Origin of the sequence: Caballeronia sp. LZ043, from assembly GCF_031451075.1 — a bacterium.
Taxonomy (GTDB): Bacteria; Pseudomonadota; Gammaproteobacteria; order Burkholderiales; family Burkholderiaceae; genus Caballeronia.
Genome location: NZ_JARUXT010000002.1, coordinates 1,076,632 through 1,132,548, shown reverse-complemented (window position 1 = coordinate 1,132,548; position 55,917 = coordinate 1,076,632). Strand labels below are relative to the sequence as shown.

At 62.1% G+C, this 55,917-nt stretch carries 58 protein-coding genes and 3 pseudogenes (2 of these 61 cut by a window edge); 45 read left to right on the top strand and 16 right to left on the bottom strand.

Features of this window, described 5'->3' with window-relative positions; genetic code table 11:
- Window positions 1–368 carry the 3' portion of a hypothetical protein gene (locus tag QCE64_RS18815; protein ID WP_310005454.1) on the top strand. Its footprint begins 130 nt before the window's first position, so 368 of the gene's 498 nt are visible here — the last part of the coding sequence; its start codon lies beyond the left edge, outside the window; the stop codon is at window positions 366–368.
- Between the two features lie 94 nt (window positions 369–462).
- On the opposite strand, the gene QCE64_RS18810 is transcribed toward QCE64_RS18815, so the two are convergent.
- Window positions 463–1,455 carry a HAMP domain-containing sensor histidine kinase gene (locus tag QCE64_RS18810; protein ID WP_310005452.1) on the bottom strand — a complete coding sequence of 331 codons (993 nt, stop codon included), beginning with the start codon at window positions 1,453–1,455 and terminating at the stop codon, window positions 463–465.
- A 497-nt stretch (window positions 1,456–1,952) separates the two neighbouring features.
- Here QCE64_RS18810 and QCE64_RS18805 point away from each other — a divergent pair, with 497 nt between their 5' ends.
- Window positions 1,953–4,382, top strand: coding sequence for a glucose/quinate/shikimate family membrane-bound PQQ-dependent dehydrogenase (locus QCE64_RS18805; protein WP_310005449.1), 2,430 nt, complete (start codon window positions 1,953–1,955; stop codon window positions 4,380–4,382).
- 61 nt (window positions 4,383–4,443) lie between these two features.
- On the opposite strand, the gene QCE64_RS18800 is transcribed toward QCE64_RS18805, so the two are convergent.
- Window positions 4,444–5,583, bottom strand: a complete 1,140-nt coding sequence (locus tag QCE64_RS18800) for an L-dopachrome tautomerase-related protein (RefSeq protein ID WP_310005448.1) — start codon at window positions 5,581–5,583, stop codon at window positions 4,444–4,446.
- Between the two features lie 189 nt (window positions 5,584–5,772).
- Here QCE64_RS18800 and QCE64_RS18795 point away from each other — a divergent pair, with 189 nt between their 5' ends.
- Window positions 5,773–6,168: a DUF3331 domain-containing protein gene (locus QCE64_RS18795; RefSeq protein ID WP_310005445.1), complete on the top strand. Its 396-nt coding sequence runs from the start codon at window positions 5,773–5,775 to the stop codon at window positions 6,166–6,168.
- 18 nt (window positions 6,169–6,186) lie between these two features.
- Here the strand turns inward: QCE64_RS18795 and QCE64_RS18790 are convergent, their stop codons facing one another.
- Complete coding sequence (locus QCE64_RS18790; RefSeq protein ID WP_310005444.1) at window positions 6,187–7,062, bottom strand: MBL fold metallo-hydrolase; 876 nt, start codon at window positions 7,060–7,062, stop codon at window positions 6,187–6,189.
- A 373-nt stretch (window positions 7,063–7,435) separates the two neighbouring features.
- Between QCE64_RS18790 and QCE64_RS18785 the strand changes: the two genes are divergently transcribed.
- From QCE64_RS18785 to QCE64_RS18740, 10 genes are all read left to right on the top strand, one after another.
- Window positions 7,436–8,023 (top strand): hemerythrin domain-containing protein, encoded by a 588-nt coding sequence (locus QCE64_RS18785; RefSeq protein WP_404987413.1) that lies wholly within the window; start codon window positions 7,436–7,438, stop codon window positions 8,021–8,023.
- Window positions 8,024–8,175: 152 nt separating this feature from the next.
- On the top strand, window positions 8,176–8,541 hold the full coding sequence (locus QCE64_RS18780; protein ID WP_310005442.1) for a glycine zipper domain-containing protein: 366 nt from the start codon (window positions 8,176–8,178) through the stop codon (window positions 8,539–8,541).
- 103 nt (window positions 8,542–8,644) lie between these two features.
- Window positions 8,645–9,958, top strand: coding sequence for a cation:proton antiporter (locus QCE64_RS18775; RefSeq protein WP_310005439.1), 1,314 nt, complete (start codon window positions 8,645–8,647; stop codon window positions 9,956–9,958).
- A gap of 100 nt (window positions 9,959–10,058) precedes the next feature.
- On the top strand, window positions 10,059–11,015 hold the full coding sequence (gene coxB / locus QCE64_RS18770) for a cytochrome c oxidase subunit II (protein WP_310005829.1): 957 nt from the start codon (window positions 10,059–10,061) through the stop codon (window positions 11,013–11,015).
- A complete protein-coding gene (gene ctaD / locus QCE64_RS18765; RefSeq protein WP_310005437.1) occupies window positions 11,012–12,934 on the top strand; it encodes a cytochrome c oxidase subunit I in 1,923 nt (640 codons plus the stop codon). The genes coxB and ctaD overlap by 4 nt, the downstream gene beginning before the upstream one ends.
- Window positions 12,931–13,575, top strand: coding sequence for a cytochrome c oxidase subunit 3 (locus QCE64_RS18760; protein WP_310005435.1), 645 nt, complete (start codon window positions 12,931–12,933; stop codon window positions 13,573–13,575). The genes ctaD and QCE64_RS18760 overlap by 4 nt, the downstream gene beginning before the upstream one ends.
- Window positions 13,572–13,907, top strand: a complete 336-nt coding sequence (locus QCE64_RS18755) for a hypothetical protein (protein ID WP_310005434.1) — start codon at window positions 13,572–13,574, stop codon at window positions 13,905–13,907. Before QCE64_RS18760 ends, QCE64_RS18755 begins: the two co-directional genes overlap by 4 nt.
- The gene (locus QCE64_RS18750) at window positions 13,886–14,827 is read left to right on the top strand and encodes a cytochrome c oxidase assembly protein (protein ID WP_310005432.1); all 942 of its coding nucleotides are present in this window, start codon (window positions 13,886–13,888) and stop codon (window positions 14,825–14,827) included. Before QCE64_RS18755 ends, QCE64_RS18750 begins: the two co-directional genes overlap by 22 nt.
- Window positions 14,828–14,831: 4 nt before the next feature.
- The gene (locus QCE64_RS18745) at window positions 14,832–15,194 is read left to right on the top strand and encodes a c-type cytochrome (RefSeq protein ID WP_310005431.1); all 363 of its coding nucleotides are present in this window, start codon (window positions 14,832–14,834) and stop codon (window positions 15,192–15,194) included.
- On the top strand, window positions 15,191–16,471 hold the full coding sequence (locus QCE64_RS18740) for a cytochrome c (RefSeq protein WP_404987393.1): 1,281 nt from the start codon (window positions 15,191–15,193) through the stop codon (window positions 16,469–16,471). The genes QCE64_RS18745 and QCE64_RS18740 overlap by 4 nt, the downstream gene beginning before the upstream one ends.
- A gap of 196 nt (window positions 16,472–16,667) precedes the next feature.
- Here QCE64_RS18740 and QCE64_RS37965 read toward each other — a convergent pair whose 3' ends face one another.
- The gene (locus tag QCE64_RS37965; RefSeq protein ID WP_404987392.1) at window positions 16,668–16,994 is read right to left on the bottom strand and encodes a hypothetical protein; all 327 of its coding nucleotides are present in this window, start codon (window positions 16,992–16,994) and stop codon (window positions 16,668–16,670) included.
- The gene (locus QCE64_RS18730; protein ID WP_310005429.1) at window positions 16,976–17,491 is read right to left on the bottom strand and encodes a CinA family protein; all 516 of its coding nucleotides are present in this window, start codon (window positions 17,489–17,491) and stop codon (window positions 16,976–16,978) included. Before QCE64_RS18730 ends, QCE64_RS37965 begins: the two co-directional genes overlap by 19 nt.
- 673 nt (window positions 17,492–18,164) lie before the next feature.
- Between QCE64_RS18730 and QCE64_RS18725 the strand changes: the two genes are divergently transcribed.
- Window positions 18,165–18,458, top strand: coding sequence for a DUF6723 family protein (locus QCE64_RS18725; protein WP_310005427.1), 294 nt, complete (start codon window positions 18,165–18,167; stop codon window positions 18,456–18,458).
- 5 nt (window positions 18,459–18,463) lie between these two features.
- On the opposite strand, the gene QCE64_RS18720 is transcribed toward QCE64_RS18725, so the two are convergent.
- Both QCE64_RS18720 and QCE64_RS18715 read right to left on the bottom strand, forming a co-directional pair.
- A complete protein-coding gene (locus tag QCE64_RS18720) occupies window positions 18,464–19,273 on the bottom strand; it encodes a GGDEF domain-containing protein (protein ID WP_310005424.1) in 810 nt (269 codons plus the stop codon).
- Window positions 19,274–20,013: 740 nt separating this feature from the next.
- Window positions 20,014–20,190, bottom strand: a complete 177-nt coding sequence (locus tag QCE64_RS18715) for a hypothetical protein (RefSeq protein ID WP_310005422.1) — start codon at window positions 20,188–20,190, stop codon at window positions 20,014–20,016.
- Between the two features lie 1,006 nt (window positions 20,191–21,196).
- On the opposite strand from QCE64_RS18715, the gene QCE64_RS18710 reads away from it, so the two are divergent.
- From QCE64_RS18710 to QCE64_RS18690, 5 genes are all read left to right on the top strand, one after another.
- On the top strand, window positions 21,197–22,072 hold the full coding sequence (locus QCE64_RS18710; RefSeq protein WP_310005824.1) for a manganese catalase family protein: 876 nt from the start codon (window positions 21,197–21,199) through the stop codon (window positions 22,070–22,072).
- A gap of 132 nt (window positions 22,073–22,204) precedes the next feature.
- A complete protein-coding gene (locus QCE64_RS18705) occupies window positions 22,205–22,411 on the top strand; it encodes a DUF378 domain-containing protein (RefSeq protein WP_310005420.1) in 207 nt (68 codons plus the stop codon).
- 383 nt (window positions 22,412–22,794) lie between these two features.
- A complete protein-coding gene (locus QCE64_RS18700) occupies window positions 22,795–23,046 on the top strand; it encodes a hypothetical protein (RefSeq protein ID WP_310005418.1) in 252 nt (83 codons plus the stop codon).
- A 38-nt stretch (window positions 23,047–23,084) separates the two neighbouring features.
- Window positions 23,085–24,254 (top strand): zinc-dependent alcohol dehydrogenase, encoded by a 1,170-nt coding sequence (locus QCE64_RS18695; RefSeq protein WP_310005416.1) that lies wholly within the window; start codon window positions 23,085–23,087, stop codon window positions 24,252–24,254.
- A gap of 1,173 nt (window positions 24,255–25,427) precedes the next feature.
- A complete protein-coding gene (locus QCE64_RS18690) occupies window positions 25,428–25,658 on the top strand; it encodes a hypothetical protein (protein ID WP_310005414.1) in 231 nt (76 codons plus the stop codon).
- Window positions 25,659–25,786: 128 nt separating this feature from the next.
- Here QCE64_RS18690 and QCE64_RS18685 read toward each other — a convergent pair whose 3' ends face one another.
- Entirely contained in the window at window positions 25,787–26,023 is a 237-nt protein-coding gene (locus tag QCE64_RS18685) for a hypothetical protein (protein ID WP_310005412.1), read from the bottom strand.
- Between QCE64_RS18685 and QCE64_RS18680 the strand changes: the two genes are divergently transcribed.
- Complete coding sequence (locus tag QCE64_RS18680; protein WP_310005410.1) at window positions 26,022–27,059, top strand: IS481 family transposase; 1,038 nt, start codon at window positions 26,022–26,024, stop codon at window positions 27,057–27,059. The genes QCE64_RS18685 and QCE64_RS18680 overlap by 2 nt on opposite strands.
- Window positions 27,060–27,185: 126 nt before the next feature.
- Here the strand turns inward: QCE64_RS18680 and QCE64_RS18675 are convergent, their stop codons facing one another.
- A complete protein-coding gene (locus tag QCE64_RS18675; RefSeq protein WP_310005846.1) occupies window positions 27,186–27,395 on the bottom strand; it encodes a hypothetical protein in 210 nt (69 codons plus the stop codon).
- On the opposite strand from QCE64_RS18675, the pseudogene QCE64_RS18670 reads away from it, so the two are divergent.
- Window positions 27,331–27,529, top strand: a pseudogene (locus QCE64_RS18670) (hypothetical protein); the annotation flags it as partial. The gene QCE64_RS18675 and the pseudogene QCE64_RS18670 overlap by 65 nt on opposite strands.
- 274 nt (window positions 27,530–27,803) lie before the next feature.
- Here the strand turns inward: QCE64_RS18670 and istB are convergent.
- From istB to QCE64_RS18650, 4 genes are all read right to left on the bottom strand, one after another.
- Entirely contained in the window at window positions 27,804–28,601 is a 798-nt protein-coding gene (istB, locus tag QCE64_RS18665; protein ID WP_310005407.1) for an IS21-like element helper ATPase IstB, read from the bottom strand.
- Window positions 28,594–30,072 (bottom strand): IS21 family transposase, encoded by a 1,479-nt coding sequence (gene istA / locus QCE64_RS18660; protein ID WP_404987412.1) that lies wholly within the window; start codon window positions 30,070–30,072, stop codon window positions 28,594–28,596. Before istA ends, istB begins: the two co-directional genes overlap by 8 nt.
- Window positions 30,073–30,215: 143 nt before the next feature.
- Entirely contained in the window at window positions 30,216–31,058 is an 843-nt protein-coding gene (locus QCE64_RS18655; RefSeq protein WP_310005405.1) for a tetratricopeptide repeat protein, read from the bottom strand.
- Complete coding sequence (locus tag QCE64_RS18650) at window positions 31,055–31,975, bottom strand: Ku protein (RefSeq protein ID WP_310005403.1); 921 nt, start codon at window positions 31,973–31,975, stop codon at window positions 31,055–31,057. The genes QCE64_RS18655 and QCE64_RS18650 overlap by 4 nt, the downstream gene beginning before the upstream one ends.
- Before the next feature lie 426 nt (window positions 31,976–32,401).
- Between QCE64_RS18650 and ligD the strand changes: the two genes are divergently transcribed.
- The 3 genes from ligD to QCE64_RS18635 all read left to right on the top strand — a co-directional run bounded on the left by ligD (window position 32,402) and on the right by QCE64_RS18635 (window position 37,137).
- Complete coding sequence (gene ligD, locus QCE64_RS18645) at window positions 32,402–34,912, top strand: DNA ligase D (protein WP_310005402.1); 2,511 nt, start codon at window positions 32,402–32,404, stop codon at window positions 34,910–34,912.
- Window positions 34,913–35,699: 787 nt separating this feature from the next.
- The gene (locus QCE64_RS18640; RefSeq protein WP_310005400.1) at window positions 35,700–35,960 is read left to right on the top strand and encodes a hypothetical protein; all 261 of its coding nucleotides are present in this window, start codon (window positions 35,700–35,702) and stop codon (window positions 35,958–35,960) included.
- A 763-nt stretch (window positions 35,961–36,723) separates the two neighbouring features.
- A complete protein-coding gene (locus QCE64_RS18635; protein WP_310005398.1) occupies window positions 36,724–37,137 on the top strand; it encodes an NUDIX domain-containing protein in 414 nt (137 codons plus the stop codon).
- A gap of 263 nt (window positions 37,138–37,400) precedes the next feature.
- On the opposite strand, the gene QCE64_RS18630 is transcribed toward QCE64_RS18635, so the two are convergent.
- Complete coding sequence (locus tag QCE64_RS18630) at window positions 37,401–38,126, bottom strand: TetR/AcrR family transcriptional regulator (RefSeq protein WP_310005396.1); 726 nt, start codon at window positions 38,124–38,126, stop codon at window positions 37,401–37,403.
- 150 nt (window positions 38,127–38,276) lie between these two features.
- Here QCE64_RS18630 and QCE64_RS18625 point away from each other — a divergent pair, with 150 nt between their 5' ends.
- From QCE64_RS18625 to QCE64_RS18605, 5 genes are all read left to right on the top strand, one after another.
- Entirely contained in the window at window positions 38,277–38,663 is a 387-nt protein-coding gene (locus QCE64_RS18625) for a nuclear transport factor 2 family protein (protein ID WP_310005394.1), read from the top strand.
- The gene (locus QCE64_RS18620; RefSeq protein ID WP_310005820.1) at window positions 38,570–39,265 is read left to right on the top strand and encodes an MFS transporter; all 696 of its coding nucleotides are present in this window, start codon (window positions 38,570–38,572) and stop codon (window positions 39,263–39,265) included. The genes QCE64_RS18625 and QCE64_RS18620 overlap by 94 nt, the downstream gene beginning before the upstream one ends.
- 12 nt (window positions 39,266–39,277) lie before the next feature.
- Complete coding sequence (locus QCE64_RS18615; protein WP_310005393.1) at window positions 39,278–40,009, top strand: MFS transporter; 732 nt, start codon at window positions 39,278–39,280, stop codon at window positions 40,007–40,009.
- Between the two features lie 787 nt (window positions 40,010–40,796).
- Window positions 40,797–41,123: a hypothetical protein gene (locus QCE64_RS18610; RefSeq protein WP_310005391.1), complete on the top strand. Its 327-nt coding sequence runs from the start codon at window positions 40,797–40,799 to the stop codon at window positions 41,121–41,123.
- Window positions 41,059–42,666: a Tn3 family transposase gene (locus QCE64_RS18605; protein ID WP_310005388.1), complete on the top strand. Its 1,608-nt coding sequence runs from the start codon at window positions 41,059–41,061 to the stop codon at window positions 42,664–42,666. The genes QCE64_RS18610 and QCE64_RS18605 overlap by 65 nt, the downstream gene beginning before the upstream one ends.
- On the opposite strand, the gene QCE64_RS18600 is transcribed toward QCE64_RS18605, so the two are convergent.
- Entirely contained in the window at window positions 42,656–42,799 is a 144-nt protein-coding gene (locus tag QCE64_RS18600; protein WP_310005386.1) for a hypothetical protein, read from the bottom strand. The genes QCE64_RS18605 and QCE64_RS18600 overlap by 11 nt on opposite strands.
- A gap of 7 nt (window positions 42,800–42,806) precedes the next feature.
- On the opposite strand from QCE64_RS18600, the gene QCE64_RS18595 reads away from it, so the two are divergent.
- The 5 genes and pseudogenes from QCE64_RS18595 (at window position 42,807) to QCE64_RS18575 (ending at window position 46,442) form a co-directional block, all read left to right on the top strand.
- A complete protein-coding gene (locus tag QCE64_RS18595) occupies window positions 42,807–42,989 on the top strand; it encodes a hypothetical protein (protein ID WP_310005384.1) in 183 nt (60 codons plus the stop codon).
- Window positions 42,990–43,011: 22 nt separating this feature from the next.
- On the top strand, window positions 43,012–43,248 hold the full coding sequence (locus tag QCE64_RS18590; RefSeq protein WP_310005382.1) for a DUF6429 family protein: 237 nt from the start codon (window positions 43,012–43,014) through the stop codon (window positions 43,246–43,248).
- A 359-nt stretch (window positions 43,249–43,607) separates the two neighbouring features.
- Window positions 43,608–44,197: pseudogene (locus tag QCE64_RS18585) on the top strand (ISNCY family transposase); the annotation flags it as partial.
- Window positions 44,198–44,215: 18 nt separating this feature from the next.
- A pseudogene (locus QCE64_RS18580) lies at window positions 44,216–44,392 on the top strand (ABC transporter substrate-binding protein); the annotation flags it as partial.
- Between the two features lie 430 nt (window positions 44,393–44,822).
- Entirely contained in the window at window positions 44,823–46,442 is a 1,620-nt protein-coding gene (locus QCE64_RS18575) for a gamma-glutamyltransferase family protein (protein WP_310005380.1), read from the top strand.
- A 44-nt stretch (window positions 46,443–46,486) separates the two neighbouring features.
- Here QCE64_RS18575 and QCE64_RS18570 read toward each other — a convergent pair whose 3' ends face one another.
- Window positions 46,487–47,134 carry a GntR family transcriptional regulator gene (locus tag QCE64_RS18570; RefSeq protein WP_310005378.1) on the bottom strand — a complete coding sequence of 216 codons (648 nt, stop codon included), beginning with the start codon at window positions 47,132–47,134 and terminating at the stop codon, window positions 46,487–46,489.
- Window positions 47,135–47,514: 380 nt separating this feature from the next.
- Here QCE64_RS18570 and QCE64_RS18565 point away from each other — a divergent pair, with 380 nt between their 5' ends.
- From QCE64_RS18565 to QCE64_RS18515, 11 genes are all read left to right on the top strand, one after another.
- Window positions 47,515–48,225, top strand: coding sequence for an ABC transporter ATP-binding protein (locus QCE64_RS18565; protein ID WP_310005376.1), 711 nt, complete (start codon window positions 47,515–47,517; stop codon window positions 48,223–48,225).
- Entirely contained in the window at window positions 48,222–48,983 is a 762-nt protein-coding gene (locus tag QCE64_RS18560) for an ABC transporter permease (protein WP_310005374.1), read from the top strand. The genes QCE64_RS18565 and QCE64_RS18560 overlap by 4 nt, the downstream gene beginning before the upstream one ends.
- Window positions 48,984–49,007: 24 nt before the next feature.
- On the top strand, window positions 49,008–49,946 hold the full coding sequence (locus QCE64_RS18555; protein WP_310005371.1) for an ABC transporter substrate-binding protein: 939 nt from the start codon (window positions 49,008–49,010) through the stop codon (window positions 49,944–49,946).
- Window positions 49,946–50,815 (top strand): alpha/beta hydrolase, encoded by an 870-nt coding sequence (locus QCE64_RS18550; RefSeq protein WP_310005370.1) that lies wholly within the window; start codon window positions 49,946–49,948, stop codon window positions 50,813–50,815. Before QCE64_RS18555 ends, QCE64_RS18550 begins: the two co-directional genes overlap by 1 nt.
- Window positions 50,816–50,826: 11 nt before the next feature.
- Window positions 50,827–52,191, top strand: coding sequence for an amidohydrolase family protein (locus QCE64_RS18545; protein WP_310005368.1), 1,365 nt, complete (start codon window positions 50,827–50,829; stop codon window positions 52,189–52,191).
- Window position 52,192: 1 nt separating this feature from the next.
- A complete protein-coding gene (locus QCE64_RS18540; protein WP_310005366.1) occupies window positions 52,193–53,488 on the top strand; it encodes a Rieske 2Fe-2S domain-containing protein in 1,296 nt (431 codons plus the stop codon).
- The gene (locus QCE64_RS18535; RefSeq protein ID WP_310005365.1) at window positions 53,475–53,945 is read left to right on the top strand and encodes an aromatic-ring-hydroxylating dioxygenase subunit beta; all 471 of its coding nucleotides are present in this window, start codon (window positions 53,475–53,477) and stop codon (window positions 53,943–53,945) included. The genes QCE64_RS18540 and QCE64_RS18535 overlap by 14 nt, the downstream gene beginning before the upstream one ends.
- 10 nt (window positions 53,946–53,955) lie before the next feature.
- Complete coding sequence (locus tag QCE64_RS18530; protein ID WP_310005363.1) at window positions 53,956–54,351, top strand: RidA family protein; 396 nt, start codon at window positions 53,956–53,958, stop codon at window positions 54,349–54,351.
- Window positions 54,352–54,374: 23 nt separating this feature from the next.
- On the top strand, window positions 54,375–55,196 hold the full coding sequence (locus QCE64_RS18525; RefSeq protein ID WP_310005361.1) for an alpha/beta fold hydrolase: 822 nt from the start codon (window positions 54,375–54,377) through the stop codon (window positions 55,194–55,196).
- A 33-nt stretch (window positions 55,197–55,229) separates the two neighbouring features.
- Window positions 55,230–55,394, top strand: a complete 165-nt coding sequence (locus tag QCE64_RS18520) for a rubredoxin (protein WP_310005359.1) — start codon at window positions 55,230–55,232, stop codon at window positions 55,392–55,394.
- Window positions 55,395–55,559: 165 nt separating this feature from the next.
- Window positions 55,560–55,917 carry the 5' portion of a porin gene (locus tag QCE64_RS18515; RefSeq protein WP_310005358.1) on the top strand. 785 nt of this gene lie beyond the right edge of the window, so the window shows 358 of its 1,143 coding nt (coding positions 1–358); its start codon is at window positions 55,560–55,562; its stop codon lies off the right edge, out of view.

Below are 55,917 nucleotides of genomic sequence, written 5' to 3'. Positions count from 1 at the left end.
GTATTCGAACGAGTCCGGCGCTGATGCGGCTCTATGGTCTTCGCGAGATCGCAGCCGGCATCGGCATTCTTGCATCACGCGATCCGTCTCCTTACGTGATGGCTCGTCTGGGCGGCGATGCGCTCGATCTGATGACGCTGGGGACTGCGGCACCCGTGCCGGCGCGCGCGGCGTCCACACGCAGAGTGACGGCAATCGTCAACGTTGCAGCCGTCACGGCGCTCGACGCGCGGGCCGCGGTCGCGCTCGCAGCCGACAAGAGCCATCAGCGCCGCGAACGGGCGGAAAGCGCCGTCGCGCTGTACAGCGACCGCAGCGGCTTTCCACGCTCGCCTGAAGAGATGCGCGGCGCCGCCGTTCGCACATGAGCGAGCGGTCCAGGCGTTGCGCGAGCAGGATGCAACCTCTCACGATACAACGCTGGTCTGTCCTGTTCGCCCGGCCCTCGGGCGCGCGCCCGTTCTAGAGCGGCTTGCGCGGCAGCGTCACCTTGAAACAGGTCAAGTGCGATGAAGTCACGCTGATAGACCCGCCGTGCGCCGTCGCGATCTCCCGCGCGATGAAAAGGCCCAGTCCCAAACCCGCGCCCGCGCGGCGCGGCGTCGGCGACCGGTTCTGTCGCTTAAGCGGATCGAACAGCGTGCGACGATCCTCGGGAGAAATGGGATTTCCTTCGTTCGTCACCGACAGCGTGACCGTGTTGTCATGACCGATGGCTTCGAGTGTGATGTTGCCATCCTGCCGGCCATGGTCGATCGCGTTTTCCAGCAGATTGACGAGCATCTCCTCGATCCGGGCTGCATCCCACACACCTGCCAGATCCCCGGAAAACCGCGCGGTCACGGCTTGCTCCGGATGCAGTGCGTCGATCTCCGTGAGCGCATGCTCGCAGATCTGATCGAGCAGCGCGGGTCTGGCCTCGATCGGCAACATGCCTCCAAGACGAATCCGCGTGAACTCAACGAGGTCTCCGACAATAACCTGCGCCCTTTGGCTGCTTCGATGGATGTTCGCCGCAGCACGAAGGGGCTGCTCGGGCAACTCGCCCTTGAGCATCAGATACTGGGCAGAATTGGCAATGGCGCCAAGCGGCGTTCTCAGATCGTGTGCAAGGATACCCACCGAAATGTCCCGGATGCGCTGAAGAGAATGCGAATAGCACGTGATCGACTCGGTCAATGCCTGATCGACCGCTTCGTTGAAACGGACGAGCTGTCGCGTGCTCAGCTTCGCATTGTCCAGAGAGAGGCTGAACCAGTGCCGAACGACGCTCGCACGCAACGCCCGATATTCCGCGACCATGTCGCTCAGCGACAAGCCCAGACTGAGCCGCTGTTCGGCGTGCGCACGCGCGGCGGCGCTCACACCGGGCGCATTGCCCGGCATGTCTCCGATGGCCTTCGCATCGGTTTGCGGCTGCCTCATATCCGCGATGATCTGTTCGACGAGGCGCACTGCTGATTTCCAGTTCATCGGGCCGTGGATGCGGTTCGGCGATGCCCAGGCGACCCGCCTGCATTGCCCAGTCTTCGAGCACGAGTGAGAGATTCGACTCGATGAATTCGGCCAGATCCATGCTGTCCCCGCAAGTATCGTTGGCAGATGCCGGTCGCGATGATGAGCACATGCGAACGATCAGTGCCTCATACGCGCCGGGACTCGCGCTTCAGTAGGCCACAGTTTCGCGCAAGGCAAAGGCAACGGACGCTTCAGCATGGCGTACGAATGGGTTGCCATAGCGCGCTGCGGACGGGCCTAATTGAAGGATCGCCTTACGCCATCGGCATAGCAACTGCTGCACGGAGGTTTTCATGGGTGTCACGAGACGTATGCGGCGGGACGAAAGGCGCCCTCACAAAACGTCATCGTCTCGCCCGGCGCGGCGCGGCGCCCGAGCCTGATGGTTCTCCGCGCGATCCTTAAGCTGTTCTTATCTCAAGAGATAGAAAGCGATGAATACCCGCCCTTCCCCTCTGTCTCACCCGCAAGCGCGCCGCCGACTGAACGCTTCCGGCTGGCTGACGGTTCTGCTTCTGGCGCTTGCTGGGCTCTATCTTGCCATCGGCGGCGGCTGGCTCGTAATGATCGGCGGAACGCCTTACTACGTGATTGCGGGCATCCTGATGCTGATTGTCGCTTGGTGCTTCTGGCGCGCTCGCGTGCTTTCGCTCTGGCTTTACGTGTTGCTGCTGCTCTGCACACTTATCTGGGCCATCGCCGAAGCCGGATTCGATTTTTGGGCGCTTGCACCGCGGCTCGACGTGCTAGTCATTGTCGGCATCTGGCTGCTGTTTCCTTTCGTTCGCCGCTCCTTCGTCGCCTCGGCGCGTACAGCCGGATTTGCGCTGGCCGCGACGCTCGTGCTGTGCGGTATCGCGCTGGTTTATGCGGCGTTCAACGACCCGCAGCAAATCGATGGAACCGTGACACGCGCGACGACAGAACCTGCAGGATCAGGCGATTCACACACCGGACCCACGCATCGCCCTGGCGACTGGCTCGCCTACGGCAATTCGCAGGGCGGCACGCGCTACTCGCCGCTCGCGCAGATCACCGACAAGAACGCGAAAAATCTGCACGAGGCGTGGAGTTTTCGCACCGGTGACATGAAAGGCCCGAACGATCCCGTCGAGATCACCGATGAGGTCACGCCGATCGCCGTCGACGGCACGCTCTTCTTCTGCACGCCGCATCAGAACGCCATCGCTGTGGACGGCGCAACGGGCCGGGAGAAATGGCGCTTCGATCCAAAGCTGCAGCCCGATCCCAGTTTTCAGCATGTCACCTGCCGCGGCGTTTCGTGGCATGAAACTCCTGAAGGTTCCGCATCTCGTCGAGCGGGCAGTACCGCGGCCCTGCCTGCGTGCTCGCGGCGCGTCGTGTTGCCGGTCAACGATGGCCGTCTGTTCGAGCTTGACGCAGACACCGGCAAGCCGTGCGCCGCATTCGCGGACCACGGCGTACTCGACCTGCAACATCTTCAGCCCGTCAAGACGCCGGGCCAGTACGAGCCGACATCGCCGCCCGTCGTGACCGCGAAGGTGATCGTCGTGGCAGGAGCCGTGACCGACAACTATGGCACGCGCGAGCCGTCGGGCGTGATCCGCGGTTTCGATGTCGAGACGGGAAAGCTGTTATGGGCGTTCGATCCGGGTGCGCGGGATCCCAACGCGATTCCCGATGACCAGCACGCTTTCACGCAGAACTCGCCGAACTCCTGGGCGCCCGCCGCCTACAATCCGCAGCTGGACCTGGTCTATCTGCCGATGGGCGTGTCCACCCCGGACATCTGGGGCGGCCATCGCACGCCGGACCAGGAGCGTTACGCGAGCGGCTTGCTCGCGCTCAATGCGACCACCGGCAAGCTCGACTGGTTCTATCAAACGGTTCATCACGATCTTTGGGACATGGACCTGCCTGCCCAGCCTACCATTGCCGACATCACGGACCAGATGGGCAACACGGTGCCTGCCATCTACGCCCCCGCGAAAACCGGCAACATCTTCGTGCTCGATCGCCGCACCGGCAAGCCAATCGTGCCGGCGCCCGAGCGGCCGGTCCCGCAAGGCGCGGCGAAAGGGGATCGGCTTTCGCCCACGCAGCCGTTCTCGCAACTCACCTTCCGGCCGCAAAAGAATCTCACCGGCGCCGACATGTGGGGCGCAACGATGTTCGATCAGTTGATATGCCGCGTGATGTTCCATCGGCTGCGCTATGAAGGGCCATTCACTCCGCCGTCGGAACAGGGTACGCTCGTGTTTCCCGGCAATCTGGGCATGTTCGAATGGGGCGGACTCGCGATCGACACCGATCGCCGCCTCGCGATCGCGAATCCGATTGCGCTGCCGTTCGTCTCGCAACTGGTGCCGCGCGGGCCTGGCAATCCTGTATCGCCGCCGCAGGCGGGACAGGCAGGAACCGGCACGGAGGTCGGCATACAGCCGCAATATGGCGTGCCTTTTGGTGTGGAGCTGAATCCGTTCCTGTCGCCGCTGGGCCTTCCCTGCAAGCAACCGGCGTGGGGTTACGTCGCCGCGCTCGATCTCGATACCAACAAGGTGGTTTGGAAAAAACGCATCGGTACGACGCGCGATGCCTCGCCGATTCCAATCCCGTTCAAAATGGGCATGCCCATGCTCGGCGGTCCGGTCACGACGGCAGGCCATGTCTTCTTCATCGCGGCGACCGCCGACAATTACTTGCGGGCGTTCAGCACCGACACTGGCGAGGCGCTCTGGCAGGCGAGGCTGCCTGCCGGCGGCCAGGCAACGCCCATGACTTACGAAGCAAACGGAAAGCAGTATGTGTTGATCGCGGCGGGCGGACATGGTTCGTTCAGGACGAAGCTCGGCGATTACGTCATCGCCTACGCCCTGCCCTGATCCGGTGACTGCCGCTGGCGCCCTCCAAGCCGAACAGGCTCTGGGGGACGCCGTGGGGCGTTCATTTGCGGATGGCGTAAAGACGCGTCGGCAGCGCTGCGGGGTTCTGCGGCTGGTACCAGCTCATGTCCGGAATACGGGAATCGGTGACATAGATCGTCCCGTCCGGACCCTCGGAGAACGTATCAGGCCAGATCAGCTGGCGGTCACGCACGAGGGTCGCGAAGCGCTCGCCCTGGCGCACCCGGATCGCGTGGTGTTCGACTGACGACACATACAGGCGTCCGCGCGGGTCGATCCACAATCCGTCGGCGGGGCCGTCCACGCCCACCGCTTCCACGCGGGACGCCACCTGGTCCGCGCCGAGCTGAGCGTTCTGCAACGCGTCGGTGGCAATGCGATAGAGCGTCTTTCCCTTGACCGCCTGCCAGTACAGATAGCGCCCATCCGGCGTCAGCGCGATGCCGTCGGCGGCGAAGCTGACGCGTCGTCCGTCCGTCTGCTGCAAGGGCTTGCCGTTCACCGTGACCGTCACGCTCTTGTCGACTTGCGTGCTCGGATCGCCGTCGAGAACGCGGCGCGCGACGCCGGACTCGATATCGACGACGACGATCGCGCCACGCACACCCGAGTCCGTGATGTAGGCCGTGCGTCCGTCCGGACTGATGCGCACGTCGTTCAGATAACTGCCTTGCGGCGCGATGCTTTCGTCAAACGCATAGGTTCGAGCAACACGATTCGACGCGAGATCGATGCGCACCAGCTTCGGCGCGCCCGGCACGATCAGCGACTGGGCGGGCGCGCCGGGATCGATGACCCAGAGATTGCCGCGTGTGTCGGCCACGACCGATTGCACGCATACCCAATGATCGGCGGGCGTGACCTCGTCGCGGCGCGCATTGCGCCAGGTGTTCCACTCGGCATCCGGGTAAGGCCGCAGGTCGCCGCCTGACCCCACTTCCGCCACCGAGAGCGGCGCGTCTTCGGTCCAGCGCGGGAAGTTCACGAACATGCGTCCGTCGGGCGCGACGGTCACGCCCGTCACCTGGTGATCGAACGAAGCGACGAGTTGCAGCCGGGCGTTGCTTGCGTGCTCATCTCGGCCCGTCCGCCACGCGGAATCGTCGGCATCGCCAGCTAATGCGGCGTGCGCGCAAAAGGCAGCGCCAAGTGCGATCAGATAACGGCGATACGGTTGCATGGTTAGCTCCTGGTGATGCCGCGATGCGCGGCAATCGCCAGCAGCAATCATGGTGCCGTTTCGAATATTCGCGAGTGCCGGGAGGCCTGCGTTACGGACAGCGCGGAGGTCTTCCTGACGGGCCGCTGTGGCATGCACGGTGCGCGTGAGTTGGCACCTTTCTGACACGCAATCCTCCGGGGAACCACCATGCCGAACATGCCAGTTGACCAGAACCTCACGCATGACCGATCCACGACATGGTTCGATTGCCTGGTTCCCTCGCAGGACCGATGCGCCCGAGTCGAGGCGCCGGCCTTTGAACCCTGCGCCCGCAAGCACCTGTCGATCACGATTGTCGAACGGCTCTCGCCACACACGGCGCTGCTCTCATGGTCCGATGCGCGACTGGGCTGCATGGCCGAACAGACCTGGACGTTCGGCAGGGCGCGGCAGGAGGACGTCTGCGCGTTTAGCGGCGAACTCATCAAGCGCGGTGATCCGATCTATCGCCCGCGCAAGACAACGCCCCCGGCGCTCAACGCCCGCTGCGTGATTGCGGCGCGCCACGTCGTGGACGCCATGCAGTCGTTCGAGCCTCTCTGAACCGGCTCTCGGGCCCGCTCACGCAAGCGGCCGTATCAGCGCCTCGGCGGGTACGCTCGCCGCGCGCTGTGCAAGACGCTCGAACTCGACCGGATCGTGGCTGCTGAAGACACGTACATCACGTGTCGCGTCAGCATTGCAAAGTGCGCGCAGCCTTGCCTGATTATGCCGGCGGGCTGCGCGGTCCTTGTCCATCATCCATTGATAGAGCGCCAGGCCGGGGGTACAGTGCGGCCGCTCGGCGTCCATCTCCGTGTGATAAAAGTAGGCATCGGCGGCAAGCAGCAGCCAGCCTGATCCGGTGCGCACCGCGATACCGGCGTGACCGAACGTATGTCCGCGCAGCGGCACGAGGGCGATGTCGTCGGCGAAGCGCGCAAGCGGCCTCACGCGATCGAAACCGTGCCAGCGGTCGCCGCCTTCGGCGTGAACCACCCACTTGTCGCGGGTCGACCACTGCTGCGGCCGGAAGCGCTGCCGGTCCAGCCAGGTCCTCTGCTGCAATGCGTAGTCGCGCTCGGTCTGGAGCATATGGACCGTCGCGTGGGGGAAGTCGTCGAGGCCGCCGGCGTGATCGAAGTCGAGGTGACTGAGCAGAATATGGCGCACGTCGGACGCGGCAAAGCCGAGCGCCTCGACCTGTCTGAGCGCCGTCATCGTCTCGCGAAAATCCGGCTTCAGCATGAGGAGAAAGAACGTGCTGAGCCGGCTGCGCGGATTCGCGACATCGCGCAAACCGAAACCCGTGTCCACCAGCACGAGGCCGTCATCGGTCTCGATGAGCAAGCAGTGGCAGGTCAGCTCGCCGCGTTGCAGAAGGCCTGCCGTACGCCCGTCGAAGAGCTTTCCGCTGAGGGGGCAACTCGAAATGCAATTGAGGTGATGCACGCGCATGTCGTGGCTCCGAGAGGACCGTCACGCGCGCGGGTCCGCTTCACTGGACGGCACCCGTGACGCGATGTACCCGCAGGCAGGGTTTGCCGTGGCGAGCCCGCGCTCGTGAGCGGGCAAAGTACGACTTGCCGGTCAGCAGTTCGTATGCCAAAGGCTCGACCGTGCTCCGCGCCTGTGCGCACCGGGAGAGTACGACGTGCCCTTCAGCAGTTCGTATGCCGAAGGCTCGACCGTGCCCGGCGCGATGGACACCCGACGATGATCTCGATGAGGCACGACGAATGCGCAGCGCGATTGTCCCGTGGTTGCCTGGTTCGTCATGCACCCGGGTGCGTCCCCATCCATACCCCGGCGCAGGCGCCAAGGAACGAGCATGGACATGCCCAACTATTCTCCGTCCATCACGACCATGATCCGCATGGACCATACGCACGTGATGGCGGCTTTTCATCGATATCATGCCGCTACGTCCTGGTGGAGAAAGCGAGCGATCGTCGAGCTGGCTTGCACGGCACTGGAAATTCACGCTCAGCTCGAGGAAGAGATCTTCTATCCGGCACTCGCCGGCGTTCTCCACAGCGATGACACGCTCGAAAAGTCGAAGCCTGAACACGACGAAATGCGTGCGGACATCGCGAGGTTACGCGCCATGCATCCGCGCGATGCCGCCTTCGACGCGCGCTTCATGAAGCTCATGCGCGAAGTGATGCATCACGTTGCTGAAGAGGAAACGATGTTGCTGCCCGCTGCGGAGCGTGCGCTTGCGGCCGAGCTTTCCGCGCTCGGCGCGCGCATGACTCGCCGCCGCCTGCAGCTGGTGGCGCAGAAGCGGCCTGCAGCCATCGCTGCGAATACGGTCGGGACTTTCCCGTTTGCGTCGCTCGCGATGGCAACGCTGGGCGCCGTCGCGATCGCTCGCTGTCTGCGGCCCGCCAGGGTCCGGCGCGGGCGCCTCGGATGAACACGCGCGCCGGGAATGAGCTTGCGGCGTGTTCGGCACGTCGATTGCATTCCACGGTGGGCCGTATGCACGGCCTGCTTTGGGAGCGACGCACGTTTCCTTCGTAGCGCTGTGCAGCGTCACATGTTCCCTCATGCCGACAGGAGATAAGGATGACCGACCCCGATCGCACGCACAACCCTGTGGACGCCCTGAAGACCGAGCGCGCCGACAGTGCCTACGAATTCCCTACGAGCGAGAGCGTGGCTGCCGGCGAACGGCACGCGCCGGGTCAGGACAGCGACGACCACGGATTCCGCGATGCGTCCCAGGCATGGGACGCCGGCCATGACGGTCCGTCCTCGGCCGATGCGCGGGCGAAAGCGAAGGCCAGGCTCGTCGGCCTGCAGGATGCGATGAACAGGAAGTACAGGGTGGCCGCCGACACGACAGACGATTTCGTGCATGACAACCCGTGGAAGGCCATTACGTTAGCGGCGTTGGCCGGATTCGTGATGGGGATGCTCGTCTCGCGGTAATCTCGCGGTAAGCGCGCGCACGCCCGGCGCGGCCGTGTTCAGCGGTGGCTCCGGAAACACGCCGGCTGTCGGCCCGCCCGCGCGCACCGGAAGGGAGTGAGCGGTGATCATCGAGGCGGTCTGGTTCATCGTAGTGGGCGCGCTCCTGATCCTCATGACGGTCATGCGCGGGGTGATCGCGCGTCTGCCCATGACGGGCGCCATGGTCTATCTCCTCGCGGGCTTCGCGCTGGGCACGGCCGGCGTCGGCTTGCTCGAGCCGGACATCGAAGGGAACCTGCGCCTGTTGCGTGTGCTGACCGAAGCCGGGCTCGTCATTTCGTTGTTCGCGATTGGCATGCATCTGCGCGTACCGCTCTCCAGCGAACTCTGGCGTCTCACGCTACGGTTGGCCGGCCCGGCGATGATCCTGACGATCGGTCTCATGTATTGCGCCGCGCGCATTGGCCTCGGCCTTGCAGCGGGGCCCGCGCTGCTGCTCGCAGCGATACTCGCACCGACCGATCCCGTGCTCGCCAACGAGCTGCGCGTGCGTCGGGCGGGCGATGACGAGCCGCTGCGCTTCGCACTGTCATCCGAGGGCGGCTCCAACGATGGCGCCGCCTATCCTTTCGTACTGATCGCGCTCGCCCTGTGCGGCAGCGCAAGCCTCGGCAGTTCCCATCCGTGGACCTTCGCCGCCGCCATCGTTTGGGGCGTCGCCAGTGCACTCGTGATCGGCTGGGGCATCGGCTCGGGCGTCGTGCGCGTCATCATCCGTCTGCGCACGCGCTATCGTCAGGCGCTCGGGCTGGAAGGTTTCATCGCCCTCGGACTCATGGCGCTTGCCTACGGCGCAGCGCTGCTCGTGCATGGCTATGCGTTCATCGCCGTCTTTGCGGCCGGCGTGGCCTTGCGTCGGCAGGAGCTGGCCGCCACCGGCGACACTGCGCCCGGCAAGGCGCTCGAGTCGGTCGAGCGCGGCGAACGGGAGGAAGCCGCCAAGGACCCCGAGCTCGCGCACGCCTACATGGCCGAGACCATGATGGCCTTCGCGCTCGAGTTCGAGCGGCTGGTCGAATTCGCGCTGATGCTGTTGATCGGCAGCGTCGTTTCGGCCCATTGGCAGGCGCTGCTCCACTGGCAGGTTGTCTGGCCTGCTCTCTTTCTGTTCTTCGTGGCCCGCCCGCTTAGTGCGTGCCTGTCGCTCGCCGGATCCTGCATGGACCGCCAGCAATGCCTGCTTTCCGGGTGGCTCGGGATCCGAGGCGTCGGTGCGTTCTATTACCTGTTATTCGCCTTTGAGCAGGCCGGCAAGGAGCAAGTCCAGCCGATCGCGCCGATCGTGCTCACCACCATCGTGCTTTCCGTGGTCCTGCACGGCACGAGCGCCACCACGCTTCTGCACCGCTACTTCTCTGACCGGAACGCCGCGTGACGCCCGATTGGAACAACGATTGCTGACCTTGGCAGGCTTGTCCGGTTTCTGTCCATTCGGACGAGATATCCCAGCGCGAATAAGATCCGGCCGCCCCATCATGCAAAGCGCTTTGTCTCCCGCCGGCGTTCAGGCCAGCCGCATCCTCGATCTCTGGCACCTGACGCTAGGGGTATGCTGCGCGGTGTTCGTCGCCAGCCTGCTCGCGTGCTTCTTTGCCATGCTGCGCGCCCCGCGCGCCACGCGCTGGACGCCGCCAGAAACCTCCGGCGCGCACGCTTCGCAGCCTGGCCTGCGCCTTTCCGTGATTCTGGCGACCAGCATCTCCGTCATCCTTCTATTTGGCCTCATTCTCGCGGACGTGCTGACCGATCGGGCGCTGTCCCGCCTGCCGGTCGACAAGGCCCTGCACATCGAGGTCACGGGCTATCAGTGGTGGTGGCAGGCCCGTTATCTGTCCGAGGACGGTGCACCCGCTTTCACGCTCGCCAACGAGCTTCATGTTCCAGTGGGCCGTCCGGTGATCGTCGCGCTGAAGGCCGCCGACGTCATCCATACATTCTGGGTGCCGAGTCTGCACGGCAAGAAAGACATGATTCCCGGCCGCGACGCGACCATCGAGTTCCGCGCGGACAAACCGGGCGTCTATCGCGGACAGTGCGCCGAATTCTGCGGCTACGAACATGCGCTGATGGCGTTTTTGGTCACCGCCGATCCTCCCGCGCAATACGAAGCCTGGGCCGCGCGGCAGCGCCTGCCTGCCGTGGACACCCTGGATACGGTCGCCGCGCGCGGTCGGGAGGTGTTTCTCACGCAGGACTGCGCGCGCTGTCATAGCGTGCGGGGCACGCCAGCGCAGGGAAGCGTCGGGCCCGATCTGACGCACGTCGCGAGCCGGCAATTCCTCGCCGCCGGCACGCTCGCCAACAATCGCGGCAATCTCGCCGGCTGGATCGTCGATCCGCGAACGCTCAAGCCGGGCACGGCCATGCCGCCCACCCGCCTGCCGCCCGAAGACCTGCAGGCGCTGCTCACGTGGATGGAGACCCTGAAATGAGCGATACGCCGCTGACCGACGGCCCGCACGCCGCGCCCGAAGCGCGCAGTACGCTCGCCCAGACCTGGCGCGACCCGGTCGGATTCATCGGCATGTTGAGCGCGATCAATCACAAGACGATTGCGCGCCGCTTCGTCGTGACGACCTTCGTGTTCTTTCTTCTCGCCGGCGTGCTCGCGCTCGCGATGCGCACCCAGCTGGCGCGTCCGGACCAGCGTCTGATCGGGCCGAATCTCTACAACGAACTCTTCACGATGCACGGCACGACGATGATGTTTCTGTTCGCCGTACCCGTGATGCAGGCCGTCGCCGCCTATCTCGTGCCGCTGATGATCGGCGCACGCAGCATTGCCTTCCCACGCATGAACGCCTACGCGTACTGGGTCTTTCTATTCGGCGGCCTGCTGCTGTTCGGCGCGCTCATCGTGAATACCGCCCCCAATGCCGGCTGGTTCAGCTATGTGCCGCTCGCCGGCCCCGACTACTCGCCGAACAAGGGCGCGGACATTTGGGCGCAGATGATCACCTTCACCGAGCTCTCCGGGCTTCTCGAAGCGGTCGTACTGATCACGACCATCTTCAAGCTGCGCGCGCCCGACATGTCGCTCAACCGCATGCCGCTGTTCGTCTGGGCCACGCTCGTGACGCAGTTCATGGTCATCTTTGCGATGCCGGCCGTCATGTTGTGCAGCACGGCGCTGATCCTTGACCGCCTCGTCGGCACGCATTTCTATAACCCGGCGAAAGGCGGCGACGTGCTCCTGTGGCAGCACCTCTTCTGGTTCTTCGGACATCCCGAGGTGTACCTGATCTTCATTCCGCCGCTGGGTTTCATGTCGTCCATCATCCCGACCTTCGCGCGCCGTCCCGTGTTCGGCTATCCGGCAATGGTGCTGTCGCTCATCGCCACTGCGTTCCTGGCCTTCGGACTGTGGGTGCATCACATGTTCGCGACGAATATTCCGGAACTCGGCAAGAGCTTCTTCACGGCCGCGAGCCTGATGATCGCCATCCCTTCGGCGATCCAGATCTTCTGCTGGATCGGCACATTGTGGACCGGCAAACTCAATCTGCGCGTGCCCCTGCTCTTCGTGCTCGCGTTTTTCTTCATTCTCGTAATGGGCGGCATGACCGGGATCATGGTGGCCTCCGTGCCGCTCGACCTGCAGGTCCACGACACGTATTTCGTCGTGGCGCACCTGCACTACGTGCTGTTTGGCGGCGGCGTGTTTCCGCTCTTCGGCGCGTTCTTCTACTGGTTCCCGAAGTTCGCAGGCCGCATGCTGGACGAGCGTCTCGGCAAATGGCAGTTCTGGCTTTTCTTCATCGGCTTCAACGTGGCCTTCTTTCCGATGCATCTGCTCGGTCTGCACGGCATGCCAAGGCGGGTGTGGACTTATCCGCACGGGCTCGGATGGGACGGCATGAATCTCGCCGCGACGATCGGCGCCTACATGATCGCGTTCTCCGTGCTGCTGTTCATCGTCAATGTCGTGAAGAGCATGCGCCGCGACGAACCCGCTCCGGCCGACCCATGGGGCGCGGGTACGCTCGAATGGAGCGTGCCGTCGCCACCGCCCCCGCACAATTTCGATGCGATACCGGTCGTGCACGGCCGCGATCCCTTGTGGGAACCGTCGGCGCAGCCCGCGTTCGTCGCCGGGCTTGCCGTCGATGCGCGCGAGGTGCTCGTCACGAGCGTGCTCGATGCGCAGCTCGATCATCGCCCGCTGTTTCCGAAGCCCTCCGTCTGGCCGTTCGTGAGCGCCGTGGCGACGACCGTGCTGTTCATCGGCTCAATCTATACGCCATGGGCGATCGTCTGGGCCTCGCTTCCGGTGGCCGTCACGATGATCGGCTGGTTCTGGCCGAATCGCTCCGAGAATCGCGCCGCCGTCGCGCGGGAGCGTCAGCCATGAATGCCGATAGCCACAAGGCCACACCCCGCCCGAATCCGGCCGACAGGAGCCAGTTGGTGCTGGACGTCCGCGCGCTGCCCACCTTCGCCTTCAGTCATCGCAGCCTGATGTGGTGGAGCACTGCCGGCCTGATGCTGATAGAAGGAACGGTATTCGCCATTGCGGTGATGATGTACTTCTACCTGCGCACGCGCGCGCCCGCCTGGCCGATGGCTTCGGACGCGCCCGAACTTCTCTGGGGCACGGTCAACACCGTCGTTCTCCTCCTGAGTCTCTGGCCCAATCAAATGGCGAAGAACGCGGCGGAACGCGGCGAGCGCAGGAACGCGGCGATCTGGCTCGCGCTCTGTCTGGCTGCGTCGGTCGCCTTCCTCGTGCTGCGCGGATTCGAATTCGCGACGCTGAACGTAAGCTGGTACACCAACGCCTATGGATCAGTCGTCTGGCTGCTGCTCGGTCTGCATACCACGCATCTGATCACCGATACTGTCGATACGGCCGTGTTGACCGCGCTCCTATTTACTGGTCCGTTCGAGAGCAAGCGCTTCGTCGATGTCAGTGAGAACGCGCTCTATTGGTATTTCGTCGTGTTGAGCTGGCTGCCAATCTACTGCGTAATCTACTGGGCCGCGCGGCTATGAGAGTCTGGCTTGCGCTGCTCGGCGCTCCCTCCATCGTGCTCGGCTGCCTCAGCCTGAACTACGCGCTCGTGACGCCGGCGTGCCGGCTCGGGGGTCAGGCGTTGCTGCACGGTGTGAGCGGCGCGAGCGCGCTCGCGTGCGTGGCGGTCACGCTGCTTGCGTGGCAGCGCTGGCGCGCGGCGCGGCGTGCCCTCGCCCTGCCGACGCCCGATTCTGCCGACCGCCCCGCGCGTCCCGCATTCGTCGCCGTGGTCGCGGCAGGCGTGGGCGCGCTGTCGGTCTTGTCCGTCATCGCCATATCGATACCGCAATGGCTCCTGTCCGCGTGCTGATACCCGGGCCGATTCTCGGCCTTCTCGCATGTGCCGATGCTCACGCGCACGTCGCTGCCGAGGCGGGCGGAGCGGCCGGGGCGTCGCCTCTCGCATGGACCTTCGAGCCGTGGATCGTCATCGTGCTGACGGCAAGCATAGTGCTCTACCTCTGCGGCTACATGAGGCTGCGCAAGCGCAGCACGCACGGTCGCCAGGAACGCACGAGATGGCTCTGCGCGTTCATTGCGGGCTGGCTCACGCTCGTCGTCGCACTGGTATCGCCGCTGCATGCGCTGAGTGAATGGCTGTTCTCCGCGCACATGCTGCAACACGAACTCTTCATGCTCGTCGCGGCGCCGCTGCTTGTCATCGGCCGGCCGCTTGCCGTGTGGCTCTGGGCATGTCCGGCCGGCGCGCGGCTGCGCATCGGCGGGGCCACGCGCGCTCGCTGGATCGCACTGCCGTGGCGCTGGCTGACGCTGCCGGTCGTCGCGTGGCTGCTGCATGCCGCCGCGCTCTGGGTGTGGCACGCACCGCGCTTCTTCGAAGCCGCGCTGGCGCGTCCCGGCATCCATACGCTGCAACATGCGAGCTTCCTCGCCAGCGCATTGCTGTTCTGGTGGACCGTGTTCGGCCGCGTATCGGACGCGCGCGGTGCGTCGAACGCGCACGCGATGCTTTCGCTCTTCACGACCATGGTTCATACCGGCGCACTCGGCGCATTGCTCACGCTCGCACCGGACGTCTGGTATCCGTCGTGCATCGAGACCACGCGCGCGCTCGGATTTGACCCGCTGCAGGATCAGCAACTCGGCGGTCTCGTCATGTGGGTGCCGGGCGGGCTTGCGTATCTGATTGGCGGATTGCTGGTCGGCGCGCGCTGGCTGATGAGACGCCCGCCTTCGCGTGTTGACGACCGCATCGTCCGTGGAGGATGACAGCATGCACAAGCTCATCCTCGCGCTGTCACTGGTCGTTGCGCTCGCGGCTTGCAAGGGTCGGCCGCCATCGTCGGACGCGATCACGGGCGCCAGTCCGCAACGCGGTCTCGAAGCGATCCAGCGCTACGGCTGCGGCGCGTGCCACCGGATCGACGGCGTGCCGGGCGCGTACGGCAAGGTTGGCCCGACGCTGCAAAAGCTCGGCGAGCGCGCCTATATCGCGGGCCAGTTGCCCAATACGCCGGAAAATGTGCAGACCTGGATCCGCTTTCCCCAACGCGTCGTGCCGGGCAACGCGATGCCGGACCTCGGGGTGAGCGAACTTGACGCCCGCGACATCGCTGCCTACTTGTATCAGCCATGACGACACCGGTCTTCCGCCTGTTTCTTGCCCTGCTTCTGTGGCCGCTCGCGGTCATGGCGAAAGATGCGGCGCCGTCGCAGGCATTGATTGCGCGCGGTGCGTACCTTGCGAAAGCTGCGGATTGCGCGGGCTGCCACACGGCGGCCTCGAACGGCGCGCCGTATGCCGGCGGACTCGAACTGACCTCGCCGTTCGGCACCATCGTCAGCAGCAATATCACGCCGGACCTGGAAACAGGCATCGGCCAGTATAGCTTCGAGGACTTCGCGAGAGCGCTGCGCGAAGGGCTGCGTCGCGACGGCAAGGGTCTGTATCCCGCCATGCCTTATCCCGCCTTCGTCAAGATCACGGACGACGACATGCGCGCGCTCTACGCTTACATGATGCAGGGCGTGCCTGCCGTCAACTTCAAGCCGCCCGAGACCCGGGTGCCGTTTCCGTTCAATCAGCGCTGGGCGTTGCGTCTCTGGCGTGCAGCGCTCGCGCCGAAGGAACGCTTCACGCCTCGGCCCGACCGCGATGCCGACTGGAACCGCGGAGCGTACCTCGTGCAGTCGCTCGGACATTGCGGTTCGTGTCACACGCCGCGCGGCCTCGGATATCAGGAGCGCGGCTATGACGAATCATCGCAAGCGTTCCTTTCGGGCGGCCTCAACGACAACTGGTTCGCGTCGAACCTGCGTGCGGACCCCGGTTCGGGTCTCGCACGCATCACAGCGGGAGACCTCGCGGCCTTCATGAAGACCGGCCATGGCGCAGGCATCGCGGCGTATGGCAGCATGGTCGAAACGATCGAGGACAGCCTTCAGTACCTGACCGATGATGACCTGCGTGCCATCGCGGTGTACTTGAAGACGTTGCCTGCGACCGGCGCCGCCGACGGTGTCTTCGATCCAGCACTCGCGCAACCTGGCCGTCTGAAAACGCGCGCGCCGGACGTTCCGCCCGCACAGGGCGCGGCGGTCTACGCGGGCTTTTGCGCGCAGTGCCATCGCGATGACGGCAAGGGCGTGCCGCAAGTGTTTCCGGCACTGGCTGGCAATCCCTCCGTCGTCGGCGAAGACACGACGTCGCTCATACGGCTGCTGGTCGAAGGCGGCAACAGTCCGGCAACGATAAACGGACCGCCGCGCCAGGCGATGCCGTCGTTTGCTGCACGCCTCACGGATGTCCAGATCGCCCAAGTTCTGACCTACGTGCGCGCGTCCTGGGGCAACGACGCGCGCCCGGTCACCACGAACGACGTGGCGTCGCTGCGCAGCACGCTGCACAAATAGGCCAAAGAACAGGTTGAAGGCCTGCGACCGGCTGGCCATGCGTTCGGCATGCCCGGCTTCACGCCGCCCGATCCAGCCGGATCGACGCTTGTCAGACGCCTTGTAGGCATCTATCACACTTCTCGGCGGCTCACGCGTCGTCAGCACGCGCAACGGATCGAAGGAGCCGTTGCACACATGCTCGACAACGCGGGCGTCACAGCCGATGGTTACAGCTTTCCATCATGAACCCCACGCCCACCAGCGCGCGCATGGGGGGCTTCGTCAGGCCCCACAGAGGCTGCACGTCCGCGCCGCCGTCGCCGATCTGGGTGACGAAGCCCAACAGCGATTCATCGGTGTGATCGGAGTCGATCAGCCTGCGGTTGGCGAATCTATACGCCGCTGAAAAGGAGTTCGCAAAGAAGGCCGATGCGGCGTTCGCGTTCGGCATCGAGGTCGATGTGCTCCGCTCGCGAATAACCTCCGCTTGCCAGGCGCGCCAATCGCCATGATGCCTGCTCATCATGTCTTCTTGGCGCATTGCGCCAGATACTGATCGAAATAGTGTTCGACGCGCAAGAGCGCGTACAGCGCCGCCTCGCGCCTGATTTCGTTGCGCTCGCCCTCGAAGTGCCGGGTTTCGGTGAAAGTCAGAACCGCGCCGTCGCGCGCGCGATACGACCACGCGAAACACTGCGTGCCCGGCGGGGGACCACCGTCCGGCACGGTGTCGGCAACGCCGGTATTGGAGACCGCGACATCCGCGCAACACGCTTCCTGCCGAAGTGCGCCCTCGGACATCTCCTGCGCCACGGCTTCGCTCGTCAACCCTTCGCGCTGCATCGTTTCTTCGCGCACGTCGAGGAAACCAGCCTTGCCTGTCGGGGAGTAAGTGACGAAGCCCACGTCGAGACAGCTTCCGCTGCCAGGCACCGACGACACCAACGAGGCAATGTATCCCGCTGTGCACGACTCCGCCGTCGCGAGTTTAAGGCCGCGCGAACTGAGAAACGAAACAACCTGCCTGGGGATGTCCATAGTCGACCTTTCTTGCAAGGCTTGTCCAAGAGCTTCTTCAGCAGTCGTTATGCCGTCCCATTCTTTATCCGTGGAAGTAACGTGCGCATATGTCCACTGGGAGCCTATACGACGAATGTACGACGCGATTGCCCCGCGGTCGCTTGCCCGCCCATGCCCCGGTGTCGTTCCACATGCAAAGCGCACGTCGCCAGGGAGCGAGAATAGGCGTGCAGAAATGGTGTTCGTCTTCCACGACCATGATTCGCATGGATCGCACGCACGTGACGGCGGCCCTCGATCGTTACCACATCAGCGCACACCGTGGCGGCGCAGGCGGGCTATTGTTCAACTGGCCTGAACGGCGGTGGAGACACACGCTCAAAACAAGAGGTAGTCGTCTGTCTGGCGCTCGCATCGGTGCTTCCCGGCGATGACATGTTCGAGATCTCGCCGGCTCCGACCAGCGGCTTGGACGCCAGAAGCAGATCGTCGCGAATTGGGCGTGATCTGTGTCATCACCCACTCCGGGGATCGCAACTCGTCGGAGCGGTCCGACCATGCTTATTCGAATGTATGTGCGAAGGACCGCATTCGAGGCTTGCCGGTGCGCGCAAAAACCGGTGCAATACGTACGCGCCAGGCGTCGACGCGGAAGGCGAGAATCAAGGCTTGTTCGACTATCGAGACCGTCATGCGTCAAACCTTCGGCAAGAGGCCGAAGCTTGTTCTCTTTTCGACCTCGACAACGCCTTGCGCAGGTTCGTCGCCGGATGATTTCCTGATCTACGCGTCGTATCGCGGTAGTCAGACGTCTGGCTATGTTGGCACCTTGAAAGTAGTGCGGAAAACGGATAGTAGACTGCTTTACCCGTTCGAAGGCGCGGAGCAGTTGGGGCCGTTCAAGACGATGATTGAGGCGATTGAAGCCGCTCAAGCTCGGGGAGAGGCTATTGTCAATGGCGACATCGCCAATCCGGAGTTATGAACCGGCTAGACGGGTGGTCTTCGCGTATTGATCTTCGTCGCGTCTTCAACCTCTTCGGTTCTTGAGCGACGCCTCGCGAAGCCCGAGTTGTGGAATTCTTCGCCGCCCATGCGGCCTATGAGCGTTCCCTTCGGCAGAACCGTCACACAGTGCTGCGCGAAGTGCCGCAAAACCGCGTCACCGGTTTCGTGCCCGAAGGTATCGTTCACCAACTTGAAGTGGTCGAGATCCACCAAGGCGATGGACACGGCAGCCGAATCCAGAGACTGATTGTGCAGAAGCGCATCCAGGCGTGCCAGCGAAAAGCGACGATTAGGTATGCCCGTGAGTTCATCAAGCCCACTGAGTATCAGTGCACGGTCTCGTTCGAGCGACAGCGACTGCTCCGTGCGTTTCAACGCCGTGATGTAGGCTCCCGTTAAAACGATCCAGCCATCAGGAAGAAGCGTCTCGGTGCACCAGTACCATCGATCGTCAATGAAGTCGACGGGGAAGGATCGCTGGCGAGGCTCGTCAACTCGGTCTCGCCGACGACTTTGTGCGTCGGCGATGAACGCGATTGGGTCTTGCGACTCGATGCGTAGTGTCGTGCCGCCGTCAATGGCATTGAGGATAATCCCCGCGAAGCTGACTGTCGTGCCCAACTCCACGCCGAAGATGGAGCGAAACGCAGCGTTGGCATAGCGCAGGAAATCATTCTCGTCGTAGATGCCGATGATAGCGCTTCCGACGGAGAATGCTTGTAGCACCGTTGACACAACGCTTGCATGGCCGACTCTTGGCCCGAAGTCCTCGACGACCGGATCGCTGCCCATGCTAGACGCCGAGCATTTCTTCCGATGCCGGAATTTTTAAGCGCACCCAAGCGTGATTCTCGCCTTCGCTGCAGCGACTGATACGCACGGCTCCTCCCCTGTTTCAACAAACGGACTTTATACCCTCACTTCGCCGCCTTGATTTGGTCCGCAACGGGCCGTTTGCGGACCCGTGGTCATTTGTAACTAGTGCGCGGCGGGCGCGAACGCCGCATCTACACCTCAAAGGTCCTTGGCCTCGACAAGCAGATGGGGTGGCGTGGTCGCTGCGCGCGCTGCGGCGCGGTGCCGCGGAGGTTCACTCCGAACGTGGCGGATAAAGACTGCATGATTGAGTCTGTCTTGCGCGAATCTGTCCCGCCTTTTGTTGCCCGCGCCGTGGCGGCGTTGCCGACTTGCCGCTGAACGGGCTTGGGATCGTCCAACGCATGGTACTCGTGACATAGAAGCCGTCGTAAGCCATCATGCGCTCAGCATGGACACCGCGCTCTGTGCAACAAGGCGCGTGGTCAAATCACTTTGTCGGAGCGCGGCGCGACTCGCTGATCCCGCAACATTGCCGTGAACCACCGGTCCTTCTTTGAAACCTGTTGCATGCTTTGCAGTCGATCCGACAGTCGCGGCGTCGCGGGTCATGACTTCCGCAGCGACAGTCTGATCCTTTCCTCCGACTCAGAACTGCCGTTCAAACAGTCAGCAGTCGTCATGCCCCAGGCGAACACATCCGTGCATCAACTGATTCACTCTCGATCTACTTTGACTTCGGACAGATCGTCTTCCCTAACTTCTGCTTCCCGAACGGTTGTACCCTCTTCGTCTGATTCGGACACATCCGTCTGGAAGGTTTCGCCCTCTTCGCCGGGTGGCGTTTTAGTATCCGGCGAACTGTCCCTGGGGTTTTGCGACGCGTTGTTCATGTCTGTGCTCCTGTCATAAAGATGTGCTTGAGGGGGGCAGGCAACGCCTCTGGGAGATCGACGCCGTCCCAGCGAGCCAGCGATACCAACAGCGCATCCGCCATTCCCGGATCCCACTTCCGATTCACAATTTGGATGGTCCATACGGTTGGTTGAATGAGCCGTGAGGAACAATGGGGTCAACAACCACTCCCGGCCGCCAATGAACGTCGTCATCTTTGTACTCGCTTGAATCAAAGCGGTTATTGTGCTGGGTCGGTGTCCGCAACGACAAGGTACGACACGACGCTTTGCATCAGAAGGTGCGTCGGCTGTGCTCGCCACGCGCACCCGCAAGAAGCATGACGACGTCGCCAACGCTCTCCATTTGGTGCGCACGCTCGTGCATCCCTTCGATGCATCGATTTACGACGAAGCGAGCACTTAGTCCGACCTTCCATCGCTTGCGCCGACCGAGCGTGCTCATCACTCGGAGGCGACTGCGGCACGAGGTTTCAGAACGCGTCGCAGAGCGCCGTCATTGGAGCAAGGCGGGCGGTCGCAATGGACCACGGTCGCGACGGCTTGCGAGTCTATGCGGTACTCGTCGAGCCACATCTCGACCAATTTGGAAGCGCATGCTCAACGACGAAGCGCTGGCGGGAAGACCCACGAAGCGCATGTGCCGTCATCGCCTTTCTTGCAAGCGACAACGCTCGCTTCTTCACTGGCGCGAAAACAAGACATGGCGACCTGAACGCTTCCACGGACAACCGCCGCATGTGTTAAATCTGCGGCGAAGGCACACGCGTTGCTGAAAAAGAAGGCGCTCGCTTGACATATGACACGCGAGCGGCTTTCGCAAACGCCCCGGCGCAGAGGCCCTGCGCCAAGGATCGCAGCACGCGAGACAGTAAGTGACAGTTTTCGCTTCTCTTGGTCGTTGCGAGCGTCTTTCGAACTTTGAGCTAATCGCGCGCTGTCCGAAGCGAGGACTTCGCAAGTGCCAACGAAAGGAGTCGTGCTTATGTTTGCCCATAACAAACGCCTGCAATACACCGTTCGCGTCGCCGCACCGAACCCCGGCCTCGCCAACCTGATGCTCGAGCAGTTTGGCGGTCCAAATGGCGAACTCGCCGCCGCCATGCGTTACTTCACGCAAGCGGTCGCCGAAGACGATCCGGGCCGCAAGGACATGCTTTTCGATATTGCGACGGAGGAGCTGAGTCATCTCGAAGTAATCGGCTCCATCGTCTCGATGTTGAACAAGGGCGCCAAGGGCCAACTAGCTGAAGGCGTTCAGCAGGAAGCGGAGTTGTATCGCTCGCTGACGGGCGCCGGCAACGATTCGCACATCACGTCGCTGCTGTACGGTGGCGGGTCGCCGTTGACGAACTCCGCGGGCGTGCCTTGGAGCGCAGCGTACATCGACACGATCGGCGAGCCGACGGCCGACCTGCGTTCGAACATCGCCGCGGAGGCCCGCGCCAAAATCGTCTACGAGCGGCTCATCAACGTTACCGACGATCCCGGGATCAAGGACGCGCTCGGTTTCCTGATGACGCGTGAAATTGCGCATCAAAAGTCCTTCGAAAAAGCATTACATTCGATTCAGCCCAATTTCCCGCAAGGCAAGTTGCCGGGCATTCCGGAGTTCACCAGTGTGTACTTCAACATGTCCAAGGGCGACGACGCGCGCGGCCCGTGGAATGAAGGCGGCGACTGGACGTTCGTCGAGGATCCGCAACCTGCGGTCGACGGCGGCGACGGCACCGCCACCGTGAACGTCTCCGAGCAGGACGTCCAGACATTGCAGTCGATGGCGTCACGCACGGCGTCTGACCCGACTGCGCAGCCGACTACTGGCGCGGATCTCGGCGCAGGCAAGGCGACTAAGGTGTAACACGGGCAAGAGCGTTGCCGCTCCGGCGAGCAGCGCTCCTGCCAGCTACAGGCATTTCTCAATAACCCGACAAGGAGTATGACCATGCCAACTGTGACATCGAAAGGAACCGTTGTAGTTCATCGCAATCCCGTGGACTGGATCGCCGGCGCGCTCGTAATTATCGGCGCATTGAACTGGGGATTGGTGGGCGTTGCTCACTTCGATGTGGTCGCGGCGCTCCTGGGCGCAGGTTCGACAGGCGCCCGGATTGTCTACATTCTGGTCGGTCTGGCGGGGCTTTACGTCCTGTTTCGCGCCTTCGTTCCCGCACGCGGCCACGAACTTGCGCACCGGTGATCAGACTTCCGATCGCTTGCGCAACGCTAGACCGGTGCTCTAAATGGTTCCCTCGGTGACACAACAGTTCGTTCCCATCGAGCGCACCAATGCCAGGACGTGCTTGCGGGTCTCTGAAAGCAGCGATGGCCGAGCGTAATGATCATGTTCCCTCTGTCACGCGCTCGCGCCCTCCGACGCCGCTCCAAGGATTGTGCTCGATCCCGTGAGCGAGCTTACTTTAGACATAGATCGCAAGCCGCGAGTCGTGGCTGCTGGCACGAGTCCATTGGCCCTGCCCGTTAACACGGATGACGAGCGTCATCGTCGACGAAAATAGCAACGTGGTGAAGTGAAGATTGACACAATCCAGCATCCAACCTAACCAACCCGAAGGAGATGCAATGGACGAAGAACTTTCCGACCTGATCGAACGCGCCGACGAACGGCGCGGAATGATCGGCGGCGGCGACGTCAAGCAGAAAAACAACGGCACAATCGAACAACGCGAACGCGGCACCATGGACTCGAGTCTCGCCCCCAAAGGCAAAGATCACGCCGAGGAAAGACCGTATGCGCCCGAGCATGATCATAAGGGTCCGGATCTCGAACTAGATCCGACGGGGACACGCACGAAACACAACAATGCCGCCTGAGTGCGGCATTCATCGCATCAACCGCACGGGAGGCGCCCTTGAAAGCACTCATCTGGAACGGCAAAAAAGACGTCCGCTACGAATCGGTCCCCGATCCCCAAATAGAGCACGGTCGCGACGCGATTATCAAGGTGTCTACCTGTGCGATCTGCGGCTCGGACCTTCATCTTTACGACGGCTTCATGCCGAGCATGGAACAGGGCGACGTGCTGGGGCACGAGTTTATGGGCGAAGTCGTGGAACTCGGACGCGAGAACAGCGCGCTCAAGATCGGCGACCGCGTCGTGATTCCATTCACGATTGTCTGCGGTGAATGCGACCAGTGCAAGCGTGGCAATTTTTCGGTGTGCGAGCGCTCTAACCGCAACAAAGCTGCTGCCGCGAAACTGTTCGGCCATACCACGGCCGGGCTGTTTGGTTATTCCCATTCGACGGGCGGTTATGCGGGCGGACAGGCGGAGTATGTGCGCGTGCCCTTTGCCGACAAGACCCACGTGAAGATTCCGGACGGCCTCACCGACGAGCAGGTTCTGTTTCTCGGCGACATCTTTCCGACGGGCTGGCAAGCCGCCGTCAACTGCGAAATTCAGCCGGCGGACACCGTTGCAATCTGGGGCGCGGGCCCGGTAGGACAGATGGCGATCCGCAGCGCAGTTCTGCTTGGCGCGCAGCAGGTCGTAGCCATCGACTGCGTGCCCGAACGCCTCGTGATGGCACAAGCAGCGGGTGCAATCACCATTAATTTCAAGCAAGAAAGCGTGCTGGACCGCCTTAGCGATCTGACGCACGGCAAGGGCCCGGAGAAATGCATCGATGCCGTGGGCATGGAGTCACACGCCACTCGCTCTTTCGACGCACTCTACGACCGCGCGAAGCAGGCCGTGATGCTGGAAACGGACCGACCTCACGTGCTGCGCGAAATGATCTATGTATGCCGTCCTGCGGGCATTCTCTCCGTTCCGGGCGTGTACGGCGGATTGATCGACAAGATTCCATTTGGCGCCGCGATGAACAAAGGTCTTACTTGGCGCATGGGGCAGACACACGTCAACCGCTGGACGGACGACCTGCTCAAGCGGATCCAGGAAGGCCAGATCGATCCGTCGTTCGTCATAACGCATCGAATGCGGCTGGAGGACGGACCCCAGATGTATAAGACCTTCCGCGATAAAGAGGATGGCTGCATCAAGGTAGTGCTAAAACCTTGAGAGCGCTGCCGCTAAGCGACGAAGCCGGGCTCGCGGTGCGTCGCCGCTCAGCTATCGGCCATGAAAGATCGCGTCCCGGCCGCGCCGGATGGTACGCCGCAGCGCGTTCTCAAGTTGTAGCGTGATCAGCGAGACCGGCCCCCCTACATATCTCGGCCAGCGAATGAGGTAATACACCAGAACGAGCGCGGAGCGCGGACCCTCGCGCCATGTTGGGCCGAGTCCGAGGGATGGATAGCTGTCGAGCGGCCGATGGCCGATCGCCAAGACGCCAGCCGTAAGCCAGGCAATGGCCACCGCGCGGGTCGGCCATGTTGCCGCAAGCGCCAATACTGCCACGAGAGTCGGCAGGTATATCCGCACGGCGGAACGCAGTCGCATCTTAGGCTCCGGCAACATGCTGTCCAGACACTGTACTGCATGTGCTGCGCGCTATGGCAAGGAATTGACCCGCAGTCAGCATAGGCGATGCAGCGACTTCGGCTTTCACATGCCCGTCCTTTTGAAATGCGCAATTGGCGAGTCCTTGCGCAGCGAGCAGATTCACTACATCGCTTAGCGTGATGACCGGGTGTCGGACACGCCGGCGGAAGATGGAATACAACACGAGAAGGAAGACCAGCCCGGTCGCCGCAAGTATCGACTCTGCCATCTTGCGCCATATTCGCCGGACTTCCTCTGCCCGTGGTACTGCTTTATGCGCGAGTTAATCGAGGCGATGTTGGAGACGCTCGACGTCTTGGCGAACTCGTTTGAGCGAGCGTTTAAATTCCGTAGTGAACGCATCGCGATGGCTTTTCGCCGGTTTCCTGCTTCGCGGCAGCGAGCGCGCCTGATGCGATTTCGCGCCTGCTATCCGCCAATCGGATGTGCATAGCCACTAGTTCATCTGCGTGGCCGTCAACGGCAATGTTGAAAGCACGTTTCCTGAGGCCGCGTCGGATACGACCGATCCTGCCGCAGGATCGGCTGAAGTCCACCCGAAAGACGGTTAGTTACATATATGCGTTTGTTCGCGTGTATGCTGTTCGCAGACGTCTTTGGCGACCGACGTGCGCGGGGACGGGGACGGCGCTCGAAAGAACTCGTATCGAGAGCGTCCCTAGCTCCCAATGCAGCAAAATACAGGGCTTAAGCCGATGCTGAACTTCCGGAGCACCATTGGAGAGAGCGGTGGATCTTGATCATGAACGGCTCGAGTTGCGAAGAGCAGAGGCTCACATCGCTAGGACGGACGAACGGATTAGGCTTCAGGAAGATCTCTTGCGAGAATTATTGCAGGACGGTCACGACACCACTTTGGCTGGATTGCTCTTGGACGAGTTGAAAGAAACTCGCCGAGTGATGCTTGCGCACCACACATTGATCGTCGATCAGATCGCTCGACTGCAGGCAAAGGATTGAATTATGCCCCGTTTCGTTAGCGAGTTGGCACAAACTATGGTGGGAACTATGGTATCAATGTCAGCCAAAGGCGCAACGAATACGGGGACGGCCGGAAGAAAAAGGGCCTACTGCGGCGACGCTGAACGTCAGCGAAATTGCAAGAAGACCATCGGGCGACGTTGCGCGGCGTCGGTGTCATATGCGCCGATGATTTTCTTCGTCGCGCTGATCGCGAAACGGGCGGAATGCAGACGGATCGAGCCTGACATGCAGTGGACTAGACTAAATCTGACAGTGGTCGGTTTCTCGTGCTGATGCGCGTTAGCGCGGAGGGCGTAGCCCGAAGCGGTGACGCGCGCGGCGAACCGCAAGGAGTCCACCATGACTCAGGAACAGAAGATCATCCGCGCCAAGGTCGGCATGCTCGAATTGGCCCGGCAGTTGGGCAATGTCAGCCAGGCCTGCCGCGTAATGGGTTATTCCCGCGACAGCTTCTACCGTTTTAAGGAACTGTACGATAAGGGCGGCGAAGCCGCGCTGCAGGAGATGTCCCACCATCGTCCCTTGCCGAAGAACCGCGTGGATCCGCAGGTCGAGGCAGCGGTGGTCGAGCTGGCTCTGGAACTGCCTGCCCACGGCCAGATTCGTATAGCCAACGAAGTCCTCAAGCGCCATGCCCTGAGCGTCTCGCCGCAGGGTGTGCGCAGCATCTGGCTGCGTCACGATCTTGAGACTATGAACAAGCGCCTGAAGGCGCTGGAGGCGAAGTCCGCCCAGGGAGGACTGGTGCTGACCGAATCGCAGCTCACCGCGCTTGAACGTGCCAAACTGGAAAAGGAAACGCACGGCGAATTCGAATCGGAATGCCCTGGCTATTGCGGCGCCCAGGACACCTTCTATGTCGGCACGCTCAAGGGCGTGGGCCGCGTCTATCAGCAGACCTTCGTCGACACCTACTCGAAGGTGGCGTTCGCCAAACTCTACGACCGCAAGACACCACTGCCTGCGGCCGATCTGCTCAACGATCGCGTCGTACCGTTCTTTGAAAGCTACGGCATCCCGCTCACACGCGTGCTCACCGACCGTGGCACCGAGTATTGCGGCAACCCCGAGCATCACGAATACGAACTCTATCTGGCCGTCGAGAACATCGATCACACCCGTACCAAAGCACGTTCGCCGCAGACCAACGGCATCGTCGAGCGGCTTCATAAGACCATGCTCAACGAGTTTTATCGCATCGCATTTCGCAGGAAGATCTACGACTCAATCCCGGCGTTGCAGACCGATCTGGATGAATGGATTGACCAGTACAACAATGAGCGCGAACATCAAGGAAGATGGTGTTACGGCAAGACACCCATGCGCACCTACCTCGACTCTCTCGAACTCGCCAAGGAGAAACTGATTCCTCACTGAGTCAGCTTCTCCGTTTGTTTCCCTGACTACCTGTCAGAAGCAGTCTAAGCTAATACACCTGACAATCGCAAACCACCTCACTAAGCTGCGTTTCCTGCGGCCATCTCACCGGTTTCCATTGAAGCTTCAATATTTGGCGAGATGCGTTGCGACGGCAATTCCGATTTGTTCACCGAGCTCTTGCGCACTGAATGGACACGTTTCGTTGCACCGGCAGTGCTCTTCTTGACAGCCCTGCCCTTCTTCGCTGCGGTGCTCTTCGTTTCTGCATGGCACGGCAAAGGGCGTCATGTTGGTGACGCTCGAAGACGAAACAGGAAATGTCAACGTGATCATCTAGCCATCTGCTGGAGAAGCAGCGTCGCGAAGCGCTCGGCGCAGCGCTGCCAGGCGTATATGGAACGTGGCAATGTGAAGGAAAGGTCCGTCACCTTGAGGCTCAAAGGCTTGTTGACATGTCGCATCTGTAAGGCAGCTTGACAATCGTTAGCCGGGATTTCTGCTGGGAGCTTCCACGTCCCAAGAAACAGCCACATGATGGCGTCTGCTTCAAGTAGAGCGCTGACGCTACGTGCACCTTGACCCTGCTCGGCGACGAACCGCTTCTTCACCGGATGACGGAGCATGCGGCGACTGCTTCGGCGCAGTTTAAACCTAAAGAATTGGTTCAACTGTTGATTTCCATCGAATCCTGACCCACCGTTTTCATCTAAATTTGACCCACCCCGAGACAGCCTAGTACATCTATTTCGGTGTGTATAACTCCTCGTCGCTCGCTGGTTTTGCTGCTTTCTTTCTCGTAGTCTTCGCCTTGGCAGAGCTGGTCTTGAAGCGCCACGATTCGTTGCCCGTTTCGACGATGTGGCAATGATGGGTCACGCGGTCCAGTAGCGCTGTCGTCATCTTTGCATCCCCGAACACGCTCGCCCATTCGCCGAAGCTGAGATTGGTCGTGATCGCGACGCTCGTGTGCTCGTACAGCTTGGAGAGCAGGTGGAACAGCAATGCGCCGCCGGTCTGGCTGAACGGCAGATAGCCCAGTTCATCGAGAATCACCAGATCGACGTACATCAGTTTGTGAGCGATCTGGCCTTGTTTGCCGGTGGACTTCTCTTGCTCCAGGGCATTAGTCAGCTCGACGGTTGAGAAGTAGCGCACTCGCTTGCCGTGGCGCTTTACGGCTTCGATTCCGATCGCTGAGGCAAGATGCGTCTTGCCGGTACCAGGTCCGCCAATGAACACGACGTTGTGTGCGCTTTCGAGGAACGACAGATCGCTGAGTTCGCGCACCAGCGCTTCGTCGACGTGCGCCTGTGCGAAGTCGAAGCCCTTCAGGTCCCGGTGCGCCGGGAAGCGTGCGGCGGTCATCTGGTAGGCGATCGAGCGTACCTGCCGTTCGGCAGTCTCTGCCATCAACAGCTGCTTCATGAAGCGCTCCGGCTCGAATTCCGTGTGACGCGACTGTGCGAGCATTTCCGGCCACGTGCTCGCCATGCCGTGCAATTTGAGTCCCTTGAGCTGGGCCGCGATATCGTTAGACATGACGATCCTCTGGTGGGTTGGTGCGTAGTGTCTCGTAGCGGCTCACGTCGGCCGCTGGCTCTTCCTTGAGCTGGAGTTTGGTCGTGGCAGGACTGGCACTCGTGACCGGCGCCTTCAGCCGGCTCAGCACGTTCAGGACGTGCTCCCCACTGGGACGTCCCGAGTCCAGCGCTGCCTGCACGGCAAGCAGCACGGCATCAAGCCCATGTTCACGCACCGCGGCGAGCACCTGCGTCATCACGCGATCGCCCCCCGGGTGCTTGAGCAGGTGCCGCTGCAACTGCTGCAGCGGCACGGGCATCGTGACGAACGGCGCGCCGTTGCGCAGCGCGCCGGGCTTGCGTTCGACTAGCGTGATGTAGTGCCGCCAGTCGTAGAAGGTCATGTGCCGCTCGAAGCTGCGTTCGTGGCGTGCGATCTCCTGGGCGTCGGCGACGACGCTGAGATACGCCGGATAGCAGCGCACGCTCACAAGTTGGTTCGTGTACTCAGTGGGCACGCTGTAACGGTTGCGCTGGACGTGGATCAGGCTAGTCGATGAGACCCGGAGCGTCTGCTCGACATAGCCGTCGAATGGCCGTGGATTGGGCATCAGTCGGGTGCGCTCGTCTTGCAGCACATCCTCGACCGTCAGCTCGGGCCATTGCGGATGCCGCATGTGCCAGGCCTCGCGACACTGGCCGGCAACCCATTCGTTCAGGATCTCCAGCGTCTCCCAGCGCCGCAGCGCGGCTTCGTGCCAGATCTGGCGTCGCCGGTCCTGCACGTTCTTCTCGACGATGCCTTTCTCCCAGCCGGCCGCGCGGTTGCAGAAATCCGGTTCGAACAGGTAGTGACTGCACATCGCTTCGAAGCGCGCGTTGACCGCGCGCTCCTTGCCGCGGCCGACCTTGTCCACAGCGGTCTTCATGTTGTCGTAGATGCCACGCCGGGGCACGCCGCCGAACGCGGCGAATGCACGGGCGTGCGCGTCGAACAGCAACTCGTGACTTTGCGTGGGATAGGCGACGAGCCAGAAGGCCCGGCTGGCGTTCAGCTTGACGTGGGCCACCTCCAGGCGTCGCCGCAGCCCGCCGATAAAGGCATACTCACAGCTCCAGTCGAACTGGAACGCCTCGCCGGGTTCAAAGGCCAGTGGCACGTATGCCTTCCTGCGTGGCGCTTCGGCCTGCTCCTCGTGCCAGCGCCGAACAAATGCACTGACGCGGCCGTAGCTGCCGGCATAGCCTTCGCCGCGGATCGCCTCGAACATGAACCGCGCGGTGCGCCGGTCACGCTTCGGGCGATGACTGTCCGCCCGTAGCCAGCCCGTCAGCTGTGCGGCCCATTCGTCTACGACGCTCGGACTGACGCGCTTTGGATACTTCGGCTCGATGGCATCGGTCTGCCGCAGCCAGCTGCGTATCGTGTTTCGGGACAGGCCCGTACGCCTCGCAATCTCGCGCAGCGGGACCTTCTCGCGGAAATACATCCGCCTGATCTTGGCCAATATGCCCACCGTGATCACCTTTGTATCCCCTGCTCAAAGATTGAGCAGGGCATTCAATCACGTGGGTCAATATTCGATGAAAATTACAGGCTCAGGTGGGTCAGTTCTGCGTGGACATCAACAGTTCAACCGCTCAATCGACGGTATGCATTCAGATGCCTGATCAGCCCGCGCCGGTCGCCGCCTTTCTCGAGAAGCATAGCGAGATTGTGATGCGCATCTGCGTAGTCTGGATTGAGCGCGAGGCATTGTTCGTAGCTCCTCCGCGCCTCGTCCAATCGTCCGATTGTGTCTAGCGCCACAGCACGATTGAAATGCAGGATTGCGTCATCCGGAAAATGCTGTAACGCATCGTCGAAGACCTTCAGAGCTTCGCCACATTGATGCTCCTGTTCACAAAGAAGCGCCCCCAAATCAACGTAAGCTGCGTAGAACGGCTCAAGAGCGAGTTCAATAGCTCGCCGATAATTGCTCTCTGCAGCAGTTGGGTCACTCAGCATCAGTTGCTCAGCCAACTCATAATGCTCTTGCGCTTGCGCCGCGGCGGTGCTTTTGCGCTCGGGCGATGCATCCAACAGGACAACGTCTCCTCCGATCTCAGCGTTCTCGAAATCAAGGAACATCTGCCCGGTCACGGCATCCCATCTCGAAGGCCCTGTCTTCACAACAATTGCGTCGCCTTCGGCGGCTACTCGAATGCCTGACAGGGGAAGCTCGTCCGGGAGTTCGCGCTTAAGCCGTGCAAGCGCATCGCGCAGCTTCCGTGGCGTTGTTTTCGCTGTTCGTAGTTGCAGCGCCGTGCGCAAAAGGACTACGTCTTGAAACGTGAAGCGCAAGGTGTTGCGTGGCCCGCGAGTCGGCGTCACGAGCCCTAGGTCGATAAGCCCGTTCACCACGCGTCGTGAAACGCCAAGCATCGATTGCAGCTTGGCGAGTGAAACATGATGCGCTACGTCGCGCTTACTCACTTGCGGGCACGCACCCTGGCTGGCGTCTCAGCGGCGACTTTGGGCGCTCGGGCAGCCGGCTTGCGCGTCTTCGGAACAACTAGCTCCTCGACGTCAGCCTTCGCTGCGACCTTTCGTTTCGCAGCAAGCTTTGGCTTGTCGCCGCTTCTGGCAAGGCTTGCCCGCAATGCTTCCATGAGGTCGATGACTTCGCCTGTCGCAGCAACTTCGCCGGCTTCGGGCGCGACGATTTGCTTGCCGGCTATCTTCTGATCGATGGCAGCCAGGATGCGCTTCTTCTCCTCGTCCTCATAAGCCGAAGCGTCGTAATTGTCCTCAGCACCTTGCTCGATGATCTGAACCGCAAGCTTCAATTCAGAGTCGGAAACCGCAACGTCCTCAATGTCCAGGTCTTTCAAAGACCGTACTTCGTCCGCAAAGAGCAATTGCTGGAAAACCATGCCCTCGGCTGTCGGTCGAATCTGAACAATCCGCGTCTTTCCTTTATACGACCATTTCGCAAGCGCACATCGGGCGGTCCGAGCCAGCGCCTGCCGGAGGAGGCTATACGGTTTTCCGCCCCGCTTGTCGGGCGCAATGAAATACGCCTTGTCGTAGAACAGCGGATCGACCGACTTCTCCGGAACAAACGAGACTATCTCGACCACGTGGCTTCCGCCCTCTTCGAGCGCCTTCAGCTCCGCACCGGTGAAGACGACGTATCTGTCTTTCTCGAACTGATAGCCCTTCTGCATGGCAGAGCGCTCGACGAGCACACCGGTAGACTCAGAGACGTATTGCTGTTTTACCCGCGAGCCGTCCGGCGCAAGCAAGTTGAACCGAACCTCAGACGAACTTTCGGTCGCGGAGTACAGCCGAACCGGTATTGAAACCAGCCCAAACGAAAGAGAGAGCGATGCAATCGAGCGAGCTACCATGAGCTTCTCCCAGCCGGCTGGCGCCTCTCGCCGGACAAAGTGGATGCGCTCGTGGTCCAAGAACACTAAGCGCGGATGAAAGCATAGCACTCGGTATGCCGCAGTAATGGCTGCGCGACAGGTTCACCCCGATTTCGTTCGGCGAGCGCCAAGGCACGGCACTTGCTTACACTCCAATCTGCCCTTCGTAAAGCGATCACACAGGAGCGTGCAACTCAACTAGAAAGGCTATAGCTCCCATCGTCGGGTTCCTCGAAGACACCCTTTCAGCGACCCGTCTGCTAGCTAACGGAGACTTGCGCCGACACAGATGGCAATCATGAGTGAAATTCAACGCACGTCAACGTCAGCTGGGCACGCCATGCCGCCTGAGACGAGCAGCCGAATGCACTCCGAGCCTGATTTATACTTTCCTGCGCCACCATTATGGTCTCATCGCGAGAGGCGAAATCTCCACCACTGACCCGCTATCGAAGAAAGCGGGACTTCAGTGTCACAACTGAGCCCTCCGCAACGACGACTGGCCAAAGTGCCGACGCAGGTGGGCTGCGCTTCGTTATTCAGAAGCATTGGGCAAGTCGTCTGCATTACGATTTCCGCCTTGAGCATGACGGTGTACTTCTGTCTTGGGCAGTGCCGAAGGGTCCATGTTACGACCCAAGCAAGAAGCAAATGGCCGTTCACGTCGAGGACCATCCCGTCGACTATGCCAATTTCGAAGGCACCATTCCCGCGAAGCAATATGGTGCAGGCACTGTAATCATGTGGGACAACGGGACGTGGGAACCTGTCGGCGATGTCACCAAAGCGATGACGGCCGGCAAGCTCGTTTTCAGCTTGCACGGTCAGAAGCTAGCCGGTTTATGGGAACTTGTACGCATATCAAAGCCCGACGACAAACAAGACCAGTGGATGCTTTTTAAGAAGCGGGATGAATGGGCACGTGCAATTTCGAAGTACGACGTCATCAAAGCGCTGCCTGACAGCGTCATTGCGAAGCCGCTCGGTCTAGTTGAGGAGCGTGAGCAGGGCTCATCACGTCGGGTTCGGTCGAAAGACGGTGATGCGGACCTTTCGGCGGCCGTGTCTGCACCGCTACCCGCAAAGCTTGAGCCACAGCTTGCGACCCTTACAAGCGCATTGCCCGAGTCGGGCGACTGGGTGACGGAGACTAAGCTAGACGGATATCGGCTGCTTGCCCGTATTGACGGTAAGCGAGTAAAGCTCTTTACGCGCAATGGTCACGACTGGACCGCGAGATTTTCCAAGCTCCAAGTCGAGCTACGGAACCTGCCGGTAACCAGCGCATGGCTGGATGGTGAAATAGTTGTATTAAAAGACGGTATCCCGAACTTCTCGGCGCTTCAAGACGCGATTTCCGGCGCAAACAGCGAGGAAATTCTCTTCTTCTTGTTCGACCTGATGTATCTCGATGGACAAGACATCAGGAAGGTTCCGCTGTGGTCGCGGCGTGCACGACTATCGAAGATTCTCCAAGAGAGCGGCGAGCATCTGATGTTCAGTCAGAGCTTCGACGCACCTCCCGCGCAGGTCTTTGAAGCAGCTGCCGGACTGGGCCTTGAGGGCCTGCTGCTCAAGAGGCGTAACGCGCCATACGAGGCAGGCCGAACAGAGACATGGCTGAAAGCGAAGGCGCGCTTGCGCCAGGAACTGATCATCTGCGGCATGACCGGACGGGGCGGCAACGCCGGAGAGGTAGGTAGCCTGCTACTCGGCTACTTCGCGGGCAAGAAGCTAATCGACGCGGGAAGTGTCGGCACGGGATGGAGCGCAAGAACCGCGCGAGATCTCTGGCGGCAGCTGGAGCCGCTTCGGGTCGATGCTCCTCCATTCGACACCCCGGTCAGAAAGCCAGGGCGTTGGTCTCGCCGAGCCGCGGGCAGCGAGGTGTGGGTGAAGCCGACGTTGATCGCAGAGGTCGAATTCGCAGAATGGACTGCCGAGGGCGTTGTTCGGCAAGCGTCGTTCAGGGGGCTGCGACTCGATAAGCCTGCGAGCAGCGTCGTACGAGAGGGAGGGAAAACCGAGCTACCGAAGCCGCCTCCCGAGCTCAAGATTTCCCATCCCGAGAGAGTGGTCGACGCATCAACCGGTATCACGAAGGCGGACTTAGTTCGCTACTACGCAAGCGTCGCTGAGTGGATGCTGCCTCATTTGAAAGACCGTCCGGTTGCGCTCGTCCGCGCGCCAGATGGAGTGGCCGGTCAACTTTTCTTTCAGAAACACGCGGAGCGCACGGCGATGCCCGGGCTGGCAGCTCACGACCGCAATTTATGGCCAGGTCATCCACCATTGTTGACCGTTGATACACCGGACGCTTTAGTGGCTGCAGCTCAGATGAACTCCATCGAATTCCATACATGGAACTCAGTGGTTTCTCGACTCGACAGGCCCGACCGGGTCATCTTCGACCTTGACCCTGGCGAAGGCGTGAAGTGGACGCACGTGCAAGAAGCTGCGCAGCTCGTTCGAGCATTGCTGTCAGAGCTGGACTTGAAGGCGTGGCTTAAGACAAGTGGCGGCAAGGGACTGCACGTCGTTGTGCCGCTTATGCCGAAGTTGAACTACATGACGGTTAAGGCCTTCTCCCAGTCGTTCGTCCGACACCTTGCCAAAACGATTCCGGAACGCTTCTCGGCGGTCTCTGGCCCGGCGAACCGAGTGGGCAAGGTCTATGTCGACTACCTGCGAAACGGCAAAGCACAGACGACTGCGGTGGCCTTCTCGGCGCGCGCTCGGCCAGGCATGGGCGTGTCTATGCCAGTGAGTTGGGAGCAACTCGGTGACCTTAAGACCGGCGCCCATTGGAACGTTCAGACCGCCCGTGAGTATCTGAGTTTCGAATCCACAGACCCGTGGGGAGAATTCTGGACGAGTGGGCAACTGCTGACTGAGGCAATGCGTCGACTCCCCTAGGCGGTCCGTGCGCGTGGTCCGTTCGTACTCGCTAGCTCAGGAGAAGAAGCCAACCCCTATCGCTAGACGTAACTTGGCGCCAACAACCTTAACTCCAGCTTTTGCTGCCCATGGTCGCGCAATGTGTCGCAGCTACCCATCATAGCCGATGCATCCAAGGCCAAAGCACCGCTCGTTTGCCCGTGTAAGACCTTGCCGGCGGCTTCACCCGCGCGTCAATCCTCAGTTTTAAGGAGATATTTCGGAAAAGTAAGTAACTGCAAATCTCCTGACATAGGAGCCGGAGCGCCAGATATTCTACTTCCGCTGTCGAGTCTTTGCCCTACCACCCTGCGGAATGACGCTATCGCTCGGTGCGAACCCTTTCCCACGTTTTTACGCAGCACCGGGAGAAGAACGGGCAATCATCAGAATGCGCGGTGCTAAAAAAAGCACCGCGGGACAGCGGAGTCTTAGATCTGAGATGAAACCAATACTAACGCGTATAAGGGACGCCTTTTGAGCGCAACCGCCCTTTCGGAGCTCGCATACCGAACGGCGCGCAACGTGGCCGTGGCGTGCTGAGCAAGTTTGCCCGCTCCACCGGGCTTGTGTGCTTTGCGTTCGCCTACGGCATGGCCATTATCAACACCACTGGGCCCCAAAGGACTACCCGCGGCATCACACAAGACGCTCATCGTTTGTCGAACCGCCACTTGCCGATTTGAGCGACCGTCAGCATCTACGGTGCTTACGTTCGTCCTCGCCGACGCGGCGGACCCATTTCGATCGATTCAACGAGGCCAAAATGATCATTTACCATCGTGGAGCTGCATTTCAACCCGCCGCTACCCCCGTCGGCAGCACGTTCGTCGCAACGGCATCCATCCTCGAAGAAGATGGTCATGCAACCTCTCTTGGCGCATTGGGTGTCTTCTTGAACCGGGATGGCGCATTGAGTTTCGCCGTCCGCTGCGCCACTGCGTTTATCGACGGCGACGATCTGCCGTTGCCCCCTTTCCAATTAAAGGCCCGGGCACAGTCAGGGCCCGCACCGGAGTCTCACTGAGCGCGCCGGGTGCAATGCGAGGTGCATGACGTCACCTGACCGGATCGCGGTACCCTGCGCCCGATGCCCGGACGTAATTAAGACCGCAGCCCGCTCCCCGGATAGTGCACCGCACTCCCCGCACACGAACGCGATTCGCGTGAGGTCGATCCAGCGCAGCCCTACGTATCATGCAAGAGTCAGCGATCGACCTCTCTTCTGCGTTTTGAGGACCGGTGCGGGTCGCAGCTAGGGCATCGCCCTCAGGCGGCTCGACTTGCAACCTTGGGCTTGTGCCATGCCGACAAGTAAGGAGCTTTCGGTGCCTGCGCGATTTCCTGCAGAAGACCTCCTGATGGTGCCTGCGTCATTCTATAGCTGATCGCGCGAAACACGAGACGGTCCGTCCGGCTTCAGTAGCGCAAACACACTCGCAGCAAAGACTGCGAAGCTCGGCCATGCCTTACGACACCCCAAGCGCCAGCACGCAGTACGGTGTTGCGACGGCCTCACGCTCGTCGCGACGGGAAACGAACAGCATCTTGAACAAGATGCCGATCGAAGTTTCGTCACGAACCGTGGAAATTCAAATCGTGGCATTACTGGCTGGTGGCTTATTCCATTTCCTCATAACTTGTTCCGCCAACCGGTGGACTTCGTGATTCTATACACGACGCCCTGCGAGTCGTTCAACTTAAAACGGGACATGAGCAAGCACAACGATTGCTTGTTGTCCGACGCCAAAGAGTCCGCCCGATGCAGGGCAATCCGAATGGAGTCCCACATGAAGCGTCGAGCAACGGTCATATGCGAACGCGATGGGCTTGTCCTTCTAGTTGCTCGCGAAGGAGGGCGATGGGCATTCCCTGGCGGCAGGCAGAAGCGAGAAGAAGATCTGCTAGATACTGCGCGCCGGGAGTTGAAAGAGGAAACCGGACTCGATATCAGCAGTGTTCGTTATGCCTTCCAGTTTCTCGGATTGCGCACGCGTCACTTTGTCTTCATTGCTCGAGTCGCTGTTCACGATGACGCCATCGCGTCGAATGAGATCGCACGTTGTCAGTGGATGCGCCTCGATGAACTTGTTCATCTCGAAGCGAGCATTCCCACCAAGGGGATTGCAGCTATTTTCCTGAAGCAGAAAAGGAGTGGGACTTGGACGTCGATGCGTGAGGCCATCGACTCCACCGCCGTTTAGGCGGCACGCATTCGTCACAAGCAGGCATGCTGGTTCAGAAGCTACCTCAGTTGCAAAGGCGTCCTTGAAGTGGACCGTCTGCTCCCCGCCAGTTATCGTAACGTTTCGACCGGCCCGGCTGGCTTGACGTTACCGGTTCCACTGTCCGCGTCGTAATTCCGCAGACCCTTGATCGAGCATGTCACACCCTTGACACAGTAGGTGTCATTGCGGAAGCTCTGCAATGCGCTTCACGTCTGCCCGTGATCAGAACGAGATTGCACTTAGTGGTTTTTGCGGACCTCCCCAGGCATCGGCTGATCCACTGCGGCATCCCACATCCCCATCGCGTCGGTCACCGCCTTCTCCATGACCGCCTGCCGGACGCGATCACGGGCAAGCACAGACAGTCCCTGGAAAAAGCAGTCGAATGCGATGGCCAGTGACGCCAGGTCCGTGCTGCCGCGAAGTTCCCCGCTCTTCATGCCGCGCGATACGCAAGCGCGAAAGCCGGCGCGCGTGCGACCGCGTACCTCGCGAAGCAACTGGGTGACGGCTTCGCTGCCGATAGAACTCACGCCGACCACGCCCAGCGCGACCATACAGCCCTTCGGGTGGCCACTCTCGGTCTGCATCCGTGCCGACCGGAGCAGCGCCAGGAACACACCCTCCCGTGGCGGTAGCGACGTGTCATGGAGACTGCGGGTCACCTTGCCATAAATATCCATGTAGCGCTCCAACGCCTCCTTATACAGCGCCTCCTTGGACTCAAAGGCCGCATAGAAACTAGGTGCGGAGATGCCCCCGCCGATCGCCGCCTTCAGCTGCGACAAAGACGTCGATTCGTAGCCATGTTCCCAGAACAGGTGCATCGCCGAAACGATCGCCGCATCGCGGTCGAACGTTCGTGGCCGACCCCGCTGAACCATCATCATCTCCGTAAGCAAAGATATAGATACTAGTCGATACACAATCTTTGAGCAAGTCTTGGCCTTCAGCTTGCCGCTCATGGCAGCAGGTCATTCAAGAGTACGTTGACACAGTCTTCTACATCGCTTTATATTTGTACCACTCGGTATTCAAATCAAGCTTAGGACGCGGGGTCCCACACGAACCCCGCATTTTTTTAGTCATTTATGTACCAATTGATACGTAAAACTATGTCCAAGGAACTCGAAGCACGTCTTGACGCCATCGAAAGCCGCTTTGCCATCGATGCGCTAATCTCTAACTACGCCGAGGCGTTCGACACCATGAACATCGAGCTGTTGGCGACTCTCTGGCATCCTGAATCGCGATTGCTGCTGGGCGCGAACGGCAATTCCGAGGGCCTGGAGGCCATTCTGGCGCAGGCACGCATCAACATGAAACGCATGCCTCACATGCATCACTGGATGGCGAATGCCCTGGTTACGGTGGACGGTGACAACGGCCACGGTTTGGTAGCGGCGGACTGTCTTTTCTACGATGTCGATCAGGGCCCGCTCCAAGTGAGCGGCCAACCCCGGCCAGTCATGCCGATGCAGCCGCTCACGCGCGCCGGCTGAGAGCGTCACCGTGGGGCACCGTCCAAAGTACACTCCACACGAGCGCTGCAGAGCTGCAACTCGTCATTTCCGGATATGCCGCGGCCTACGCGGTCTTCCTTATCACAGGAGGTCGGCTAGGCGACCTGTTCGGCCGGCGAAGGATCTTCCTGATCGGCGTTACGGGCTTTGGACTGACATCAGTGATCTGCGGCCTTGCATCGTCACCCGCCATACTGATTCTCGGGCGGGTGCTGCAGGGTCTGAGCGCCGCAGCCATGGCGCCGCAAGGACTGGCCTCCATTCATGCCCTGTTCCCGGAGAAGGAGCGCGCGCGTGCTTTGGGCCTCTACGGCGCCGCGGTGGGACTGGCTGCCGTAGCCGCGCAGGCGCTCGGGGGTGCGCTGATCTCCGCGGACATCTTTCACCTGGCGTGGCGCGTCATCTTTCTCATTAACTTGCCGGTCGTCGCCGCCGTGCTGATCTTCGGGCTGCCGTTGCTCCCCGACGTCCGAGGCGACAGCCCGGCACCTGTAGACCGTATCGGGGTGCTACTCTGCGCGCTCACGCTGGGCTTGCTCATCGTGCCTCTGGTCGAAGGGCGGGAGTTGGATTGGCCGTGATGGGCCTGCGCAATGCTGATCGCCTGCCCTGTTGCCGGAGCAGCCTTCTGCAAATACGAGGTGGCCTATGCTCGCCGAGGAGGCGTGCCGCTGATCAGCATGGAGTTGATTCGACGGCCGGGCCTGATGAGCGGCCTTACGGGGGTCCTCTTCTTCTACGTCGTCTCTGCTTTCTTCCTGACGTTCTCCGTCTATCTCCAAGCAGCGCTTGGGATGAGCCCGTTCGAAACAGGTCTGGTCTTCCTGCCGTTCGGAGTGGGCGCCTTCATCGGGCCGCTGACGACGCCTTTGGCCATTCGCCTCTTCGGCGACCGCGTCCCCGCCATCGGCATGATGTTGGAGGTCGCCGGCTGCACGCTCCTCACCGCCCTCGTGGCTCGTGAGCCCGGGCAGATGCCGGCTCAGTTTCCCCTGATCGGGGCGGTGGCACTTCTCGGTTTCGGTCAAGGCTGGGCGCTGCCTACGCTGGTGCGTTCAGTCATCAATCGCGCACCGGTCACAGGCTCCGGGATGATTGCGGGCATCACCAATTCGGCGTTGCAAATCAGTGCGTCGCTGGGTGTGGCGGTCATCGGCGGTGTCTTCTTCAGTGTCGCGGGGACTTCACCAGATTCGTTGACCCTGGCCAAGGCACTGGTCGTCGCAATGATGTGCGTCGGCGGTAGTCTGACCGTGTCCGCCGTCCTGTCTATCGTCGCTGCAAGATCGAGCATTCATGCCGCTGCAAGGGGCGCGCCCCGATGAATCCAACCTGCCATCACTCGCGAGTTGAGCAGACGCTCGCGTGCCGAGAGGTGCGCGGTTTACCGCTCCAAGCAGGGATGTCTTGTTTGAAGAGCACGACAGGTCTAGAACAGAACCGACTGGATGAATCTGTTGTTTTTCCTCGGCTTGCTAAAATGGGCCAGTCAAACGGCCAGCGAGGAGTGAAAGGAATGGCGCGCTTGCGACCGAGCAAACCGGCCGAACTGGCCGGTTGTTGTCCCACCGACGAGTCGACGCTCGCAGCCGCTCTCCGATCCCCTAGGCGCATCACGAGCCCAATGGCGCGCGTCAGGCGGCAGCCGCACCAATTTACGCACCACACATGTCTGCGTCGGTTCAGGCACGAGCAACGATCGCGACAACCACATCGCACAAGCAGCGCCGCCGCCGGTCATCGATCGCGCCGTTCTGTCAACCGACGTCTCCACGCGCCAGCATGGCTGCAGGAATTACACCCAGCGGGCTCGCGATGACCAATCTAAGCGGGGGCGACGCCGCGCACGCTTTGTCGAACAAAAAGCCTGCGGCTGCCAGCCGCGCAGGCTCCAATGAAGTGCAAATGCTTTGAGCAACCGTCTTCTGCCGGCGGGCGTCCGCGCCGGCCTGTTGACTCTGTGCGCAGCCAAACACCGGGTACTAGAACAGGTGTCTGGTATCGGCCCAAAAACACCCCCTGCCCGTCACAGTCCTTCGACCCTCACTGAAAACCCTCGCGAAGGTCCGTTTCCTCAAGGAGCTCGGCGCACATGAGTGGGCGCTTGATTCTATGCCAATTGAAAAGCAGCGTGCGTATGCACAACGCATTCAGGCGCGCCGTCCTGCAAAGGTTCGCGAACTCAAGGCGTCGACCCGCACAATCGAGCTGATCTGTTTCCTGCGTGTGACCCTGCTCGATCTGACTGACGCGCTGCTCTATCAAACGGGACGTCGAATCTCCGATCTTGTGCGGCAGGCTTACGACCGTACCACGGTCCGACAGGCACGATCAGCAATCGAGTACAGGCAGAAGCTGGTCGCGATCAAGGTGCTTGTTCAGGATCACGAACGGGCCGGCAGAAGACCGCATCGCCGAGATTGCCGGGCTGCTTGGTGATGTCACCGACAAACCACCCACGAGCCATGCAGCCAGCGTGCGAGAAGCGCTTACCGACGATCATCTGCGTATGCGCAACTTGCTGGGTCCGTTGCGAGAGTTGCAATTCGCCGGGCGGGATGCGGAACCGAGCCTGCGGCAGCTCGATCTCATCGGCGCTCTATATGATAGCGGCACCACCGAATTGCCGTCCGACTGCGACGTGCCGGTCAGTGTCGGCTGGCGTGATCTAGTCAAGGGCGACCATCGGGCACGTGCACTGCGTGCGCTTGAAGCGTCGGCAATCACGGGTCTGCGAAAGGGACTTCGCCGCGGTTCCGTGTGGATCAACCACAGTTTATCGTTCCGGGAGCGTGACCAGTTGCTGATCCCACCCGTGCAGTGGAAAAAGGAACGAGACCGGTACCTATCGTCGCTTGGCTTGCCGGCAACGGCTGAGCCTTTCCTCGAACGGCTGACGGAACATTTGAAGGCTGGTCTGGCAGCGCTGGAGGAAGCGCGCGAGGCAGGACGCGTAACGATCGACGTCGACGGCGCGCTGCATCTGACGACGATCGAAGCGTTGCCGACCGATGGCATACCGAAACGCACGCGGGATCTGATATTCAAAGAAATTGGCACTGCGCAGTTCGCCGACGTGATCATCGAGATGGACGTCCACACAGCCTTCAGCGAAGTGCTGCTTTCGCGCAAGGCGCGCAATGCGGACGAACTCATCGCGCTGTACGCCGCGCTGATCGCCCACGGCACGGAAGTTGATGCAAAGAACGTCGCTGCAATGATCCCGCAACTGGATCCAACGCACATTTCGACGGCCATGCGCTCCCTCGAGATGCCAGGTCGGCTGCCACGTGCCAACGAGCGCGTCGTCGAATTTCAACGTACTCACGCCATTACGGAACTTTGGGGTACAGGGCGCCGGGCATCGAGCGACTCAATGAGCCTGGATACGTCACCGCACCTCTTCTATGCCCGGGTCGATCCGCGGCGACGGACCCATGCGGTGGGCATGTACACCCACGTGCTAGACCAGCACGGCATTGTCTATAACCAGCCGATCGTACTGAACGAGCGCCAGGCAGGCGTAGCGATCGAGGGCGTAGTGCGTCACAACGAGAGCCGTGATGACGGCAGACTGCTGCGGCTTTCTGTAGACACGCATGGATATACGAACGTGGGGATGACGGTGTCAAAGCTGCTTGGTTTCGACCTCTGCCCGCGTCTGCGCAACCTCTCGGAACGCAAGCTATATTTGCCGAGAGGCGTTGCCGCTTCCAGCAAACTGGCGGCGGTCGTTGCCTACGAGAGCTCCCACAAGGCGATTCGCGAGGGCTGGGACGAACTGCTTCGCCTCGTCGCGTCGATTTACTCGGGACGCCTGAGCGCTATTGTCGCGTTGCAGCGATTCGGCAGCGCAGCGCAGGGCGACCCCGTATTCCGGGCCGCCGACCGTCTCGGTAGGTTGCTACGTACGCTGTTTCTGTGCGACTACTTCAGCAACACGGAATTTCGTCGTGAGATGCACACGTTGCTCAACCGGTGAATCGGTTCATCAGCTGCAGCGCGCGATCTACACCGGCAAGGTCGCGCCAGAGCGTGGACGGCGTCGCGACGAAATGATCGCGGATTTCCGGCTCGTTGACGCTGCTAACGAACGTGGTGATTGCGTGGAACACGCACCGCATGCAGGCAACCCTCGACGCCTGGCAAAAGAAGGGGCAAGGGATTGACGATGACTGGTTGCGGCGATTGGGACCGGCGCACTTCGCGCATTTAAACTTCCGCGGGACTCTGAGCTTTCCGATCGACCGCTACCGCGAGATGCTTCTGGATGCGGCGCCGTGGCAACGCACGGCCGGATCGTGAGATGGGTCTTTGAGGAGGGACGATGGACATCAATCTTGACGCCATTGACGAGGTGGTGCTCGCGCTGCTCCACCTGAATTTGTGCGACGGAAATCGCGCCCGGAAAAGCTTCGACTCGTCTGCGCTGAACCGCTTGCACGAGAAGGGCTTTATTCGCGACCCGGTCAACCGCTCAAAATCGGTGGGGCTGACCGACGAAGGCTCGCGGGAAGCGGAGTGGTTGTTCGCAAAGTACTTTGGGCGCTCGCCAAGCCCCTAATCCGAGGCCAAACCGACGTAATCAACATCAGTGCCCGTCGACAATCGGATCGCGCAGTACCGCTCCGGCCCTGCGAAAGACGGAATTTCGACAAGCAACTCCTCGATGCGCCGTGCAGTTCGAGATCGTACGCCGCTGGCGTGACCGCTAATCGCGTGATGTTCGTCGATGGAAGCGCACCCGGGAACCCAGATACGGCGAGGTACATACGTACACGCGATGCGATGAGTCGCGAGAACGCCAGATTTTGCATCAAAAGGACCAGATTCAACTATACCGACAGTCAAGCAAGCGTTTGAGTTTAAACGTAATTTAGAAACAAACCGCCAGATTTTGCACGAGAAGGACGATTACCCCGGATTCCGCGCCGGCAACGCCCGCCCAAGGTGTATAAGCCTCGCTCGCGCCGCGCCTGTCTGGGCGAGTTGATCCAGATCGATGGCTGCGCGCATCGCTGGTTCGAGGACCGCGCGCCGCAGTGCACGCTGCTGGTGTATGTGGACGATGCCACCAGCCGGCTGATGCAGTTGTACTTCTCTGCGACCGAGTCGACCTTCAACTACTTCGAGGCGACGCGCGCGTATCTCGAGCGTTACGGCAAGTCAATGGCGTTCTACAGCGATAAGGCCAGCGTGTTTCGCAGCGTGGTCGCCCACCAGACCGGACGCAGCGTGACGCACTCTGGCCGAGCCATGTTCGAGCTCAATATCGACACGCTATGCGCCAATTCAAGTCCGGCCAAGGGCCGCGTGGAGCGAGCGCATCTGACCTAGCAGGATCGGCTGGTGAAAGAGTTGCGCCTGCGCGGCATCAGCACATTGGCCGAGGCCAATGCATATGCGCCCTGCTTCAAGGCCGACTACAACGCGCGTTTTGCCCAACGGCGCGGCGCGCATTAGATGCGCACCGCCCCTTGCGGGGCGACGAAAACCTTGACGAGGTATTGACCACGCAAGTCCGCTAGGTGGCCGAAGCCGGCAAGAAGATCCCCACCAACTCGCACGCGAACATGACGCGGGACATGGGGAAAGATCTTGGCGACCTGAACTCGCTCGTGAAAAAGGTGACTGTGGTGGACTGGGACACGATCAACGCGAATCGCGCGCAGTGGGACCAGCGCTGGGATAAGCAGATCGAGAAGTAAGGGCGTTCGGGACGGGCCGGCGCCGGCCCGTCCTGTGTTCACCTGCTTGCTTTTTTCCGCACCGAATCGAAAGGCTGCTGCCGTCGTCCGTCCATGGCTTGAAGCCTCTCTTCGGAACGACCGGTTCCGCATTTCCGTGCAACAGCGGAGGGTTCGGTGTGGTGTCGCTGGAGGAGGCGTCCGCCGCCAGGATGTACATTGCCGGATGCGACGGAAACCTGAGCCTTTGATTCCGATAAAAAGCGGAATGGATTCCGCGAAGTCCGCGAACGTGTCCGCGCCCAAATGGCCACTCTCACGGAGGGGCGGTGCGTCGATTCCGTCACTGATGCAGCAGTTTCATTGGACGCGATAAATTCGGCCACTGACAATGCATCAATTGCGCCTCGTACTTCGCGCGCCCGGCCCTCCTTCATTCCGCCCCACTCCCATGACCTTCCAGCACTCGAATCCCTCGCGCGGCACACGCGGCATGGCCGTCGCGCCGCATTCCCTCGCGGCGCAAAGCGCCCTCGCCGTGCTGCGCGAAGGCGGCAATGCGGTCGAGGCGATGATTTCCGCCGCCGCCACCATCGCGGTGGTCTATCCGCACATGAACGGGATCGGCGGGGATGGCTTCTGGCTGATCTCGCGTCCGGGCGAGCAACCCGTCGGGATCGAGGCGTGCGGGTCCGCCGCCGCGGCCGCGAGCATCGAACGATATCGGGCGCTCGGACTCGAGCGCATTCCGCATCGCGGCGCGCTCGCGGCGAATACGATGGCCGGCACGGTGTCGGGCTGGCAGGCCGCCTTCGACTGGTCCGCGAAGACGCTCGGCGGCCGCCTGCCGGTCTCGCGCCTGCTCGACGATGCCATCGCCTACGCCACCCATGGCGTGCCCGTCACCGACAGCCAGGCGCGCTGCGTCGCCGCCAAACGCAGCGAACTGGAAGACGTGCCGGGCTTCGCCGAGACCTTCATGCCCGCCGCGCACGATGGCGCCCCGCCGCGCGCCGGCGATCGCTTCACGCAGCCGCGCATGGCCGCGACGCTCGCGCAGCTCGTGCACAACGGTCTCGATGATTTCTATCGCGGCGATCTCGCCCGTACGCTCGCGCAGGAACTGGGCGCGCTCGGCAGTCCGCTGGCGCTGGCAGACTTCGAGCGCCATCGTGCGCGCCTCGTGACGCCGCTCGCGCTCACGCATTCACTCGGCACGGTCTACAACATGCCGCCGCCGACGCAAGGTCTCGTGTCGCTGATGATCGTCGGACTGCTGGACCGCGTGTTGCGCGACGACATGGATCCGCTCGGCCCGGAGTATGTGCATGCGTGCGTCGAGGCGACCAAGCTCGCCTTCCGGATCCGCGACGCGCACATCACCGATCCCGATCACATGGACGTCGATCCGCAATCATTGCTCGATCCCGCGCGCCTCGATGCCCTTGCCGCGCAGATCTCGTCCGAGCGGGCCGCGCCCTGGGGCAACGGACGCGGTCCGGCGGATACCGTGTGGCTTGGCGTCGTCGATGGCGACGGCGTCGCCGTGAGCTTCATCCAGAGCATCTATCACGAGTTCGGCAGCGGCATGGTCCTGCCGGGATCGGGCGTGAACTGGCAGAACCGCGGGTGCAGCTTTTCCCTCGACGCCGCCTCGCTCAATCCGCTGATGCCGGGCCGGCGTCCGTTCCACACGCTGAATCCCGCGCTCGCGCGTTTCTCCGACGGCCGCGTCATGGTCTACGGCAACATGGGCGGCGACGGCCAGCCGCAATCGCAGAGCGCCGTGTTCACGCGCATCGCGCGATATGGCTGGAATCCGCAGACAGCCATCGACGCACCGCGCTGGCTCCTCGGCCGCACGTGGGGACAGGCAAGCGAGTCGCTCAAGCTGGAAGCGCGTTTCGGCGATGCCGCCGTGGCCGCGTTGCGCCGCCTCGGCCATGATGTGGATGTCCTGCTGCCCTACGACGAAACGATGGGTCACGCGGGCGCGATCCTCCGCTACCCGAACGGCTGCTTCGAAGGCGGCCACGATCCGCGCAGCGACGGCGCGGCGATCGGCTGGTAACACTTGAAGGCGCATCCTTCCCGAGGGTGCGCCGCTTACCTTGTTCAGTCGAGGTCCTCGTCCTGCACGCCGGTCTGGATCACGTGAAAGCGCATCGCGTGATAGGCCATCTCTCCATCGCCTTGCAGCAGCGCGGTAATCAGCATCTCGTGTTCGCGATGCGACACCTGGATCTGCGTCTTCTCGCTCATGTGCGAAGCCCGCGTGTACGGGATGATCCGCAGCCGCATGCTGGCGATCTGCTCCGCCAGCAACGCGTTGTGCGCCGAGCGGTGAATGCGGTTGTGCAACTCGGCGTTGAGTTTGTCGAACGCGACCGTGTCCTCGTCGCGCACCACCTGGTTCATGCGCGCGCGCAGTTCGATGAGCGCGCGGCGTTCATCCGGGGTCATGCGCGTGGCCGCGTAGCGGGCCGCGGACGCTTCCAGATCGGCCACCACTTCCAGTGTCTCGCGCCGCGTGTTGTCGGCGGAATGATCCGCGACGATGGCGCCCCGGCGCGGCGTGATCTTCACGACGCCAATGGCTTCCAGCTGGCGCAAGGCCTCTCGCACCGGCGTGCGCGATACCTCATAGCGCGCCGCCAGTTCAATCTCTTCCAGATGCGCGCCGGGCAGGAGCACGCCTGCATGAATCTCCTCGAGGATCCGGCTTTGGATCTTGCTCGATAGCGTCGGAAAGCGTTTGTCCACGTTGGTTCGCTGCCGTTTCAAATGTCGTGCGGCATTGTCTCATGTATACCTGTAAGACGCTAAGTGCCGTGCATCTTGACGCATGCACCTCCAACGACCTCCACCATAAGCACAGAAACCGTGCTCGAAATTCTCCATACGAGTGCCATCTGCACTGGTATTCACCGCGCGCCCCGCCAATACCTCGGTGAAATCGCCCGCAAGGCCGCATTTAAGCGATGGCATAGTTGATGCATTATTCGTGTATACACAGAGCCTAAAAATTAGGCAGTGTTTTTGTCCCTGGTGACCTCTCGCATATGGATATGACGCTCACGGCTGTACCAACGGATGAACCCGGAGCACGCACGGCGGCACGCGTCGCCAGCTCGCCCGGCATCGTGGCAACGAATCTGACGCTTCGCTTCGGCAAGCGCACGATCTTCGAGAATCTCAACTTCGAAATCAAGAGCGGCGAATTCGTCGCACTGCTCGGCGCAAGCGGCGTCGGCAAGAGCAGTCTCGTGAAGATCATCGCGGGGCTTGCGCGACCGACCGAAGGCCGCGTGCTCGGCAGCGACGGCAAGCCGCTCGATGGCCGCATCGCCTACATGGGCCAGCACGATCTGCTGTATCCGTGGCTGACCGTGCGCCAGAACGTGACGCTCGGCGCGCGCCTGCGCCGTGAAACCGCCGACCGAGCATGGGCCGATCACCTGCTCGATCAGGTCGGCCTCCTGCCGCGTGCCGATGCCCTGCCCTCGACGCTGTCCGGCGGCATGCGCCAGCGCGCCGCGATTGCGCGCACGTTGTATGAACGCCGTCCGATCGTTCTGATGGACGAGCCCTTCTCCGCCCTCGACGCCATCACGCGCGCCAAGGTTCAGGACCTCGCTGCGAAGCTGCTGGTGGACTGCACCACGCTGCTGATCACGCACGATCCGCTCGAAGCCTGCCGCCTCGGCCATTACATGCAGGTGCTGTCCGGCCATCCCGCGCAGCTCGGCGCACCCGAGACCATTCAGGGCACGCCGCCGCGCGCCCCCGACGATCCCAACGTATTGCGCAGCCAGGGTCATCTGATGCGCCTCCTGACGGAGCAACATCGATGAACGACATGCTGCACAAGAGCCGCCCGCTGGTGATCTTCGCCGGCCTGCTGGCCGTCTGGTATCTGGTCACGCTCACCGGCATTCCGGCGTACATGCTGCCCACGCCGATGTCGGTCGCGCACGCGCTGTGGACGCAACACGCCTATCTCGGCGAACACACGCTGACCACGCTCGGCGAGATCCTGCTGGGGCTTGCGTCGGGTCTCGTGCTCGGCGCGCTCGCCGCGCTGGCGATGATGTTCTCGCCGCGCCTGCAACGCTGGCTGATGCCGGTACTGATCGTGAGCCAGGCGATCCCGGTGTTCGCGCTGGCCCCGCTGCTGGTGCTGTGGTTCGGTTTCGGCATCGCGTCGAAGGTGGTGATGTCCACGCTCGTGATCTTCTTTCCGGTCACGGCCTCCTTCTTCGACGGCCTGCGCCGCACCGACACCGGCTGGCTCGACCTCGCCTCGACGATGAGCGCGAGCACCGCTTCATCCCTGCTGCACGTGCGCCTGATGGCCGCGCTGCCCGCGTTCGGCTCCGGCCTGCGCGTGGCGGCGGCGGTGGCGCCCATTGGCGCGATCATCGGCGAATGGGTCGGCTCGTCCTCGGGCCTCGGCTTCGTCATGCTGAGCGCCAACGCGCGCATGCAGACCGAGACCTGTTTCGCCGCGCTGTTCATCCTCGCGCTGATGGCGATCGCGTTGTATCAGATCGTCGATATCGCGCTGCGCCGCCTGCTCTACTGGGTTCCCGATTCCAACCGCCTCGACTGACCACACTACCCCTTCACGCTCATCATGCTCAAGAAAATCATCAGTGCTGTCGCGCTCATCGCGACGACGGCGGCCCCTGCTTTCGCCGACGAAAAGGTCAAGGTATTGCTCGACTGGTTCGTCAATCCGAATCATGGCCCGATCATCGTTGCGCAGGAACTCGGCGAGTTCAAGAAACGCGGTCTCGACGTCGAGATCGTGCCGCCCGCAGATCCCAGCATGCCGCCGCGCCTGCTGGCCGCCGGCCAGGCCGATCTCGCGCTCAGCTTCCAGCCGCAGCTCTATCTGCTGACCGACAAGGGCCTGCCGGTCGAGCGCGTCGCCACCGTGATCGATTCGCCGCTCAATACCATCGCCGCGCTGGAAGGCGGCCCCATCAAGTCGATGAAGGATTTCAAGGGCCGCAAGATTGGCTATTCCGTGAGCGGCATCGAGGACATCACGATCCAGAACATGCTGCGCCACAGCGGCGTGGATGTCTCGGACGTGCAACTCGTCAACGTCAACTTCCAGCTCGTGAGCGCGCTGCTGTCGCATCGCGTGGACGGCGTGATCGGCGCGTTCCGCAATTTTGAAACCACCGAGATCAAGGAAAAAGGCGCGACGCCCGTCGTCTTCAAGCCGGAAGACAACGGCATTCCGAAGTATGACGAGCTGATCGTCATCTCGACCCGCGACCACGCACACGACGCGAAGGTCGAAAAGTTCGTGCAGGCGATGTCCGCCGGCACCGCGTATATCAAGGCGCATCCGCAGGAAGCCTGGAAGTTGTTCATCAAGCATCACGCCGATCTCGACAACACGCTCAACAAGACCGCCTGGGACACCACCGTGCCGCTGTTCGCCGCCGAGCCGGGCAAGTTCAACAAGCCGCGCTATCAGGCGTACGGGCAATACATGGCGGACAACAAGCTGATCGGCGCGCTCAAGCCGGTGGACGACTACGGCATCGAGGTCAAGTAATGACGTCCTCCACGCAGGCGCCGCGTTTTCCGGAGGGCTGGACCCGCCATACGGATCGCGTCGCGGGCATCGACGCCGTGTCGTGGTCGCGCGGCGCGGGACGGCCGCTGATCCTCTTGCATGGCATCGGACCGGGCACCGTCGGCGCGGCGAATTTCGAGCCGCTGCTCGCCACGCTTTCGGCCGCGCATGAAGTGCATCTGCTCGATCTGATCGGCTTCGGTGCCTCAGGCCGCAAGCAGGCAACGCCGTTCTTCGACGTCGAATTGTGGAGCGCGCAGATCGAGGCCATCACGATGCGGCTCGATGCACCGGCGGTGCTCATCGGCAACTCGGTGGGCGGCGCCCTCGCATTGCGTGCGGCGGCGCGTCTGCCGGGGATCGCGGGCGCGGTGGCCATCGGATCGCCGCTGTGCGATCCGGTGGTCACGCCGGAACTGCGCGGTTTCTGGTCGGCGCCGGCGGATGCCGCGCAACTCGCCGCCGCCATGCAGCCGATGACCGGCGCTGCGCGGCCGCCCGCCGAAGAACGCGTCGCGGCCCGCTATGCGGAGTTCGCGCGCGACCCGTCGTACCGCGCGTACTTCGCGTCGATGACCGAGGACGCCGCGGTCGCGCTGAACACGGCGGCGCTCGACCCGGCGCTGATCGATGCGATCCGCTGTCCGCTACTCGTCGTGCACGGCACCGCGGACCGCGCGTGCCCGCTCGACATTGCGCTGTCGTTCATCCGGCGACGCCCCGACGCCGATCTCACGATTTTCGGCGACTGCGGCCACAACGTCACCTGGGAACGCACCACGGACCTGCTGGCCGCGCTCGACGCTTTTGTACATCGCATTCAAAAAACCGAAGAACCGAAGACCTGAAGAGTTGAGTTATGCCCAAGACATGGATTCACTGCGGCACGCTGTACACCGGCATGGGCGACGGCGCGTCGTCCGGCCAGACCCTCGTGCTCGACGGCGACACGATCCGCTATTGCGGACCCAAGGCGGAGGCGCCGCGCCCCGGTCATGACGATGTCGTGATCGATCACGGCGAACGCTTTGTGATGCCCGGCATGATCGACGCGCATACGCACCTGAGCTACGGCTGCGCCGCCTCGGAAGAGGAAGTCGATCTCTACGCGACGCTTGAATACCGCGCGATCCGCGCGCTGCGCGCCGCGCAGGACATGCTGCGCGCTGGCTTCACGACGCTGCTCGATCCGGCCTGCTCCGGCATGGTGACGCCGGCCGCGCGCGATGCCATCGAATGCGGCCTGTACAGCGGCCCGCGTATCACGACCGCGGGCCCGGCGCTGACCTCGCATCAAGGCCTCTACGACTACTATCCGAGCTGGATCGGCGCGCCGGCGGTATCGAGCGGCCTGCTCGTCAAGTCGCGCGAGGACGCGATCATGGCGATCCGACGCCAGGCGAAGGACGGCGTCGACATGATCAAGATTGCGATGGACGGCATCATGGGCGACCGCGAGCGCGGCCTCTACGCGGCCTTCGATCAGGACGAGATCACGGCAATGGTGCGCGAAGCGCATCGGCTCGGACGCAAGGTCGGCGTGCATGCGCGCGGCACCGAAGGCGCGTTGTACTCCGCGCGCGCCGGCGTCGACATCATCTATCACGGCTCGCGTATCTGCGAGGACGGTATCCGCGCCGCGCTCGATGACGGCACCGCATTGAGCCCGTCGCTGCTCATGCTGGTCAACAACATCCAGTACGCGCAACCCGACGATCCCTCGTACGGCTGGTGGCCGAACATCCAGCGCAAGGAACTGAAGGCCGCGCGCGAATGCATCGCCGCCGCGAAAGCCGCCGGCGTGCCCATCCTGAACGGCTCCGAGAGCGGCTTCGCCATCACGCTGTACGGCGAATGGGCCGCGAAGGAACTGGAGATCAGCGTCGAACTGCTCGGCATGACGCCGGCCGAAGCGCTGCACAGTGCGACCGCCGCACCCGCGAAGTTCCTGCGCGAGCAGCGCGTCGGCACGCTCGCGGCAGGCAGCAAGGCGGACCTGCTGGTGCTCTCGGCCAACCCGCTCGAGGACATTCGCTGCTTGCAGCAGCCTGAATGCATCAAACAAGTCTGGCTCGGCGGCAAGCCGGTCGATCTCACGCCGCCGCCGCCCGCGCGACGTCATCCTGCCGAGGACTCGCAAGGCATGTGGGCCCGCCGCTACACGCGCTCCGTGGTGGCCGGCATCACGCCGCAATCGCTCGAACTCGTTCCGGAGCAACACTGACATGATCGAAATTCATCCTATCGAGATGGCCGGCGCAAATCCCGCGTTGCGCTATGCATGGCCCGCCGCGGATTGCACGCGCATTCCCTACGGCATGTATCGCGACCCCGACGTGTTCGCGCTGGAGCAGAAGCGCATTTTCCAAGGCCCCGTGTGGAACTACCTCGCGCTCGAAGCCGAGATCCCGGATGGCGGCGACTTCCGCACGATTGCCGTCGGCGACGTGCCGGTCATCGTCAACCGCTCGCGTGACGGCACGATCCACGCGTTCGTCAACCGCTGCGCGCATCGCGGCGCAACCGTGCAACGCTCCACGCACGGCAATACGCGGGCACACGTGTGCTGCTATCACCACTGGGGCTATAACCTCGAAGGCAAGCTGATTGGCGTGCCGTTCCAGCGCGGCGTCGACGGCAAGGGCGGCCTGCCCGAGGACTTCGACAAGAGCCGGCATTGTCTGCGGCCGATGCGCATTGCCACGCTCAACGGCGTCATCTTCGGCACGTTCTCCGACGCCACCGAGCCGCTCGAGGATTTCCTCGACACCCCGTTCGTCGCGCAGCTGAAACGCCTCTTCAACCGGCCGATCAAGGTGCTCGGCTATCAGCGCCAGCGCATCCGCGGCAACTGGAAACTCTACACCGACAACCTGCGCGACCCGAATCACGGTGGTCTTTTGCATGCGTTCCAGGTGACCTTCGGCATTGCCCGCCTGAACCAGACCGGCGGCGCGAAGCTCGACCGCCGCGGCCGCCACAACATGTCGTGGGCCGCGCAGGAGATGGGCCGCGATCACAGCGACCAGGAATACTCGACGCCGCGCGACGCCAGCAAGATCGCCCTACGCGACGCCACGCTGCTGCAGTATCGCAAGGAGTTTCCGGACAACTACAACCTGACCATCGCGTCGATCTTCCCGAACTGCATCTTCCAGCAGATCGGCAATACGCTCGCGGTGCGGCAGATCCGCACCACATCCGTCGACGAGTTCGAGATCTTCTGGACCTTCTACGGCTACGAGGACGACGACCAGTCGATGACCGATCACCGCCTGCGCATGTCGAATCTCGTCGGACCGGCAGGACTCGTCTCGATGGAAGACGGCGAGGCGATCGAGATCGTACATCGCGCAATTGCCGCCGACGAAGACAAGCATGCCTTCGTCGAATTCGGCGGGCGCGGCCCTGTCGGCGATTCGGACACGCTGATCACCGAATCCCCGATGCGCGGCTTCTGGATGTACTACTGCGAACTGATGGGCATCGTCCCGGGAGAAGCGGCTCATGGCGCTGCCTGAACGTTACGAAGCGCTCGAAGCGCTTTTGGAGACCTATACGCGGCTCATCGACGACGACCAGCTCGAAGCCTGGGTGGATCTCTTCGCCGAGCATGCGCGCTACGAGATCATCTCGCGCGAGAACCTGTCGCAAGGTTTCGCGCTGCCGCTGATGCTGTGCGAGAACCGCAACATGATCAGCGACCGCATCATGTCGTTGCGCAAGGCGAATATCTACAACATCCATACGGACCGCCACATCGTCTCGCAGATCCGCATCGTGCCCGAGGGCGCGCAATGGCGGCTCGGCGCCAACTTCGCACTCTACCAGACCGACCAGACCGGCCGCAGCGCGCTGTTCAGTGTCGGACGCTACGACGATCTGATCGGCGAGATCAACGGAGAACTGCGCTTCATCAGCAAGCGCGTCATCGTGGATACGGGCGCGGTGGTGTCGCTGCTCGCCACGCCCATCTGAGGACGACACCATGACACCGATCCGCCAGGAAATCGACGTGCCGGGCGCCGGCGCGCCGATCAGTCATTACTGCGACGCCGTCGTGCACGGGAACACCGTGTATGTCTCCGGCATTCTCGCGCTCGATGCCGACGGCGCGCTCGCCGGTGACGGCGACGTGGAGGCGCAGGCCGAACGCGTCTTCGCGCGCCTGAACGACGTGCTGGCCGCCGCGGGCGCACGCTACGCCGACATTCTCAAGGTCACGCTCTATCTCACCGACATCAACGACCGCGCGCTCATCAATCCGGTGCGCAAGCGCTGGTTCGGCGCGCACCGGCCGGCCAGCACGCTCGTCCAAGTCTCGAAGCTCGCCGTGCCCGGCGCCCGTCTCGAAGTCGAAGCCATCGCGCAACGCGCGGTCTGAAACAGGGAATACAAAAAACCATCATGTCTAGCATTCAATATCCAATTTCCATCGACGGCGCATTGACGCGTGTCATCGAAGCCGGCAGCGGTCCCGCCGTCGTGTTCGTACATGGCCTCGGTGCGCGTTGCGACCGCTGGCGCGGCACCGTCGAACGCTTCGGCGCAATGGGCTATCGCGCGATCACCTTCGATCTGCCGGGCCATGGCCTCTCGCAGAAACACGCGGACGCGCCTTCGGACGTGCCCGCCTTCGCCCGCTATCTGCTCGGTCTGATGGACGCGCTCGAGCTTGATTCGGCCGTGCTCGTCGGCACCTCCCTCGGCGGCCACATCAGCGCCTATGCGGCCACGCTCGCGCCGCAGCGCGTGGGGGGGCTGATGCTGGTGGGCGCGCTCGGCATCGCCCCGCTCGATGCCGCGAGCGCCGAAGGCATCCGCCAGAGCGTCAAGGCGACCAGCCGCGAGGCGATCGTGCGCAAGCTCAATGCCGTGATCGCCGATCCCTCGCTGATCACCGATGCGCTCGTCACCGAGGAATGGCGCATCAACAACTCGCCGGGCGCGAACGAGTGCTTCGTGCGCGTGGGCAATTATCTGGTCGACGGCATCGAGCATCACTATGTCGCGGAACAGGTCGCGGCGCTCTATCCGCCGGAGAAAATCCGCCTGGTCTGGGGCGAACTCGACAAGTCGGTTCCGCTCGCGGTGGGCACGGCCTGCCAGTCGCTGCTCGGCGGACCGGAACTGGTCCTCATCCCGGACGCGGCGCATGCGCCCTACTTCGAGCGGCCCGCAGCCTTCGATCCGCCGTTGCAGGCTTTCCTGCAGTCGATTCAATCCTGACGCCGCAAGGCACTCATTCGAAACGGGGAAACGATGCAGACGTGGCTTTGCGTGGTATGCGGCCTGATCTACGACGAAGCCCAGGGCTGGCCGGACAGCGGTATCGCGCCGGGGACGCGCTGGGAAGACGTGCCGGACGACTGGCTGTGTCCCGATTGCGGAGTCGGCAAGGCCGAGTTCGAAATGGTCGAGTTCTGACTCTGATGCGCCCGTAAGCGGGCGCGTGCGGCGGACCTGTCACACCGGTCCGCCGCGTGGAAAAGGTGGTACGACGCGATCAGCCGTTCGCGGGGATTTTTGCATTCTTTATTTTGCATCACTGATTTCATTCGCATACACAACACGACAACTGGAGTTACGAAGATGGGGAACAGAATGATCCGCAACGCTGCCCTGGCGTTGTTCGCCGCCGTCAGCGCGCCCGCCTGGGCACAAAGCTCGGTCACGCTGTACGGGGTGATCGACGAAGGCCTGATGTATGTGCATAACAGCGGCGGACACAGCACCCAGCTGCTGATGTCGAGCGGCAACCTGTACGGTTCGCGCTGGGGCCTGAAGGGCACGGAGGATCTGGGCGGCGGGCTCTCGGCGATCTTCAGACTCGAAAACGGCTTCGACATCAACAGCGGCGCGCTCGCGCAGGGCGGACGCGAGTTCGGGCGTCAGGCGTATGTTGGTCTTTCGCATGCAAAATACGGCACGCTCACCCTCGGCCGCCAGT

What these genes read in the sequence shown, in the direction of transcription:
- QCE64_RS18805 (WP_310005449.1), top strand. Translation starts at nt 1,953, where the DNA reads ATGAATACCCGCCCTTCCCCTCTGTCTCACCCGCAAGCGCGCCGCCGA.
- QCE64_RS18800 (WP_310005448.1), bottom strand. Translation starts at nt 5,583, where the DNA reads ATGCAACCGTATCGCCGTTATCTGATCGCACTTGGCGCTGCCTTTTGC.
- QCE64_RS18795 (WP_310005445.1), top strand. Translation starts at nt 5,773, where the DNA reads ATGCCGAACATGCCAGTTGACCAGAACCTCACGCATGACCGATCCACG.
- QCE64_RS18790 (WP_310005444.1), bottom strand. Translation starts at nt 7,062, where the DNA reads ATGCGCGTGCATCACCTCAATTGCATTTCGAGTTGCCCCCTCAGCGGA.
- QCE64_RS18785 (WP_404987413.1), top strand. Translation starts at nt 7,436, where the DNA reads ATGGACATGCCCAACTATTCTCCGTCCATCACGACCATGATCCGCATG.
- QCE64_RS18780 (WP_310005442.1), top strand. Translation starts at nt 8,176, where the DNA reads ATGACCGACCCCGATCGCACGCACAACCCTGTGGACGCCCTGAAGACC.
- coxB (WP_310005829.1), top strand. Translation starts at nt 10,059, where the DNA reads ATGCAAAGCGCTTTGTCTCCCGCCGGCGTTCAGGCCAGCCGCATCCTC.
- ctaD (WP_310005437.1), top strand. Translation starts at nt 11,012, where the DNA reads ATGAGCGATACGCCGCTGACCGACGGCCCGCACGCCGCGCCCGAAGCG.
- QCE64_RS18760 (WP_310005435.1), top strand. Translation starts at nt 12,931, where the DNA reads ATGAATGCCGATAGCCACAAGGCCACACCCCGCCCGAATCCGGCCGAC.
- QCE64_RS18755 (WP_310005434.1), top strand. Translation starts at nt 13,572, where the DNA reads ATGAGAGTCTGGCTTGCGCTGCTCGGCGCTCCCTCCATCGTGCTCGGC.
- QCE64_RS18750 (WP_310005432.1), top strand. Translation starts at nt 13,886, where the DNA reads ATGGCTCCTGTCCGCGTGCTGATACCCGGGCCGATTCTCGGCCTTCTC.
- QCE64_RS18745 (WP_310005431.1), top strand. Translation starts at nt 14,832, where the DNA reads ATGCACAAGCTCATCCTCGCGCTGTCACTGGTCGTTGCGCTCGCGGCT.
- QCE64_RS18740 (WP_404987393.1), top strand. Translation starts at nt 15,191, where the DNA reads ATGACGACACCGGTCTTCCGCCTGTTTCTTGCCCTGCTTCTGTGGCCG.
- QCE64_RS37965 (WP_404987392.1), bottom strand. Translation starts at nt 16,994, where the DNA reads ATGCGCCAAGAAGACATGATGAGCAGGCATCATGGCGATTGGCGCGCC.
- QCE64_RS18730 (WP_310005429.1), bottom strand. Translation starts at nt 17,491, where the DNA reads ATGGACATCCCCAGGCAGGTTGTTTCGTTTCTCAGTTCGCGCGGCCTT.
- QCE64_RS18725 (WP_310005427.1), top strand. Translation starts at nt 18,165, where the DNA reads ATGCGTCAAACCTTCGGCAAGAGGCCGAAGCTTGTTCTCTTTTCGACC.
- QCE64_RS18720 (WP_310005424.1), bottom strand. Translation starts at nt 19,273, where the DNA reads ATGGGCAGCGATCCGGTCGTCGAGGACTTCGGGCCAAGAGTCGGCCAT.
- QCE64_RS18715 (WP_310005422.1), bottom strand. Translation starts at nt 20,190, where the DNA reads ATGAACAACGCGTCGCAAAACCCCAGGGACAGTTCGCCGGATACTAAA.
- QCE64_RS18710 (WP_310005824.1), top strand. Translation starts at nt 21,197, where the DNA reads ATGTTTGCCCATAACAAACGCCTGCAATACACCGTTCGCGTCGCCGCA.
- QCE64_RS18700 (WP_310005418.1), top strand. Translation starts at nt 22,795, where the DNA reads ATGGACGAAGAACTTTCCGACCTGATCGAACGCGCCGACGAACGGCGC.
- QCE64_RS18680 (WP_310005410.1), top strand. Translation starts at nt 26,022, where the DNA reads ATGACTCAGGAACAGAAGATCATCCGCGCCAAGGTCGGCATGCTCGAA.
- QCE64_RS18685 (WP_310005412.1), bottom strand. Translation starts at nt 26,023, where the DNA reads ATGGTGGACTCCTTGCGGTTCGCCGCGCGCGTCACCGCTTCGGGCTAC.
- QCE64_RS18675 (WP_310005846.1), bottom strand. Translation starts at nt 27,395, where the DNA reads ATGATCACGTTGACATTTCCTGTTTCGTCTTCGAGCGTCACCAACATG.
- istB (WP_310005407.1), bottom strand. Translation starts at nt 28,601, where the DNA reads ATGTCTAACGATATCGCGGCCCAGCTCAAGGGACTCAAATTGCACGGC.
- istA (WP_404987412.1), bottom strand. Translation starts at nt 30,072, where the DNA reads ATGTATTTCCGCGAGAAGGTCCCGCTGCGCGAGATTGCGAGGCGTACG.
- QCE64_RS18650 (WP_310005403.1), bottom strand. Translation starts at nt 31,975, where the DNA reads ATGGTAGCTCGCTCGATTGCATCGCTCTCTCTTTCGTTTGGGCTGGTT.
- ligD (WP_310005402.1), top strand. Translation starts at nt 32,402, where the DNA reads ATGGTCTCATCGCGAGAGGCGAAATCTCCACCACTGACCCGCTATCGA.
- QCE64_RS18640 (WP_310005400.1), top strand. Translation starts at nt 35,700, where the DNA reads ATGATCATTTACCATCGTGGAGCTGCATTTCAACCCGCCGCTACCCCC.
- QCE64_RS18635 (WP_310005398.1), top strand. Translation starts at nt 36,724, where the DNA reads ATGAAGCGTCGAGCAACGGTCATATGCGAACGCGATGGGCTTGTCCTT.
- QCE64_RS18630 (WP_310005396.1), bottom strand. Translation starts at nt 38,126, where the DNA reads ATGAGCGGCAAGCTGAAGGCCAAGACTTGCTCAAAGATTGTGTATCGA.
- QCE64_RS18625 (WP_310005394.1), top strand. Translation starts at nt 38,277, where the DNA reads ATGTCCAAGGAACTCGAAGCACGTCTTGACGCCATCGAAAGCCGCTTT.
- QCE64_RS18615 (WP_310005393.1), top strand. Translation starts at nt 39,278, where the DNA reads ATGCTGATCGCCTGCCCTGTTGCCGGAGCAGCCTTCTGCAAATACGAG.
- QCE64_RS18610 (WP_310005391.1), top strand. Translation starts at nt 40,797, where the DNA reads ATGCCAATTGAAAAGCAGCGTGCGTATGCACAACGCATTCAGGCGCGC.
- QCE64_RS18595 (WP_310005384.1), top strand. Translation starts at nt 42,807, where the DNA reads ATGCAGGCAACCCTCGACGCCTGGCAAAAGAAGGGGCAAGGGATTGAC.
- QCE64_RS18590 (WP_310005382.1), top strand. Translation starts at nt 43,012, where the DNA reads ATGGACATCAATCTTGACGCCATTGACGAGGTGGTGCTCGCGCTGCTC.
- QCE64_RS18575 (WP_310005380.1), top strand. Translation starts at nt 44,823, where the DNA reads ATGACCTTCCAGCACTCGAATCCCTCGCGCGGCACACGCGGCATGGCC.
- QCE64_RS18560 (WP_310005374.1), top strand. Translation starts at nt 48,222, where the DNA reads ATGAACGACATGCTGCACAAGAGCCGCCCGCTGGTGATCTTCGCCGGC.
- QCE64_RS18555 (WP_310005371.1), top strand. Translation starts at nt 49,008, where the DNA reads ATGCTCAAGAAAATCATCAGTGCTGTCGCGCTCATCGCGACGACGGCG.
- QCE64_RS18550 (WP_310005370.1), top strand. Translation starts at nt 49,946, where the DNA reads ATGACGTCCTCCACGCAGGCGCCGCGTTTTCCGGAGGGCTGGACCCGC.
- QCE64_RS18545 (WP_310005368.1), top strand. Translation starts at nt 50,827, where the DNA reads ATGCCCAAGACATGGATTCACTGCGGCACGCTGTACACCGGCATGGGC.
- QCE64_RS18540 (WP_310005366.1), top strand. Translation starts at nt 52,193, where the DNA reads ATGATCGAAATTCATCCTATCGAGATGGCCGGCGCAAATCCCGCGTTG.
- QCE64_RS18535 (WP_310005365.1), top strand. Translation starts at nt 53,475, where the DNA reads ATGGCGCTGCCTGAACGTTACGAAGCGCTCGAAGCGCTTTTGGAGACC.
- QCE64_RS18530 (WP_310005363.1), top strand. Translation starts at nt 53,956, where the DNA reads ATGACACCGATCCGCCAGGAAATCGACGTGCCGGGCGCCGGCGCGCCG.
- QCE64_RS18525 (WP_310005361.1), top strand. Translation starts at nt 54,375, where the DNA reads ATGTCTAGCATTCAATATCCAATTTCCATCGACGGCGCATTGACGCGT.
- QCE64_RS18520 (WP_310005359.1), top strand. Translation starts at nt 55,230, where the DNA reads ATGCAGACGTGGCTTTGCGTGGTATGCGGCCTGATCTACGACGAAGCC.